At 49.6% G+C, this 57,007-nt stretch carries 53 protein-coding genes; 31 read left to right on the forward strand and 22 right to left on the reverse strand.

Annotated features, from left to right (window positions below):
• Positions 1-243 precede the first annotated feature (243 nt).
• From EFB08_RS19730 to EFB08_RS19770, 8 genes are all read left to right on the forward strand, one after another.
• Positions 244-789 (forward strand): hypothetical protein, encoded by a 546-nt coding sequence (locus tag EFB08_RS19730; RefSeq protein ID WP_123128707.1) that lies wholly within the window; start codon positions 244-246, stop codon positions 787-789.
• 227 nt (positions 790-1,016) lie between these two features.
• Positions 1,017-1,259, forward strand: a complete 243-nt coding sequence (locus EFB08_RS19740; RefSeq protein ID WP_123128709.1) for a hypothetical protein — start codon at positions 1,017-1,019, stop codon at positions 1,257-1,259.
• 95 nt (positions 1,260-1,354) lie between these two features.
• The gene (locus tag EFB08_RS19745; RefSeq protein ID WP_123128710.1) at positions 1,355-1,792 is read left to right on the forward strand and encodes a VOC family protein; all 438 of its coding nucleotides are present in this window, start codon (positions 1,355-1,357) and stop codon (positions 1,790-1,792) included.
• 27 nt (positions 1,793-1,819) lie between these two features.
• The gene (locus EFB08_RS19750) at positions 1,820-2,212 is read left to right on the forward strand and encodes a DUF1801 domain-containing protein (RefSeq protein WP_123128711.1); all 393 of its coding nucleotides are present in this window, start codon (positions 1,820-1,822) and stop codon (positions 2,210-2,212) included.
• Position 2,213: 1 nt separating this feature from the next.
• Entirely contained in the window at positions 2,214-2,579 is a 366-nt protein-coding gene (locus tag EFB08_RS19755; RefSeq protein WP_123128712.1) for a DUF2200 domain-containing protein, read from the forward strand.
• A gap of 144 nt (positions 2,580-2,723) precedes the next feature.
• Entirely contained in the window at positions 2,724-3,080 is a 357-nt protein-coding gene (locus tag EFB08_RS19760; RefSeq protein WP_123128713.1) for a DUF4180 domain-containing protein, read from the forward strand.
• Positions 3,081-4,024: 944 nt separating this feature from the next.
• Positions 4,025-4,564 (forward strand): DUF2975 domain-containing protein, encoded by a 540-nt coding sequence (locus EFB08_RS19765; RefSeq protein WP_123128714.1) that lies wholly within the window; start codon positions 4,025-4,027, stop codon positions 4,562-4,564.
• A gap of 3 nt (positions 4,565-4,567) precedes the next feature.
• Positions 4,568-4,774, forward strand: a complete 207-nt coding sequence (locus tag EFB08_RS19770) for a helix-turn-helix domain-containing protein (RefSeq protein WP_123128715.1) — start codon at positions 4,568-4,570, stop codon at positions 4,772-4,774.
• Positions 4,775-4,888: 114 nt separating this feature from the next.
• On the opposite strand, the gene EFB08_RS19775 is transcribed toward EFB08_RS19770, so the two are convergent.
• Complete coding sequence (locus EFB08_RS19775; RefSeq protein ID WP_123128716.1) at positions 4,889-6,730, reverse strand: glycoside hydrolase family 10 protein; 1,842 nt, start codon at positions 6,728-6,730, stop codon at positions 4,889-4,891.
• A gap of 246 nt (positions 6,731-6,976) precedes the next feature.
• Here EFB08_RS19775 and EFB08_RS19780 point away from each other — a divergent pair, with 246 nt between their 5' ends.
• The 6 genes from EFB08_RS19780 (at position 6,977) to EFB08_RS19805 (ending at position 15,125) form a co-directional block, all read left to right on the forward strand.
• The gene (locus EFB08_RS19780) at positions 6,977-7,804 is read left to right on the forward strand and encodes an ion transporter (protein ID WP_123128717.1); all 828 of its coding nucleotides are present in this window, start codon (positions 6,977-6,979) and stop codon (positions 7,802-7,804) included.
• Between the two features lie 82 nt (positions 7,805-7,886).
• Positions 7,887-8,234, forward strand: a complete 348-nt coding sequence (locus EFB08_RS19785; protein WP_123129062.1) for an MmcQ/YjbR family DNA-binding protein — start codon at positions 7,887-7,889, stop codon at positions 8,232-8,234.
• A gap of 426 nt (positions 8,235-8,660) precedes the next feature.
• Complete coding sequence (locus EFB08_RS19790; protein WP_123128718.1) at positions 8,661-11,087, forward strand: TonB-dependent receptor; 2,427 nt, start codon at positions 8,661-8,663, stop codon at positions 11,085-11,087.
• A 606-nt stretch (positions 11,088-11,693) separates the two neighbouring features.
• Complete coding sequence (locus EFB08_RS19795; RefSeq protein WP_123128719.1) at positions 11,694-12,779, forward strand: 3-oxoacyl-ACP synthase III family protein; 1,086 nt, start codon at positions 11,694-11,696, stop codon at positions 12,777-12,779.
• 38 nt (positions 12,780-12,817) lie between these two features.
• A complete protein-coding gene (locus tag EFB08_RS19800) occupies positions 12,818-13,963 on the forward strand; it encodes an FAD-dependent monooxygenase (protein ID WP_123128720.1) in 1,146 nt (381 codons plus the stop codon).
• A gap of 274 nt (positions 13,964-14,237) precedes the next feature.
• Positions 14,238-15,125: a DUF3822 family protein gene (locus EFB08_RS19805; protein WP_165864976.1), complete on the forward strand. Its 888-nt coding sequence runs from the start codon at positions 14,238-14,240 to the stop codon at positions 15,123-15,125.
• 194 nt (positions 15,126-15,319) lie between these two features.
• Here the strand turns inward: EFB08_RS19805 and EFB08_RS19810 are convergent, their stop codons facing one another.
• The 3 genes from EFB08_RS19810 to EFB08_RS19820 all read right to left on the reverse strand — a co-directional run bounded on the left by EFB08_RS19810 (position 15,320) and on the right by EFB08_RS19820 (position 16,721).
• Complete coding sequence (locus tag EFB08_RS19810) at positions 15,320-15,952, reverse strand: cytochrome c oxidase subunit 3 (protein WP_125077815.1); 633 nt, start codon at positions 15,950-15,952, stop codon at positions 15,320-15,322.
• Between the two features lie 206 nt (positions 15,953-16,158).
• The gene (locus EFB08_RS19815) at positions 16,159-16,512 is read right to left on the reverse strand and encodes a hypothetical protein (protein ID WP_123128723.1); all 354 of its coding nucleotides are present in this window, start codon (positions 16,510-16,512) and stop codon (positions 16,159-16,161) included.
• Between the two features lie 2 nt (positions 16,513-16,514).
• On the reverse strand, positions 16,515-16,721 hold the full coding sequence (locus tag EFB08_RS19820; RefSeq protein ID WP_123128724.1) for a hypothetical protein: 207 nt from the start codon (positions 16,719-16,721) through the stop codon (positions 16,515-16,517).
• A 151-nt stretch (positions 16,722-16,872) separates the two neighbouring features.
• Between EFB08_RS19820 and EFB08_RS19825 the strand changes: the two genes are divergently transcribed.
• Positions 16,873-17,616, forward strand: a complete 744-nt coding sequence (locus EFB08_RS19825) for a TapB family protein (protein WP_123128725.1) — start codon at positions 16,873-16,875, stop codon at positions 17,614-17,616.
• Positions 17,617-17,683: 67 nt separating this feature from the next.
• Entirely contained in the window at positions 17,684-18,181 is a 498-nt protein-coding gene (locus tag EFB08_RS19830; protein ID WP_123128726.1) for a DUF4920 domain-containing protein, read from the forward strand.
• Between the two features lie 94 nt (positions 18,182-18,275).
• Here EFB08_RS19830 and EFB08_RS19835 read toward each other — a convergent pair whose 3' ends face one another.
• A complete protein-coding gene (locus EFB08_RS19835; protein ID WP_123128727.1) occupies positions 18,276-18,701 on the reverse strand; it encodes a hypothetical protein in 426 nt (141 codons plus the stop codon).
• 71 nt (positions 18,702-18,772) lie between these two features.
• Complete coding sequence (locus tag EFB08_RS19840) at positions 18,773-19,567, reverse strand: alpha/beta fold hydrolase (protein ID WP_123128728.1); 795 nt, start codon at positions 19,565-19,567, stop codon at positions 18,773-18,775.
• A gap of 223 nt (positions 19,568-19,790) precedes the next feature.
• On the opposite strand from EFB08_RS19840, the gene EFB08_RS19845 reads away from it, so the two are divergent.
• Both EFB08_RS19845 and EFB08_RS19850 read left to right on the forward strand, forming a co-directional pair.
• Positions 19,791-20,129, forward strand: coding sequence for a hypothetical protein (locus EFB08_RS19845; RefSeq protein WP_123128729.1), 339 nt, complete (start codon positions 19,791-19,793; stop codon positions 20,127-20,129).
• Between the two features lie 10 nt (positions 20,130-20,139).
• Positions 20,140-20,856 (forward strand): 3-ketoacyl-ACP reductase, encoded by a 717-nt coding sequence (locus tag EFB08_RS19850; protein ID WP_123128730.1) that lies wholly within the window; start codon positions 20,140-20,142, stop codon positions 20,854-20,856.
• 100 nt (positions 20,857-20,956) lie between these two features.
• Here the strand turns inward: EFB08_RS19850 and EFB08_RS19855 are convergent, their stop codons facing one another.
• Positions 20,957-22,102, reverse strand: coding sequence for a DEAD/DEAH box helicase (locus EFB08_RS19855; protein ID WP_123128731.1), 1,146 nt, complete (start codon positions 22,100-22,102; stop codon positions 20,957-20,959).
• Between the two features lie 93 nt (positions 22,103-22,195).
• On the reverse strand, positions 22,196-22,678 hold the full coding sequence (locus tag EFB08_RS19860; RefSeq protein WP_123128732.1) for a gluconokinase: 483 nt from the start codon (positions 22,676-22,678) through the stop codon (positions 22,196-22,198).
• A 177-nt stretch (positions 22,679-22,855) separates the two neighbouring features.
• Here EFB08_RS19860 and ligA point away from each other — a divergent pair, with 177 nt between their 5' ends.
• The 3 genes from ligA (at position 22,856) to EFB08_RS19875 (ending at position 27,158) form a co-directional block, all read left to right on the forward strand.
• Positions 22,856-24,907: an NAD-dependent DNA ligase LigA gene (gene ligA, locus EFB08_RS19865; protein ID WP_123128733.1), complete on the forward strand. Its 2,052-nt coding sequence runs from the start codon at positions 22,856-22,858 to the stop codon at positions 24,905-24,907.
• Positions 24,908-25,215: 308 nt separating this feature from the next.
• Positions 25,216-26,223 carry an amidoligase family protein gene (locus EFB08_RS19870; RefSeq protein ID WP_123128734.1) on the forward strand — a complete coding sequence of 336 codons (1,008 nt, stop codon included), beginning with the start codon at positions 25,216-25,218 and terminating at the stop codon, positions 26,221-26,223.
• On the forward strand, positions 26,211-27,158 hold the full coding sequence (locus tag EFB08_RS19875; protein WP_123128735.1) for a gamma-glutamyl-gamma-aminobutyrate hydrolase family protein: 948 nt from the start codon (positions 26,211-26,213) through the stop codon (positions 27,156-27,158). The genes EFB08_RS19870 and EFB08_RS19875 overlap by 13 nt, the downstream gene beginning before the upstream one ends.
• A 217-nt stretch (positions 27,159-27,375) precedes the next feature.
• Here the strand turns inward: EFB08_RS19875 and EFB08_RS19880 are convergent, their stop codons facing one another.
• A complete protein-coding gene (locus EFB08_RS19880; protein ID WP_227006416.1) occupies positions 27,376-29,358 on the reverse strand; it encodes an OmpA family protein in 1,983 nt (660 codons plus the stop codon).
• Between the two features lie 3 nt (positions 29,359-29,361).
• Positions 29,362-29,943: a 7-carboxy-7-deazaguanine synthase QueE gene (locus EFB08_RS19885; protein WP_123129064.1), complete on the reverse strand. Its 582-nt coding sequence runs from the start codon at positions 29,941-29,943 to the stop codon at positions 29,362-29,364.
• 566 nt (positions 29,944-30,509) lie between these two features.
• Between EFB08_RS19885 and EFB08_RS19890 the strand changes: the two genes are divergently transcribed.
• Genes EFB08_RS19890 through thrC form a run of 3 tightly spaced genes read left to right on the forward strand, consistent with a single transcriptional unit; the run spans position 30,510 to position 34,205 of the window.
• Positions 30,510-31,913, forward strand: coding sequence for an aspartate kinase (locus EFB08_RS19890; RefSeq protein ID WP_125077816.1), 1,404 nt, complete (start codon positions 30,510-30,512; stop codon positions 31,911-31,913).
• Between the two features lie 10 nt (positions 31,914-31,923).
• Positions 31,924-32,889: a homoserine kinase gene (locus tag EFB08_RS19895; protein ID WP_123128737.1), complete on the forward strand. Its 966-nt coding sequence runs from the start codon at positions 31,924-31,926 to the stop codon at positions 32,887-32,889.
• Entirely contained in the window at positions 32,886-34,205 is a 1,320-nt protein-coding gene (gene thrC, locus EFB08_RS19900; RefSeq protein WP_123128738.1) for a threonine synthase, read from the forward strand. Before EFB08_RS19895 ends, thrC begins: the two co-directional genes overlap by 4 nt.
• Before the next feature lie 92 nt (positions 34,206-34,297).
• On the opposite strand, the gene EFB08_RS19905 is transcribed toward thrC, so the two are convergent.
• The 7 genes from EFB08_RS19905 to lepA all read right to left on the reverse strand — a co-directional run bounded on the left by EFB08_RS19905 (position 34,298) and on the right by lepA (position 42,807).
• Positions 34,298-35,179 (reverse strand): bifunctional 5,10-methylenetetrahydrofolate dehydrogenase/5,10-methenyltetrahydrofolate cyclohydrolase, encoded by an 882-nt coding sequence (locus tag EFB08_RS19905; RefSeq protein ID WP_123128739.1) that lies wholly within the window; start codon positions 35,177-35,179, stop codon positions 34,298-34,300.
• 226 nt (positions 35,180-35,405) lie between these two features.
• Positions 35,406-36,953 (reverse strand): DHA2 family efflux MFS transporter permease subunit, encoded by a 1,548-nt coding sequence (locus tag EFB08_RS19910; protein ID WP_123128740.1) that lies wholly within the window; start codon positions 36,951-36,953, stop codon positions 35,406-35,408.
• A 2-nt stretch (positions 36,954-36,955) separates the two neighbouring features.
• Positions 36,956-37,996, reverse strand: coding sequence for an HlyD family secretion protein (locus EFB08_RS19915; RefSeq protein WP_123128741.1), 1,041 nt, complete (start codon positions 37,994-37,996; stop codon positions 36,956-36,958).
• Positions 37,997-38,013: 17 nt separating this feature from the next.
• The gene (locus EFB08_RS19920; protein WP_227006417.1) at positions 38,014-39,387 is read right to left on the reverse strand and encodes a TolC family protein; all 1,374 of its coding nucleotides are present in this window, start codon (positions 39,385-39,387) and stop codon (positions 38,014-38,016) included.
• On the reverse strand, positions 39,384-40,016 hold the full coding sequence (locus EFB08_RS19925; RefSeq protein ID WP_123128743.1) for a TetR/AcrR family transcriptional regulator: 633 nt from the start codon (positions 40,014-40,016) through the stop codon (positions 39,384-39,386). Before EFB08_RS19925 ends, EFB08_RS19920 begins: the two co-directional genes overlap by 4 nt.
• 217 nt (positions 40,017-40,233) lie before the next feature.
• Entirely contained in the window at positions 40,234-40,965 is a 732-nt protein-coding gene (locus EFB08_RS19930; RefSeq protein ID WP_123128744.1) for a DUF4184 family protein, read from the reverse strand.
• Positions 40,966-41,019: 54 nt separating this feature from the next.
• A complete protein-coding gene (lepA, locus tag EFB08_RS19935) occupies positions 41,020-42,807 on the reverse strand; it encodes a translation elongation factor 4 (protein WP_123128745.1) in 1,788 nt (595 codons plus the stop codon).
• Positions 42,808-43,039: 232 nt separating this feature from the next.
• Here lepA and EFB08_RS19940 point away from each other — a divergent pair, with 232 nt between their 5' ends.
• Positions 43,040-43,600, forward strand: coding sequence for a DUF1003 domain-containing protein (locus EFB08_RS19940; protein WP_123128746.1), 561 nt, complete (start codon positions 43,040-43,042; stop codon positions 43,598-43,600).
• Between the two features lie 55 nt (positions 43,601-43,655).
• Here EFB08_RS19940 and EFB08_RS19945 read toward each other — a convergent pair whose 3' ends face one another.
• A complete protein-coding gene (locus EFB08_RS19945; RefSeq protein WP_123128747.1) occupies positions 43,656-44,282 on the reverse strand; it encodes a trimeric intracellular cation channel family protein in 627 nt (208 codons plus the stop codon).
• Positions 44,283-44,466: 184 nt separating this feature from the next.
• Between EFB08_RS19945 and EFB08_RS19950 the strand changes: the two genes are divergently transcribed.
• The 3 genes from EFB08_RS19950 to EFB08_RS19955 all read left to right on the forward strand — a co-directional run bounded on the left by EFB08_RS19950 (position 44,467) and on the right by EFB08_RS19955 (position 49,110).
• Positions 44,467-47,874: a methylmalonyl-CoA mutase family protein gene (locus EFB08_RS19950; protein ID WP_123128748.1), complete on the forward strand. Its 3,408-nt coding sequence runs from the start codon at positions 44,467-44,469 to the stop codon at positions 47,872-47,874.
• 363 nt (positions 47,875-48,237) lie between these two features.
• Entirely contained in the window at positions 48,238-48,366 is a 129-nt protein-coding gene (locus tag EFB08_RS23920; RefSeq protein ID WP_262707490.1) for a hypothetical protein, read from the forward strand.
• Positions 48,367-48,486: 120 nt separating this feature from the next.
• Complete coding sequence (locus EFB08_RS19955) at positions 48,487-49,110, forward strand: FKBP-type peptidyl-prolyl cis-trans isomerase (protein ID WP_123128749.1); 624 nt, start codon at positions 48,487-48,489, stop codon at positions 49,108-49,110.
• A gap of 254 nt (positions 49,111-49,364) precedes the next feature.
• Here the strand turns inward: EFB08_RS19955 and EFB08_RS19965 are convergent, their stop codons facing one another.
• Positions 49,365-49,727: a hypothetical protein gene (locus EFB08_RS19965; RefSeq protein ID WP_125077817.1), complete on the reverse strand. Its 363-nt coding sequence runs from the start codon at positions 49,725-49,727 to the stop codon at positions 49,365-49,367.
• A 428-nt stretch (positions 49,728-50,155) separates the two neighbouring features.
• Between EFB08_RS19965 and EFB08_RS19970 the strand changes: the two genes are divergently transcribed.
• A complete protein-coding gene (locus EFB08_RS19970; RefSeq protein ID WP_123128752.1) occupies positions 50,156-52,102 on the forward strand; it encodes a KUP/HAK/KT family potassium transporter in 1,947 nt (648 codons plus the stop codon).
• A 165-nt stretch (positions 52,103-52,267) separates the two neighbouring features.
• Here the strand turns inward: EFB08_RS19970 and EFB08_RS19975 are convergent, their stop codons facing one another.
• On the reverse strand, positions 52,268-54,070 hold the full coding sequence (locus EFB08_RS19975) for a M61 family metallopeptidase (protein ID WP_227006418.1): 1,803 nt from the start codon (positions 54,068-54,070) through the stop codon (positions 52,268-52,270).
• Between the two features lie 124 nt (positions 54,071-54,194).
• Here EFB08_RS19975 and EFB08_RS19980 point away from each other — a divergent pair, with 124 nt between their 5' ends.
• Complete coding sequence (locus EFB08_RS19980; RefSeq protein ID WP_165864977.1) at positions 54,195-54,797, forward strand: C40 family peptidase; 603 nt, start codon at positions 54,195-54,197, stop codon at positions 54,795-54,797.
• A gap of 603 nt (positions 54,798-55,400) precedes the next feature.
• Here EFB08_RS19980 and EFB08_RS19985 read toward each other — a convergent pair.
• Complete coding sequence (locus tag EFB08_RS19985; protein ID WP_123128754.1) at positions 55,401-55,778, reverse strand: hypothetical protein; 378 nt, start codon at positions 55,776-55,778, stop codon at positions 55,401-55,403.
• 116 nt (positions 55,779-55,894) lie between these two features.
• Here EFB08_RS19985 and EFB08_RS19990 point away from each other — a divergent pair, with 116 nt between their 5' ends.
• Entirely contained in the window at positions 55,895-56,323 is a 429-nt protein-coding gene (locus EFB08_RS19990; protein WP_123128755.1) for a DUF2147 domain-containing protein, read from the forward strand.
• A 125-nt stretch (positions 56,324-56,448) separates the two neighbouring features.
• Here EFB08_RS19990 and EFB08_RS19995 read toward each other — a convergent pair whose 3' ends face one another.
• Entirely contained in the window at positions 56,449-56,925 is a 477-nt protein-coding gene (locus tag EFB08_RS19995) for a hypothetical protein (protein WP_227006419.1), read from the reverse strand.
• Between the last annotated feature and the right edge of the window lie 82 nt (positions 56,926-57,007).

Raw genomic sequence — 57,007 nt, forward strand, 5'->3', positions numbered from 1 at the left:
AGGGCCTTATTGTATAATGAATCTTGTTCCTTCCTTTCTTCTCTTTTATACAAGTTAATTAGTTTTTGCAAACATAGGATTGTGTAAACACTATGCCACTGCCGACGGCTTTGCACATTTTTTACACTAGCCGGTTAGGTGGTATTAATAGAAAAATTATAATGCTTTTGAATTAAAGTATTAATGTGAAATAAATGAGTTTTTGGCATCCTTAGGTAGAAGCAAAAATTCATAATCAATAATATGAAGTATGTAATCTTAGTAATCTTAGGCGTTCCATTTTTATTATCTTGTGACAATATAACACAGAAAGAGAAATTAACAACAATAAAGAATAAATTCTCTATTACAGAAATAGATAATTCCAATAACCTTTTAATTCATTCAGCGAATTTTACAGGTGGTGTAATAATGGATAAGACTGTAGAAGGTAGATCAAATAGCTTTACACCAACAACAGAGGAAATTTTAATAGCAGAAGGTATCTTCAAAAAATGCCTATACATAGATAAAGTTGGATCAGATGGTATTACAATAGATACCACGAAAATTTTAGAACCTATGCGTTATATTAGGCAATACTTTGGTATTCTTGATTCAAGTGGGCAGAAGATTATCGGGTTCAACTGTTTTTATAGGCGGGTTCCACATTTAATGCAAGGATTCGATGGGGAGGAATATGATGGTTGGAAATATAAAGAGTTTATTATGAAGGATAAAGGCAATCTGTTTTTTCAAATTATAATAAACTTAGAAACAAAAGACTGTTCTAATTTCTGTGTAAATTAGAAATGTTAAAAGGTGATAAAAGGTTAAATATAAAAACACAACCCTACCACACCTATAACACACTAAAGCGTACCTTAGCCAAATCCGTTAGCCGTAATTACTTTATTATCAAAGTGTTCAACTTTACAGAAAAGCTCATTATAGAAGATGTTCATCTTTGGATGGACGGAGGATCGGTAACTCTGGTTATGCAAGACTAAAATTCTCAAACTTGCGAAATTGAGTTTGTGCAGAGAGCAACCTTAAAAAGATTTGACAACCTTCCCCGGCCAGGAAGCCTTCTGCTAAACAGAAAAGAAGTTGAAGTAAGGTCAGACCTTGAAAAGGAAATTTTGCTTGCAATTCAAGGAGCTGTGTTGGGAGCCGGAATTTCCCAAGATGAAAAATTCCTTCTGAAAAGGGCCATAGAAGACTGTGTTGATTTTACTAAATCAGAACACTACATAAAATTAGCCCAAACACTTAAATAAAAATAATTTAGAAACCAAGATTACGTAAAGCTTTTGGTTATGGGTGTCTTGAATAAGGTTAGTTAAACATAAAAATCAAGTCACAATTTTAAATTATGGCGAATATCAACCCACACATTAATTTCAACGGAAATGCAGAAGAAGCATTCAACTTTTACAGATCAGTATTTGGCGGAGAATTCGCCAGAATAATGCGTTTCAAAGATTTAGCAAGCGCTGAATTCCCAGTAGCAGATCATGAAAAGGATAAAATCATGCACATTGCTTTACCCATAGGCAAAAGTGTCTTGATGGCCAATGATGTACCTGAAGTACTGGGGCGAACAAACGAAAATGAGAACAGAAGCAAAATTGTGATTAGTGCTGAAAGCAAAGAAGAAGCCGACAAACTATTCCATGGACTCTCAGCAGGCGGGCAAATTGAAATGCCTATTTCTGATAGCCCTTGGGGCTCTTATTTTGGTATGTTCAGAGACAAATATGGTATTGAATGGATGGTAGACTTTGACCCAAACCATAAGGGACAAATATAGCAGAGGAGCCACCCAAAGATAACCACCATGAAAGAGGAAATACAGGCTTATCACCACAGTCAATCAGCGGCCGACCAGGAAATCTGTGACTTTCTGGCAAGGGTTATTGATGCCGAACTGACCGATGACGAAAGCAAAATCTGGCACGCCCACCCGGTATGGTTTCTGGACGGCAACCCTATTGTTGGGTACAGCAAACTGAAGGGCGGCGTCCGGCTCATGTTCTGGAGCGGCGCAGATTTCGGGGAAGAGCAGCTGAAGGCGGGCACCGGCAAGTTCAAAGATGCCTCCATCACCTATACCTCAGTTGAGAAGGTGGAGGTAGCCGCGGTAAAGAACTGGTTGAAGAAAGCAAGGGAGATTCAGTGGGACTACAAAAACCTGGTGAAAAGAAAAGGAAAACTGGAAGGATTGAAATAGCATGAAAACAACGCCCGAGCACGATGCCAGAATGGCCAGCATGACCTTTGCCTCGGTTTATCCGCACTATGTCACCAAAGTGGAGCGCAAAGGCCGCACCAAAGAAGAACTGCACCAAGCCATCCAGTGGCTCACGGGGTATGATGACCAAAAGCTGCAGGAAATGATGGACGAAAAAGTCACGTTTGAGACCTTCTTCCAGGAAGCCAACCTGAACCCCTACGCCCACCTGATTACCGGCACCATCTGCGGCTATAGAATTGAGGAAATTGAAAACCCATTGACCCAACAAGTCCGGTACCTGGACAAACTGGTAGACGAACTAGCCAAAGGCAAAAAGCTGGAGAAGATTCTGCGAAAGGCATAACCCAAGCCGTTGAAGATGAAAAACGAATCCCGGCTTCCTTAAAAACATTCGCATGCAGTTCAAGACACTGTCACTACTGCTCTGAACATCTAACGAACTTAAGACACCAATACCAACCTGTTCCCTCCTACCGCTACACAAGACATGAACATCATCCCTAAGGAAATACAAGGCGTGCCGTATGCTTTGCTGGAATCTGATGCCATCGAAATTCATACGGTGCAGGACGCGATAGACCTTATAGGTAACAGCGGCTACCAGGGAGCGCAAAAGGTAATCGTAAGAAAAGAGAACCTGCACCCCGATTTTTTTGACCTTAAAACCAAACTGGCGGGCGAAATTCTGCAGAAGTTCTCTAACTACCAGATGCAGTTAGCCATTGTAGGAGACTTCACGCAGTACACCAGCCATAGCCTCCAGGATTTCATGCAGGAAAGCAACAAACAGGGCCGTATCAACTTTGTGGGCACTTTAGAAGAAGCACAGGAGAAATTAGCCTAACTAAGCGTCTAATACCTATTCCTAAAACAAGTTCTTACCCCAAAGGAAGCAAGAGAAAAGATCATCCGGCAGTATATTGACGCTTAAACTACGTTTGACTTTGAAAGAATACTTCTGGACTTTGATCCGGAAATATGGTTTTAGAACCTTTTAAACGGAGAACCTAACCTTACCTTGAACGGGCCGGGCAGCCTCCATTGCACAAGCCGAAGCTGCCTAGAACTTGTTCCTGGAAAGAACGCCAACCATCAACTCCTTCACCCATCATCCAGATACCATCGAGGTAGAGATAGCCTACTAAGGCATTTTAGCGGTAGATTTTTTAAACGGGCTCCGAAAAGGCCATAGGCTACAACTTGCCGGGAAATCCATTTTCCGGTTTTCAGGAGAGAAAATTGTTCAGTAATTTGATATGTGTTGAGGCAAACGGCGATGGCGTTTGTTTACAGCTTTTCTTGTTTGCCCACAAGGTCCTTTCAGGATGACAAAAGGAACGTTTTTTAGCCTTCCATTACCTCTGAAAACACCCTACGACGGACTCCTCCTCCCTTGAAGTACTTTTTCATGAAGTATTTCAAGTACCTCATTTAGCATTTCTGATCTTTCTGCCGGTTAATCTGCATTTGACCTCTTAGCCCATCCGCATCTGGAATTGTGTAGAGGAACTGCCTCAAGTATAATAAACTGTACTACCTGCTCTCCTGTGTACCCCCCCCTTTTTATCTCTACTAAAAGGTAAAAATCTCTACCACAGGAATGTAGTCGCCATTCCGGAGTTCACATTAAATAAATAGAATAGCCTTCCAGACCATCTCCAGATGCTTTACTGTTATTGAACGCAGCCAGCATTTAGGCCTCTACTTCATCTAAAATTTTCTATTTTATTTATTGTATTTCAATAAATATTTATTGATTTTTACTTTATACTTTAAAAGCAAATAAAGATGAAGACAAAAACGAATCTGATTCTCTCTACCGTGAACGTATTGTTTTGGATTGTGTACATTGGTCTGTGCATCAAAACCGGAGCCATCCTGATTTCCTTTTTGGTGAGCCTTTTTGTAAGTCCCCAAGGCGCCCAGGACCTGCATTTAGGGCTGGATCTTTCTGAACTCCTGCGCTACAGCAAGCAGTATTACATTTCCATGGTATCGCTCATTATTGTGCTTTCCGCGTTGAAGGCGCACATGGCGTATTTGGTTATTCGGGTGTTTATGAAAATAGATCCCCTGCACCCTTTCAACGCAACCGCTTCAGGCCTCATTACCACCATCAGCGAGGTGGCTTTAGGGAGTGGCATTCTGGCAATTATCTGTAATGCGTACGCCAAATGGCTGACTAAAATGCCCGTCGACCTTCAGAACCTCACGCCCTATCTGGACAATGGAGGGGAATTCCTGTTTTTGGCCGGAATTATCTTTGTTATTGCCCAGATTTTCAAAAAAGGGGTAGAAATCCAATCTGAAAATGAACTGACTATTTAAGCTATGCCTATTATCGTAAATCTGGACGTGATGATGGCAAAGCGGAAAATGTCACTCAACGAACTCTCCGAAAAAGTGGGCTTAACGCTGGCGAACCTCTCCATCCTGAAAACGGGAAAAGCAAAAGCCATCCGGTTCAGTACCCTTGAATCCATTTGCAAAGTATTAGAATGCCAACCCGCTGATATTTTAGAATACAGAGAAGGATAATCACTTCTTTTCCGAAACTACCAAATCACAAAGCGTCTGGTGAAAACGAGGGCCTTGCCCCTCCTTTTCACCAGACGCTTTGTGATTTTGCCCAAGGTTACTTCAGAAACTTCTTTAGTTGAACACCACCTTCTGCACGCTTCTTTTATCGCCGTACTCCAGAACCAGCATGTAGGTACCGGGGGCTAATTTGCCTCTGGGGATAGACAACGTGTGTTTACCGGCTTTGTATTTCTCTTTCAGGACGCGGGTTTTCTTTTTGCGATCCATGGTGTATAGGTCTGCTTTCACGCCTGATTTCTTCTGTAGGGTGATGGCTACATAGACATTGCCGGAGGTGGAAGTGGTGGGTACTCCCGAGGCAGAAAGGGTTTCTGTTCCTCCTTCCTGGGTTTGCTCTGTAACCTGCTCCACAGTTAAAATGGGCTTGTCCTGCTGCGCCAATACCGGAACAGCACTTCCCAAGGCCACTACATTGCTTAACTCGCTTTCCTGATTTGAGGGGCTAATCTCAGAAACACCCCAAAATGAAGTGGGTGACGGTACCTCAGAAGCAGGGATGGTCACCGTTTCAGTAGAGGTGAATGCCCGAACCGATCCGTCTGGAATGAGGGCTCCGGTGGCGGGCATGGAGGAAGTGGTATAGAGTACATACCGCTTAAACGAATGGGTATTCTGGGCGCTCCTGGCCCAGCGTACGTCATAGGTACCGGCGGCTTCGTTGAGGGTCACCGTCAAACCTGTGGGGGCAGCGGGGGCTATCCCGGTCATCCAGTTCATGGCCGGAGGGGCGGCTGGTAACCGGAAGGTTGCGGCTTTGAAAGAAGTAGAAATCAGGTTGGAGTTGTTGAGCAGGTTGGCAGCCCGGAAGATGACACTGCCCAAGGCATTCTTCTGTTGGTTAGAGCGGGAGATCTCTATCTGGTGCGGCACTTCTTCGGGGGTAAATCCGGTTTGCACCACAATGTGGCCTGGGTAGAGGTGGCGGGAGGCGTTGGCGGCTTTGTCTGACCACCAGTACAATAGTTTCCGGTAATCCTGACGGCCGCCTATGGCCCAGTAAAGCTGTGGAGTCAGGTAATCTACATAGTGGTTGTCCAGCCAGTGCAGCGCATCGGCGTAGATGGCATTGTAGGCATCCATACCCGATATTCCGGCAGGTTCCCCGTTTCTCCAGATCCCGAAAGGGCTTACCCCAAACCGTACCTGGGGCTTCAGTTCTTTGATCTGGGCATGCACCAACCGCATGGTTTCGTTTACGTTGTGGCGGCGCCAGTCTTTAATATTGGCAAATCCGGCGCCGTACTGCTGAAAAGTTTGAGCATCTTCATTCGCGATTCCCATAAAAGTCCCCTCCGGGTACGGGTAGAAATAATCATCGAAATGGACTCCGTCAATGGCGTAATTTTGGGTCACTTCTTTGATCAGAGAGGCAATGTATTGGCGCACTTCGGGCAGACCGGGGTTCAGGATCTTCTTCCCGTTAGGGAAACTCAGGAGCCACTCGGGCCTTGACTTTGACACATGCTGGGCACTGTACACAGCCGGGTTGTTCACCGTACTTACCCGGTAGGGGTTCAGCCAGGCGTGTAGTTCCAGTCCACGGGCGTGGGCTTCCTCAATGGCGAAGGCCAAGGGGTCATAGCCGGGGTCTTTCCCCTGGGTACCGGTCAGGAAACGGGACCACGGCTCCTGGCTGGAGCGGTAAAAGGCATCACATTCCGTCCTGATCTGGAAAAACACCACGTTCAGGTTCGCTTCCTTGATCTTATCCAACATCAGGCGGAGGGCCGCTTTCTGGCTCTCTGGGGATGCTCCCCGCACCGGCCAGTCCAGGTTAGCTACGGTGGCCACCCATACTCCCCTGAACTCGCGGTTAGGCAGCTCTTGGGCAGAAACAAAATGGAAGGAAAGGAGAAGGGCAAGCGCAAGAAGGTGACAAAGGTGCTTCAGCATAAGCGGTAAAGGAGGTTGGAGCCGGGCTTAGTTTCTGGGAAATGTTCTACAAAGGTAAAGATTAGGCAGTTAAATACAGGACTCTCCCCAAATTTTCCCGATCTCCTCCCCTTTCAGGCCCGCCCGTAAAGCGTCCTTCCTTTTATCTGAAGAAATAAGGCTTGGTTTACGTTCAACTATGCGGCATTTTCATTTTCTTGTACCTTATTACCTTTGTTCCTTACCTGATTCAAAAGCTTCTACTTCATGGGAAATGCCGCGCTGAGGAGAAAGATCTACATAATCATCCATGGCACCGATACACCCGCCGGCCGAAGGTTTGACGTGGTCCTGCTTTGGATGATCCTCCTTTCTACCCTCACGGTTTGTCTGGAAAGTGTTCCTTCCTACCGGAATCAAGCAAGTTTCTTATTCAGGGTATTGGAATGGATTTTCACCATCACATTTTCCCTGGAATACATTTTGCGCGTGTACAGCAACCCCAGGCCGTTGAAATACATGTTCAGTTTCTTCGGGATTATTGATTTTCTCTCGGTGATTCCTACTTTCCTAGTATTCCTCCTCCCCAGCATCCGGTACATTGTGGCCATCAGGATTCTGCGGTTACTGCGCGTTTTCCGGATTTTGAAGCTAACCAGTTACATTGAAAATGCCCAGATCATCAAGAGCGCACTGGCGGCCAGTATGCAGAAGATCACGGTTTTCATATTCACCGTCTGTAGCCTGGTGCTGGTCATCGGGACGTTGATCTACGTGATAGAAGGGGAAGAAAATGGGTTCACCAGTATTCCGCAGAGCATCTACTGGGCCATTGTCACCATTACCACCGTGGGGTACGGAGACATCACCCCGAAGACCGCTGTGGGGCAGGTGATTTCCTCCCTGGTCATGCTGATGGGCTACGCCATCATTGCGGTTCCCACGGGGATTGTCACGGTAGAATTGTCCAAGGTGAAACCTTCCGGAACGAATGCTTCGGAGCCCGGTATTGTCTGTGGGAATTGTGCCAGAGAAGTCCGGCCAACCGATAACTATTGCTCTAATTGTGGGCACCAGTTGGTGAACCTGAAGTAAGCTGCCGCAATTTATGCTCTGTTTTTCAGAAAGTGCCCTAAAACAGGTGTATCTTCCCGTTTTAGAATCTGAACAGACGCACATGAACCTCGAAATCCTACGCACCCTTTGCCTCTCCTTCCCCGCCGTTACCGAAGACATAAAATGGGAACACGACCTTTGCTTTTCCATTGGGGGCAAGATGTTCTGCGTAGCCAGCATGGAGCCGCCGCTTACCTTTTCCATGAAAGTTACCGATGAAGAAATTGAGGAACTGATTGCCGTTCCGGGCATCATTCCGGCTCCTTACCTGGCCAGATACAAATGGGTTTTGTTAGAGAACCCACAGGCCTTACCTCTGGATAGAATTGAAAAACTGGTTAATCAGTCTTACCAAATGATTTTAGGCAAACTTCCTAAAAAGGAGCTGAAAGCCGCTGGCCTTCTTTAAGGTTGGTGTAACCCTTTTTAATACTTACCAGGCCTTAAATCTTTTTACAGCACTTCTCCTCTTCTTTTCTTCCTCTATTTACTTAACCTCTCCTGTGAAAGCCTCTTACCACGATGTTTTCACAGGAGAGGTTTGTCTTTTACTCTTCATTGAAGCAAAAAACCATCCTGAGGTTTTCACCTTATCATCCTTGTACTATATAAGTATCTCTTTTTCAGCTTTGAGGCCATGTTAGAGGTCAATCTTATCGGATGTTTAATTCATCCTTCTTTGGTTTTTGGCTATGATTCCTTTTTCGGGCTCAAAACAACCCATCTTCAGCGAAGATAAAATTTCCTGAATATTTCGGGAACTTATTTGGAATGTTTCTAAACAGGTGCTTAGTTTGTGTCACTTTAGAATCAGTCTAAATAAAAAAAACAAAGGATGACTAACATCTACCACTCTCCCAGATTCGCTTTCAGCTCTATATTCTTTGCCCTTCTACTCTGTTCTTCCCTGGCATTTGCCCAAAACGGAGGAGTACGTGGACGCATCACCACGCCGGATGGTGAACCCGCAGCATATGTAAGCGTGGTTTTAAAAGAACTGGAAAAAACCACCATCACCTCAGAAGAAGGAGTCTTTTTCTTCCGCAACGTTCCTTTTGGAACCTACACTTTGCAGGCTACTTTCATGGGTTTCCAAGTAGAAGAGCAACAGGTTCAGATTTCCTCAGAAAGAACCCAGATTCAAGACATCACCTTGACCAGAACCAACCAACGTTTAGGTGAAGTAGTGGTAACCGGAAGACAGACCTTGAATGAAAAACCGCTGAGTGTAGGCAAGGTGCCCATTAAACCCCTGGATCTGCCCCAAAGCGTTACCATCATTGGCGGCGAAGTGCTGGAAAGACAGCAAGCGCAGGTGCTAAGCGAGGTGCTGCAGAACGTAAACGGTGTATACTTGTCAGGAACTACCGGCGGGACCCAGGAAGAGATCTCGGGCCGGGGCTTTTCCTTCAGCAGCAGCAATACCTTTAAAAACGGTGCCCGTTACAACAACACTATCATGCCCGAAACCTCCGGACTGGAGCGTGTGGAAGTAATGAAAGGCAGCAACGCTATCTTGTTCGGGAACGTGGCCGCAGGCGGGGTCCTGAACCTGGTGACCAAGAAGCCTCGGTTTGAAAGTGGCGGAGAGGTGAGCATGCGCGTTGGTTCCTATGATTATTACAAGCCTTCTTTGGACGTGTATGGCGCCATCAACAACAGTGACAAGGTCGCTTACCGTCTGAACACCACTTACCTGAACGCCGGAAGTTTCCGGGATGGCGTAAAGGCCGAGCGGTTCTACATCAACCCTTCCCTGCTGGTGAAAGCCGGTGCCAAAACCGACATTTTGCTGGAGGGAGATTACCTGAAAGATACCCGCACGCCCGACTTCGGGGTGGGCGCTATCAACTACGCCATTGCCCAGGTGCCAAGAAGCCGGTTTTTAGGGGTTTCGTTCGCCGAGAACAACGTGGAGCAGAAAAGCGCCATGGCTACCATCACCCATCGGTTTAACCAAAACTGGGAAATCAGAAGCACCAGCTCTTTCCAGAACTACAACGCCGCCCAAATCAGCACCACTAGACCCACGTCCTTCGTGCCATTCAAAGATCCGGTGACCGGAGTGACAAGCTTCAACGGTGATTTAGCCCGAAGCCTGCAACAAAGCGCCACCGACGAGAAATACTACCTGACCCAGTTAGACCTCACCGGCAAATTCAAAACCGGTTTCATTGAACACTCCTTATTAGTGGGTGCCGATGCCGACAAGTATGACACCGAATCTCCGGCGTTCATCACCCAGGCCTATGACACCATAAACATCTACGACCTGAACAAATTTGAACCCGAAGCCAACATTCCTGCCTTAGGTAGAAGAACATATGACACCAAAAACCTCACCAGCCGTGTTGGGGTGTATGTACAGGATTTGCTGTCGCTCTCAGAGAAATGGAAAGTGTTGGCTGGTTTACGCTACAGTGCCATTGACGTGGAAGGCGAAGGCAACACCGTAGTAAACAGAGAGGACACCCGTACTACCACCTCCACCTATGATTACGCCTTCAGCCCTAGAGCCGGGGTAGTGTTTCAGCCCACCAGCAACATGTCTATCTTCGCCAGTTACGCCAACTCCTTTGCGCCTAACACCGGCACTGACATCTACAACCAGCCTCTGGACCCTTCCATCACCGATCAGTACGAAATAGGCATTAAGAACGAGCTCTTCAAAGGACTTCTTTCCGCCAACTTAACCGCCTACCAGATCCGGAACAGCGCCTCGCCCCAGACCGCCCTTTTCACCGCCGACGGCAAGCCAAACAGCAACAACACCATCAAAGAACTGGCCGGGGAAATCACCAGCAAAGGCGTGGAACTGGACCTGATGAGCAAAAGCATTAATGGTTGGTCTTTCATTGGGGGTTACAGCTACAATGACACCCGTTACACCAAAAGCAACATCTACGCGAAGAACGACCGACTGCGCTATAACCCGGCCCATACCGCCAATGCCAGCGTGTACTACTCCTTCCAGAACGCCAGCCTGAGCGGCCTTAACCTGGGTCTAAGTTCCTTCTACGCCGGAGATCGTTTTGCGGGCCGTAACACTCGTCTCACCATCCAGAACGATGCTTACCGTTTGATAGATCTACCAGACTACTTCCTCTTTGATGCGCACGTTGGATACAATTTGCAGCGCTTGTCGCTGCGCCTGAAAATGACCAATCTTCTAAACAAACTCTCCTACAACGCCCACGACGATAACAGCATCAACCCTATTGCTCCGCGGCAGTTCATGGCAACCATATCTTATAAGCTGTAAACTAAAAGCAGATCGGCGCCGCTTCCCAGTGGCGCCGATCTGCTTTTAGTTAAAATGGTAACCAGCACTTACTACTGTTGAGACCCACTTCTTCTCCATAGGTTTTCTATTTTGGGGCTCTTTTTTGAATACCTGCCAGAAAACTAGTTTATTCGTATTGACTTCGGCGTACCCTATTTTCGTATAACCTTTATTTAAGAGGATGTCTAACTGGAAAAAAGGTCTAAAGAGACTTGGCATTGCGGGTTTTTTGTTTTTCCTGATCAAAGGCTTGATCTGGCTCTTTATTATTTTCGGCGGCGCCAAGCTTATCTTTGATTAACCAGGCAATTCATCTTCACTGGGTCTGACTTCAGGTATTATCTGCGCTTCGAAGGTTGAACTTTCGGGCTTTCTGTTTTAATCTCTTTTCCAAAAATCGGCTGCAAAACGCAGAACCGCTGTCTCCTTCCCTGTTTCTTTAGAGAGCAATTTCTTGCCCGAAGATTATTGCGCAAATTCCGCTGAAGGATTAAAGAACCTAATTTCTTATCTTGGCAAGCTTTCTCCTTCAAACGCTGAGGCAATACCTTCAAATTCTTAGAATAGCTTACCCCAATCACCTTTATGCCATCGCTCTCACTTTCCACTGTGATCACGGGTTCAGGAAGATTCCTTCCTACCCAGGTTGTTTCAAATGATGACTTTCTGGAGAATGTCTTTTTCGATGCTTCCGGAAAAAAACTGATCCACGACAACGACGTTATCATTCAAAAATTCAAGCAGATTACCGGCATTCAGGAACGAAGGTACGCCACCCCCGAGATGGTCACTTCAGACCTTGGTTTTCTGGCCGCCCAGGAAGCCATCCAGAATGCGGGCATTGATCCTGAGACCCTGGACTATATAATCGTAGCCCATAATTTCGGCGATGTAAAAGCCACATCCAGTCGGGTAGACATGATGCCGCCGCTTGCTTCGCGCATCAAACACAAACTGCAGATTGCCAACCCGTATACCGTCGCCTATGACCTGCCCTTCGGGTGCCCGGGCTGGTTGCAAGGCATCATTCAGGCGCATTACTTTTTGCAATCAGGCGACGCCAAAAGAATTTTGGTCATTGGGGCCGAGACCTTGTCACGCGTAACCGATGCCCATGACCGCGACAGCATGATCTATTCAGATGGGGCGGGCGCGGTGATACTGGAGGCGCGGGCCGGAGAATCTAAAAACGGACTCCTCCAACACCTCACCGTATCTGACACCCTAACCCAGACGTTCTGGCTGAACTCCTCTCCTTCCTACAACCCCGAGGTGCCCCAGGAAGATCTTTACATCAAGATGGATGGACGCAAGATTTATGAATATGCCCTTAAAACGGTTCCGCAGTTGATCAAAGACTGCCTTGACAAAGCGAATATTCCTTTATCTGCGATCAAAAAGGTTTTGATCCACCAAGCCAACGAAAAGATGGACGAGGCCATGCTGGAGCGCCTCTTCAAGCTGTATGGCCAGGACCACATTCCGGAAGACATCATGCCCATGACCATTTCTACGTTAGGCAATAACTCCGTGGCCACCCTTCCAGTTTTGTATGACATTATCGCGCGGGGTGAGCTTTCGGGCCATTCCTTAGAAAGCGGCGATGCCGTGGTGTTTGCCTCAGTGGGTGCCGGTATGAACGCCAATGCAGTCATCTACCGTATTCCCTAACCCGAGATACAAACTATCAGGAAGAGAATTCAGCAGGAATGGGAAATAGGAAGATCGGGATTATTGGGGGCGGAATAGCGGGGCTGACCACGGCCATTGCTTTGCAGCATCTTGGCATTGAGGCCCACGTTTATGACGCCGCTCCCCGGTTTGAGCCTGTGGGTGCCGGTTTGGCCCTTGCTGCCAACGCCATCAAAGGATTCCAGCGGCTGAACATTGCCGAAGAAGTGATGGCCGAAGGCAATTGCCTGGACGGTTTCCACATCTTTGACGCCGAAGGCAAACTCATCAACCGCACCGATAGTAGAGCCATCAGTGACAAGTACGGCTTAGACAACTTCGTCATTCATCGGGCGGCACTGCACCAGGTTTTGGTGAGGCAACTGCCAGAGAATACCCTGCACGCGAACAAACGCGCCGTTCGTACCTCTTCTTCCCAAGAAGGGATCACTGTTCAATTTCAGGACGGGGACCACCTCCTCTTTGATTACCTGCTGGTGGCGGACGGAATAAATTCAAACATCAGGAAACAGTTGCTGCCACAGTCTCAACCAAGATACGCGGGCTACACCTGCTGGCGTGCCGTCATCGAGAACCCCGGGCTGGAAAGCATCTACGCCTCTGAGACCTGGGGTAAAGCTGGCCGGGTGGGTTGGACTCCGCTGAAGGGAAACAAAATCTACTGGTTTGCCTGCATCAATGCCCCGGAGAATGACCCCAGGATGAAGGACATGCAGGTAGAAGACCTGGTTCGCCATTTCGGGCAGTACCATGCCCCCATTCCGGATTTATTCCGTCATACCCAACCAGACCAACTGCTCTGGCACGACCTCTATGATCTGGCACCCCTGCCCCAATTCGCGTTTCCCAACATCCTCCTCCTGGGCGATGCCGGACACGCCACTACCCCTAACATGGGCCAAGGAGCTTGCCAGGCCGTGGAAGACGCCGTGGTATTCGCCGATGAGCTGAAAAAGGATTACGATTTCCCTCTGGCTGCCCAACGGTTTGAGAAACGACGTATGCCGCGCACCCAATGGATTACCCGCCAATCAAGGTTCCTGGGTGAGGTTGCCCAATCTCAAAATCCTGTTTACATGAAAGCCCGCAATTTCGCCCTGAGGCACCTGCCCACCTGGATCAATGACAAACAACTGGAGAAAATCTATTCCGTTGATTTCTGATTTTCCTTTCTACACGACTAGGTAATAAGTCCATTTTAGGGGTATTCTCAGCAAAACGGTCTCAAAGAAGAATCTCCTTGTCAAAGCATCTTTGTATCTTCAAAAGAAAAGGGTAAAGCATCCTCCCTCCAGTGTTTAGGGCAGCAACATTTTGCAATAGTTTGGCCTATCGAGGTAGTGAATGGCTTCTAATCTGCAGCAATCTGCGGGTGCTTCATGGGGAGTAGGTTTTAATTCAGTAATATTGTAGTTACGTTTCATTAAACTTCAACCCTTGACTACGTCCGTGCCGGCTTTCAGACAGACGCAACGCGTCATTGATGACGCTTTTGACCCTAGCTATAGTGCCAGCGCTCACCTATACATCAGTTTTGGGGCCCATCGGATTCGTTTGGGAGTGTTGGATGCTCAACGAAACAAGTTTGTGGCTTTGGAAGACTACGAGGCCGAAAGGCCTTCTACCGTTGAAAACGCCATTACCTTTTTGAAATCCCTGGGTTCTACCAGCGGCCTGCTGCAGGAAAGAACATGGCAGCAAGTTCGCATCGGGATTAAGAACCAGCAGTTCACCCTTATTCCAGAGGCCTTATTTGATCTTAATGCCCGCGAAGAGTACCTGAAACTCAATGCAGTGGTAGATACTGAGCAGGAGCGCATCCACCATCATGAGCACCCCAGGTTAGAGTTGATCAATGTGTTCACCGTGCCGGCCTCCCTTCAAGCCTGGACCGAACCGCAGTTCCAAAGCAGTCCGGTGGAGTTTGTGCACCAGACCTCTGCCCTGATGGAAGGAACCCTGCACATGGCAGAGCGCAGCACCCGTCCGCACCTCTTCATCTACGTAGACAAAAACTATGTAACGCTGGTGGTACTGCAGGGCCTCAAGCTGGAGTTCTGCAACTCTTTCTTCTTCACTTCCTCAGAAGATTTTATCTACTACGTGTTGTTTGTTCTCCAGGAAAAGAAAATGAACCCCGACCAGGACCCGGTGACGGTTTGGGGTGAACTGCTCCTGGACTCTGAACTCCACGAAATCCTGCGGACCTATATCCGGCACGTGCAGTTCGGGAAAAAGCCCACCGGTGTAGGATTCAGCTATCGTTTTGATACCCTCTTCAATCACCAGAACTTTGACCTGTACAGTCTCCACTTCTGCGACTAAATTTATTTAGAGATTGCATGATTGAGTGATTGAGAGAATGGGAGTTTTATGGAGGAGGATTGAAGGGAAGTAAATATCTGGAATAACCTTATAGAGTAAAAAAGGCGCGGCTCGTAAATTTAGATTTACGAGCCGCGCCTTTTTTACTCTATCCTCCAATTCTCTCAATCATTCAATCTCTCAATCTCCCATTTCTAAAGCGTAAAGAGGAAGATAAAGTAAAGGGCTACCCAAATGGCGCCTAGAAAGTGCCAGTAGCTACGGAGCATCTGTACCTGCATGAGGCGGTAGGGGTCACGGTTAAAGATAAGCGAACGAATGGGATCAACTGAAGCCCGGTTCACTTTCACGTACAGATACGAAGCGAACGCCAGTCCGCCGGCTATGTGTAACAGGTGGAGCGCGGATAACAGGTACAGGAACGTTCCGGCCGGATGTCCGTCAAAGAATACCCGCGCCGAAGCCATTTCATACCACGCTACAATCTGCGCCACGGCAAAAACCATCCCCAGCACCAAGGACCACATCAGTCCTTTCTTCATGCTAACCAGATCATCCTGGGCATAAGAACCGGGCACCTGCTGCATATAGAATCCGCTGAACAGGATGAGGATAGTACTCACGCTGAAAAGCTTGGGGAGGTTGAACGAAGAGGGAGACGGGGCATCACCGGTTTTGAAGAGGAACATGGCCGTCAGCATGAAGAACAACATAGCCATACCCGCCATGCTGACATACAGCAACATCTTCAAAGGGGGAACCTTCTCTATCTTCTCGAAGCTGGACATTTTCCCAGCCCCTATTTTATTTTGGTTTTCGGATTTCATGATTCAGAAAAATTCATCGGCCCAACATGCTTTACCTGCCTTGTTTAATTTACTGCTTCTCTCTTATGTACTACCTTGAAAATTAACAGAATGTTTACAGGTTTCATCACATTTGATGCACTTTTCAAAAAGAACGTTGCATCTACCTATTTTAATATTAAATAATCCAGTTTACAGGCAAGTAAGGCGCATTTTAGAGGGCATTTTCAGCTTCTTTTAAACCAGGAGCCCACCTGCCTGAACACCGCGTTTGCCGTGATGCGGGGTGCGTTACCGGTACCAAATTCAATGTAGGTTTTATTGTTGACCCGCACATCCAGCACCAGGCCGGCGCGGCGCAGGGTTTCGTTCAGTTCTTTGGCTTTTTCCATTTTCTCCAGCAAACTGACGCTGCTCTTCCCCGAGGGAGAAGGCGGCAACAGGTTTTCCAGCACCCGCTCCAGGGCGGCATGGTCTTTTATGTTGACAATGAAATAGTTCGCCTCGGCCACAATCAAGACATGATCCTGCAGCACGGTGAGCACCAGTCGGCCAGAGATTTCAAAGGGAAACTCCTTCATGGCTAGGAGGGGTTAGAACCCGATGATTTGGTTTTAAGCGAGAGTTGGCCGTTGAGTTTCCATTGACCGGGCTGCCCCTGCGGCCCGGGCCCCTGCACCGTCATGTCCTGGAAATCTAGGGTGATGTCGGTTTGGGCGGCTTTCAGTTTGTCCAGAAGAAGGGAGGCCAGGTCAGAGAGTTTGTGTACAGGTTGGGTAGGGTTTTCCATAGTTATTGGGTTTGGTGCCAGTGAAAGAAATACGAACGTAAAACCCGCTCGTTTCTTTCGTTATTAAAGTTCAAAAAGTACAATATATCCAAGTAATCTGCCGCTACGTATAAACAACAGTTTACCCTTAAAGACAAGGGAAACTTCCTCTATGAAAAAAGTATACTTTAAAGTACTGGGTGTGGTGTTGCTTTGGGCTTTTGGCTTTACCCCTGACGCTGTACTGGCCCAAAACTGCCAACAGCCCCTAGGCCTGGCAAAGAACACCGAGTTTGTTTTTCAGGTAACTGACAAGGGCCGCAACAAAGGCACGCTAAACAACAAAGTGGTACAGCAGGTCACCGACGAAGACGGAGTGCTTGTCACAACCTTCAAGAGTGCCCGCAGAAATAAAGACAACCGCCCCGAAACGTCAGATGAATACCACATCCGTTGCTCCGGTGACACCATTTACCTGGATGCCATGCTGCTGTTGAGAGAACAGGTCTTGAAAGCCTTTGAAGGTAAGGATTTTGATTTCACTCCCGTTGACATTGCCTACCCCCAACAGATGAAGGTAGGCCAAAAACTGCCCGACGGAAAGCTGGGTGTAAAGGTCCGCTCCTCTACGGTAAATATAACCCAAATTTCCATGTTAGCAACAGACCGCAAGGTAGAAGCCCTGGAAAAAATCACTACCCCGGCAGGTACCTTTGACTGCTATAAAATCAGTTACAACTATGAGGTAGAACTGGATGCTATGGGCATGCCGCTGCGCGATGTCTTCAAGGTAGAGGAGTATTTTTCCCTGGAGCACGGCCTTATCAAATGCCAGTTTTATACCAAGCGGGGCAAGAAAGCCAAAGGCATGGAGCTGATCTCCAAACGGAACACAACCCAAGCCTTGAAGAAATAGGCCGACCCCGTTTTTGTACTTTGGGAAAGTTCAGTAGCTTTAAACCCAGAAACGATCTGTCACTTTCATGAAAAAGCTACTCTTTTCAACTGCCTTAGCTCTCTCGGTTCTGTTAGGCAATTGCACCCAAAACGGTGATTCTCCCCAAAACACCGCCAAAGCTTCCACTGCCAAGGTAAAAATCTACGGCGATAAGATCACTCCCGAGGGCGCCCTAAATGCTTCTGAGTTGCCAAAGCTCCTGGCTGACCAGGATTCAGCGAAAGCCAAAGTTGCCACCAACGTGGTGCAGGTTTGCCAGGCAAAAGGCTGTTGGATGGAAGTAGCCGTTGAAGGGCATGAACCCATGCGGGTGACCTTCAAAAACTATGGTTTCTTTATGCCAAAAGACATTGTTGGGAAAGAAGTAGTCTTTGAGGGAATAGCCTTGAAAGATACCGTAAGCGTGGCAGACCAGCGGCATTTCGCTGAGGATGCAGGTAAGAGCAAGGAGGAGATCGCCGCCATTACATCACCCAAGCCTTCTATCACGTTTGTAGCGTCAGGAGTTCAGGTAAAAGAATAACAATACCGTTCAAAAACATTTCAGCCGCTTTGAGCCCATTTTCTGGAAAGAAGGCTTAAAGCGGCTTTTGTTTGTTGAAGGGAAAATGAAAAACTCAGGAAGCCTCCTCAGCTATATGCCGCAACAGCCATTCCTCCGCTGTTTCTTGTAAAATAAAGCCTTTTATAGACATCCTATCTTTGACTTGCCCCTGAAACGAAGCAAAGGACCTTTGACCGAAAATACCCGGGGACAAGACATGGGCAAAATACCGCAGTCCCAGAATGCTTGCTGCGGGCACCCATTTCAAGGCCATGTACGGGACAGCTACTTCCCAGGGACCAATCAATTCGTGGTTGCAATTAAGTAAACCCCGGCAGGGCCGTTCTCTGAGCATTGACAGAATATGGTTCCCGCCCATCACCACGGTTTCCAAGGACTGAATGCCAATCCAGTTGGCGAAAATGTATTCGTTCTGAGGCAAACGGTAGGCCTGAAAATACACATCTCCGTTTGTTTTCCTGAGTTCCTTTATATCCATTAAAACCGATGCTTGACCTGCTTTCCATGTAGAAGAAACGGGCCACGGGCTCCCCTCTTCTTTTTAGAAAGTTATTTATTCAAGAATTCCTGAATGGCCGCAATGGTTTCTTCAGGGGCACTTAGGTTAGGGCAATGCCCTGTGGCGGACAGCAGTTTAAAGGAACTGTTAGGTAAGTTCCGATGCATGTACTCCCCTACCTCCATGGGTGCAATCACGTCTTCGGAGCATTGCAGAATCAGGGTCTCGGTTTTCACGTTGGCCAGATCAGAACGGTTGTCTGAAAGAAAGGTGATGCGGGCGAAATCTTTAGCGATAACTTCATTGCTTTTGCAAAAGCTCTGCGCCAGTTCCTGCGCCAACTCTGGCCTTTGCGGATTGCCCATGATCACGGGCGCAATGGCCTTGCTCCAGTTCAGGTAATCGCTGTCCAGGGAAGTAAGCAGGTCGTTGATTCCTTCCTGAGAGAAGCCTCCGGTATACTCCTCATCGTTGATGTAGCGCGGAGATGGCCCGATCAAAACCAATTTAGAGAATCGGGCTGGGTCAAGAATGGAAGCAAGCACCCCAATCATGGCGCTCACCGAATGACCTACAAAAATCACGTCTTCTAATTCAAGCTCCTCACAGATTTCTAGGATATCTACTGCATAGGACTGGAGTGAGGCATAACGCCCCAAGGTATACACAGAGGTATCTGCCTTCCCGAAGCCAACATGGTCAAAAAGAACTATTTTGTATTCGTCTTCAAACGACGGGGTCACGTAGCGCCACATGGTGTGGTCGCAGCCGTATCCGTGGGCGAACAGCATGGGCTTTTGCCCTCTGCCTCTGACCTGCACGTTGTTTCTCTCAATTGCATTCATATATGGGGGAGTTATACTTTGCACAGGAAATGTACCCTTTCGTGTAGAAACCTCAATATACGAACCTAATCTCTAGAATCCTTTTTTTAACCCGATTATCTGAAAATAGACCCAAAGAAACTTAGCCTTCTGAAACCCTCCAAAATCAATTTACGGGCTTAAAAAAAATTCGGTTATCCTGATCCTCTTCCCATCCACCTGAATAAAACCGGTCCTATTTTACTTGTTAGATGAGAAATGGATTGATGCAACTAAACCTCAACGGAATTTCACTTTTGGCGAACTTTTAAAACGGAAACCCTTTTGCTTTAGAGATACCCAGCAACTTTCATTTCAGGTATGTTTTAATAAAAACAGCCGCGAAACACCTAAGTCGCATTTAGGATATTCCACGGGTAAGATTATTTCAAAAAGACGATCCACAAAGAACCATCCCCAGCCGAAGAAACAGAACCAGCGGGAAATTCGCTCGTTAAACTCATGGGCAAAGGCCACGCATATTGCCGAAAAAGGATTACTAAAGGTGGGTAGCGGTGGTTTTGCCTATTTTGATAAGCATTAAAGTACTTCGTATGGAATCTTTGAAAGGAAAAACGGCGCTCATCACTGGAGCGGGAAAAGGGATTGGCCGGGCGCTGGCAATTGCACTGGCAAAAGAAGGAGTGAACATTGGATTGCTGGCCCGCACCGAGCGCGATCTACAAAAAGTAGCCGATGAAATAAGGGGATTTGAAGTGGAAACCTCGGTAGTAACCGCCGATGTCACCAATATCCATAGCGTAAACCAGGCAGTGGAACATGTGCAGCACGAGCTAGGCTTTATTGACACCCTCATCAACAATGCCGGGACGGCGGCCTTTGGGAAGTTTCTGGAACTGGAACCAGAGCAATGGGAGCACATCATCAAGGTAAATTTAATGGGTCCCTATTATGTAACTCGCGCGGTGTTGCCCGCCATGATCTCCAAGAAAACCGGTGACATTGTGAATATATCCTCAACTGCCGGCCAGCGGGGCTCAGCGGTGACAAGTGCCTACAGCGCCTCTAAATTCGGGCTGATGGGTTTGTCTGAGTCGCTGATGCAGGAAGTCAGGAAACACAATATCAGGGTGACCACCCTTACCCCAAGTACCATAGCCACCGACCTAGCCGTGGATTTGAAACTCACCGACGGAAACCCTGACAAAGTGATGCAACCTGAAGACTTTGCAGAGCTGGTGGTATTGCAGTTAAAGTTGAATCGTCGGGTATTCTTGAAGGAAGCCGGCATCTGGTCAACCAATCCATAATGTCTTAAATCAATTTCTCACAGCATAAAAGCGTTTAGAGCCTGTTTACATGAAAACAGGCTCTAAACGCTTTTTCTATTTTACTCAAGTTTCAAAAAAATCAGAAACCTTTCAGGTCAATATCTTTCGTTTCCTTAGTGGGTATTACCCGCTTGGTTTGCTTTTGAATGATCTTGAAGTGGTGTGCGTCCTCTGGCGTCACCAGTGTGATGGCATCGCCGGCAGATTCTGCCCTACCCGTCCGCCCGATGCGGTGCACGTAGTCTTTGGAGGAGCGCGGCAGATCATAGTTGATCACGTAAGGCAAGTATTGCACATCAATTCCGCGGGAGGCCAGATCGGTGGCCACCAACACGGCTACCTTTCCCTTCTTAAACAAGGCGAGGGCCTCGGTTCGGGCGCCCTGGCTTTTACCGCTGTGCAGCGCAACCGCCTTGATGCCGTTATTGGCTAGTTTGGTGACCAGGTGATCGGCCCGTTGCGTAGCCGATACAAACACCAGCACCTGTTGCATCTGGTGGTGTTTAATCAAATACCGCAGAAACGGTCCTTTGCGCTCGGTTTCCACCAGGTAGGCGATTTCGGAGATAAGGGAAGGTCCGGTGTTCTCTTCCTCTTTGATTTCAACGGTTACCGGCTCATGCAGCAGCGTTTCCTGTATGGCGTTCACCTTGTTGTCTAAGGTGGCGGAGAACAGCAGATTTTGGCGTCTTTTCGGTAAAAGGGCCAGAATCTGGCGCATCTCCTCCTCAAAGCCCAGGTTCAGCATTTTATCCGCTTCGTCCAGCACCAGGGTTTCCACCTCAGACAAGTGCACCGCCTTGGAATCTACCAGGTCCAGCAATCGGCCCGGCGTGGCTACCAGAATGTCGGTACCCTGCAGTTTCATCATCTGCGGATTAATGGATACGCCCCCGAATACCGCCAGGGTTTTGATATGGATGGGCATGAGGGCATTGAAAGACAGAAACACCTCCCCTACCTGCAAGGCCAGTTCCCGCGTGGGAACCAGCACCAAGGCTTTGACAAATCGGTTTTTAAAGGCCCGGTTCGTTTGTATCTTGTCCAGCAGCGGCAAAGCGTAGGCCGCCGTTTTCCCCGAGCCGGTCTGCGCGATACCCAGCAAATCCTTTCCCTTCAGGATCTCGGGGATGGCGGCTTGCTGCACGGGGGTAGGTTGCGGATACTTTTGCGCGGCAACTGCTTTTAAAACCGCCGGAGATAAGCCTAACTCTGAAAAGGACATGACAAGGTACAATTGAAGGAACTTTGAAAACGCAAAGATAACCTTATTAAATGGGTTTTCTGGACCAGAGGATAATTGGGCAGGAACCCGGGGTTAGAAACCTTCCTGAATCTGCTGCACCAAAACCTCCGGCGAGTTTACCACATCCAGCTTCAGGGCGTTATGGGGCACCTCCAGGGTTTGCAGTTGAGAGGCAAGCAGTGCCGCAGGCATAAAATGGCCTTTTCGTTTTCCAAGTCGGCTTTGGAGTAGTTCCTGGTCGCCGTGCAGGTAGACTATTTTAAGCTCGTTTTCCAGATTCTGCTGCAAAACCTGGCGGTACTTTTCTTTGAGGGCAGAACACGCCATCACCACTTCCTGTCTGGTTTTTTCGGCTTCCAATAGCAAGTGGTTCAGTTTGCGGAGCCACTCGGCCCGGTCTTCATCGGTGAGCGGAATTCCTTGACTCATTTTCTCGATGCTCGGGGCCAGGTGATGGTCATCGGCGTCAATGAAATGCAGCTGAAGTTTCTGGGCCAGCAGCTTGCCCACCGTGGACTTCCCACTCCCGGACACTCCCATGATGATGTAAGACATGTTCTTTTGCTTGGTTGAGGAAACGCTAAAGGTACTGGCTTCTGTGGAATGAAGCAGCGGCTGGTCAGATTACTTTTCAGGGCAATTTATAAAAATCGGGCTGAAAACAGGAACGCGGGAAGAGAGAAGAGAAGCGCCCTTTTCCCTACCTTTGCTTAAAGACCAACCCATTCACCCATGCCTGAGCAGAACCCCGAAGCCCGTATTTTGGAGCTGACCACTCGCCTGAACTACCTTAACTACCAATACTACCAAAACAGCGTCTCAGAAGTAACTGACTATGAGTTCGACCAAATGCTGCAAGAGCTGCAACAACTGGAAGAGCAGCATCCAGCTTTGCGCTCAGACAACTCCCCCACCCAGCGCGTGGGCGGCACCATCACCAAAAATTTCCCCACAGTAAAGCACAAATATCCCATGCTCTCGCTGGGTAACACCTACTCTGAAGACGAAGTGCGGGAGTTTGACAAACGGGTGCGCAAAGTAACCGGTGACGAGGTAGAATATGTCTGTGAACTGAAGTTCGATGGCGTGGCCATGAGCCTCACCTATACCAACGGGGCTTTGACTGCCGGCGTCACCCGCGGCGATGGTACCCGGGGCGATGACATCACCCCCAACGTACGCACCATCAGAACCATTCCGCTGCATTTACACGGAGCCGATTTGCCTGCCGAGGTGGAAGTAAGAGGCGAGGTGTTCATGCCCTTCACGGTGTTTGAGGAACTGAACAAAGAGCGCGAGGAAATCGGCGAAGCCCTGATGGCCAACCCAAGAAACGCCACCTCCGGCACCCTGAAACTGCAGGACTCCAAAGAAGTGGCCCGCCGCCGCCTGAGCATGTTTGCCTATAGTTTACTGAGCACCCCAACCCTGTTTGATAGCCATTCCCAAAGCTTAGAGGCCTTGCAGCGCTGGGGCTTGAACGTTTCGCCTACCTGGCGCGTGTGCGGCACCATTGAAGAAGTGATGGACTTCATCCATGAATGGGAAACCAAACGCTTTGAACTGCCCATCGCTACTGATGGCATTGTGGTAAAGGTGAATTCTTACGCGCAGCAGGAGGAACTGGGCTATACCGCCAAAAGTCCGCGCTGGGCCATGGCCTACAAGTACAAAGCCATGGAAGCGGTGACTGAACTGCTGGGCATTGAATACAACGTAGGCCGCACCGGGGCCGTGACGCCGGTGGCGCTCATGAAGCCGGTGCTCTTGGCCGGAACTACCGTTAAACGAGCCTCCCTGCATAACGCGAACGAGATTGAGCGCCTCGGCCTGATGATCCATGACCGGGTGGTGGTAGAGAAAGGCGGCGAAATCATCCCGAAGGTAACGGCGGTGAAAACCGAGTTGAGAACCGAAAACGCCGCCCCCATTGTGTACCCCACCATTTGCCCCGCCTGTAGTACGCCGCTCATCCGTACCGAGGGCGAAGCAAACCACTACTGCCCTAACGAGAAAGGCTGTCCGCCGCAGGTAAAAGGCAAGCTGGAGCATTTCATCAGCCGAAAAGCCATGAACATCATGAGCCTGGGCGAAGGTAAAATTGAACTGCTGGTAGAACAAGGCTTGGTTTCCAGCCCAGATCACCTGTATGATCTTACTTATGACACCTTGTTTGGTCTGAAGAAGACGTTTGTGAACGAGGAAACCGGCAAGAACCGGATCGTCACTTTCCAGAAGACCACGGTTGAGAATATCCTGAAGGCGCTGGAGAATTCAAAGGAAGCACCGTTTGATCGAGTCCTGTTTGCCTTGGGCATCCGGTTTGTAGGTAACACGGTGGCCCAGAAACTCGCCCAGCACTTCCGGAACATCGATGCCTTAAAGGCCGCCACTGAGGAAGAACTGATCGCAGTACCGGAGATTGGGGGCCGAATCGCTGCCTCGGTGCGGGAGTTTTTCCAGGACGTAGCCAACGTGCATTTGGTGGAGCGCCTGCGCACCCACGGGCTGCAATTAGACCTGGGCGAAGTAGCGGTGGTGGAGCCGCAGAGCGATAAACTGGCCGGACTTACCTTCGTGGTTTCAGGGGTATTCTCAGGCTATTCCCGCGAGGAACTGCAGGACGCCATTGTGGCCAACGGCGGCAAGATTGTGAGCTCTATCTCCAAAAAGCTGTCTTACCTGGTAGCCGGAGACAAAATGGGACCCAGCAAACTGGAAAAAGCCACCACCCTGGGCGTGAAGATTGTATCCGAGGAGGAATTCAACCAAATGATCGCGTAGGCTACTCCAATTATAACTCACCAAGCCGGTTAGGGCTTTAGGATACTCCCTTAAGTTGTTGCACCGCTAAACCCGCCTTTCCTCTTGGGAAGTGTAGGTTCAGCCAGAAAGTACCAAAGCGTTTAGGAGCTCTTTTTCAGAAAAGAGACCCTAAACGCTTTTTCTTTTTCAGTGGGTACATCCTTAGGAACCAAAAAGGTAGGGTGCAACAAGAGTAGAAACACTATTTCACTACCAAAAAGTACAAAAGGTGTAACGCTTCCGGCTCTTACCCGTTCGTGTAGGAGAACCGTGTAGATTGTAAAACTATGTCTTTCAAGCCACTACCCCTAGAGAAGAATAACGAAGGCAAGGTGCGGACCGTGGGCTTTGAGCTGGAGTTCGCCAACGTAGGCATCAACGAGTGCGTGGAGATAGTCCAGACCCTGTACGGAGGCGAAGTACAATGGGAAAACCGATTCTCGGCTAAAGTGGCCAACACCCGCTTAGGTGATTTCAGCGTGGAGATTGACTTGAAGTTGCTCACCGAGAAGCAGTACAAGCCTTTCTTTGAGAAACTGAACCTGGACATTGAGCACATCCGGCTGGGGCAGGAAACCCTGGAGGAAAAGATTGACGATGCCCTGGAAAGTGTCATCAAAAAGGTGATTCCATACGAGATTGGGGTTCCGCCGCTTCCCTACCACCAATTAGAGGAATTGGAGTTATTGCGCCAGACCCTGTACGAGCACCAGGCCAAAGGCACCGAAGCGTTTTTCACCAATGCCTTCGGAACCCACATCAACACCGAAATCCCCGACACGGAGCCAGCTACCGTTCTCCGCTATCTTAGGGCGTTCCTGCTGCTGTACCCCTGGCTGCTGGAGGCCGGAGAGACCGATTTCGCCCGCAAAAACCTGACATCCTTCATCAACCCCTTTCCTCCGGAGTATAACGCTTTGGTGCTGAACCCGTCGTACAATCCCTCGCTGGAGCAACTCATCGATGATTACCACCAGTACAACCCAGACCGCAACCGCCCCCTGGATTTGTATCCTTTGTTCTCCTTTTTGCGAAAAGAGCAGGTAAACGCCTATACGAACCTGGGTAGCGTAAAGGCCCGGAAAACCTTCCATTACCGTCTGCCCAACTCCTGCATCTCAGACCCCGACTGGACTTTGGCCCAGGAATGGAACAACTGGGTAGTGATTGAAGAACTGGCTAACCGGCCCGATAAAATCACGGAGATGAGTCTGGATTACCTGAACCTTAAGGAAAACACTCTGCTGGGGTTTGAGACTAAATGGTGTAAAAAAACCGAACAGTGGCTACACTAACGCAGAAAGAAAATAAGATCAACCGCACCCGACCCACCATTGGCATCACCGGTCCAGACAAAGGCGGGGAGGTTGCATGGGTTTTCACGGCCTTCGGGGTGTTGCTGGCCGGCGGAAAACCTGTCCACATCACACCCAACAACCCGCGCACTGCCGATGGTTTGCAGGGCCTCATTGTAGGCGGCGGGGCCGATGTAGACCCAAAAACCTACCAGCAGGAAGCGGTATTCCAGGAGTACTTGCAACGCACGCTTCAGAACCCCAAAAAAAACTTCTTCCAACGGATATGGCGTTTTACCCGCTGGATCTACTACCCTGCCCTGTTCTTCGTCCGGAAACTTTTCAGCCGCAAACCTCAGTGGTCGCTGGACCACGCCCGCGACCATCTGGAGTTTCAACTCATCGATCAGGCCATCAAAAAGAACCTGCCCCTGCTGGGAATCTGTAGAGGCTCGCAGCTTTTGAACGTCTACTTCCGGGGAACCCTGCACCAGGAGATTGACGATTTCTACAAAGAAGAACCAAATCCCTCCAGCATTTTTCCGGTTAAGAAGATCACCTTTGAACCCGGAAGTAAACTGGCTCAGATCATCGGTTGCAAAAAATTGAAGGTGAATGCCCTGCATCATCAGGCCGTGAATTCCCCGGGAAAGGGATTGGAGGTGGTAGCCCGTGAAAGCAACGGTGTGGTGCAGGCAATTGAGCACGTGGAGCGGGAGTTTGTGCTAGGCGTGCAGTGGCACCCCGAGTATCTGCCCCGCCGGCAGGAACAGCGGCGCCTCTTTCAAGCCCTGGTTCAGAAGGCCCGGGAAGTGAACCTGCAGATTGAGAAACCCGATATGGAGGCTGCCCTGGCCCAACCTCGCTCCGAAAAGCTGAAATCGCTGGATCATCAGGTGCAGGAAACCCTTCTGAACAGCCCTCCCACTCCTTAACTAGAAGTGAGTTGTTTTCCCATTCTTATTATTGAGCCTTTCTTTACCCATTTAAAGGCTCCTTTCCAGAAAATGGCTTTAAAGCAGAATAGGCGACCCAAGTGATGGGATCGCCTATTCTGTCAACTAAACTAAGCAACAACTAACCTTAGGTTTCACGACCTACCCATAGAACCACTCTTTTAGCCGATTGTTTTGTCGAAGGCTAAATTTCTTTTTACAGGATCTGCAATTCAATACGGCGGTTAAGCTGCCGGTTTTCTTCTGAGGTGTTTGGCGCCGCAGGTTGGGTCTGGCCGTACCCTTTGGCCTGGAAAATGGAAGCCGGAGCGCCTTTAGACACCAGGTATTTCACCACTGCTTTGGCCCTTGCCTCGGAGAGTTTCTGATTCGCGGCGGCTTGGCCCACGTTATCCGTGTGGCCGGCTATTTCCACCTGTATCTTAGGATTCGCCTTTAAAAACTGGAAAAGCTTGTCTAACTCCGTCTGTGACTCTGCCCGAAGATCGGCTTTGCCGGTATCAAAAAAAAGGTTGCTCAATACGGCCTTGGCTCCTTTGTTTAGCGGCTGCAAGTAAAAATCCAGCGCCAGCGGAGCCGAAGTGGAGGTGGCGGAGATATGACGGCTTTCCAGTACGTGGCCCGGGGCGGTCACATACAGGGCGTAACGCTGCTTTTGGTTGACTACAATGGTATAGTCCCCTGATGTTTTATCAGAGCTTACCTGTTGCGAGATCACGCCTGCAGAATCCAGGTCATAAACCTGCACGGTGGCTTTCAAAGGCTTTTTCGTCTGGGCATCAAAGACGCGGCCTTGGGCAAAAGAAGAGATGGTTTTGCCTTTCCACAGGTCGGGCACCTCAAACTGCAGCAAAGCCACTTCCACTTTGCCGCCGCCAGCTAATTGGCCGGAGTAATAACCGGTTTTGTTGTCGGGTGAAATGAAGATGGAGCTTTCATCACGGTGGGTGTTCAAGGGGTAGCCCATGTTCACGGGAACGCCCCAGCCGTTTTTCTCCCGATTTACCTTAAACAGGTCCAAACCGCCCATGCCTTGGAGGCCATCGGTGGCGTAGTACAAGGTGTTTCCGCTGGCATGAAGGAAAGGAGAGTTCTCGCGGCCAGAAGTGTTTACTTTATCGCCCAGGTTCACGGGGATGCTCCAGTTACCGTCGTCCTGCAGTTTGGTCATCCAGAGGTCTTCACCGCCTTGACCGCCTTTGCGGTCCGAGGCGAAATAGATGGTCCGTCCGTCGGCGGAGAGGCTGGGTTGGGAATCCCAGGAACTGGTGTTCACGTTCCGCCCCATGTTCTTGGGTTTGCTCCACTCGTTCCCTTCGCGGTAGCTGATGTAGAGGTCGCAGGAACCGTAGGAATCCTGGCGGTTGCAGGAGGTAAACACCAGTACGCGGCCATCGCCGGAAAAAGAAGCGGCACCTTCGTTTAGTTCGGTGTTGATGGCCTCAGAAACCGAGATGGGTGCCTGCCACTGCCCTTCCTTGCGGTAGGCCAGGTACAGGTTTTCATCGTCCTGGGAACCACTGCCCTGCCGGGCGGTGAAGAGCAAGGCCTGTTGGTCGGTGGTGAGCACGGGGGAATACTGCAGCTTGAATTGGTTCACACTTTCGCCCAGCGGTTGCGGCTTGAAATCTACCGGCGTTTTAACGGCTTCCTGAGCAAACTGCACATTATTCAACTGACGGGTAGCATGCTGCGCCTGCCGGCTGCCCTTCTTCCCGAACTGCAGGTAATTCTTATAATAAGTTGCGGCCTGGTCGTACTGTCCCCGCTCGAAGGCTAATTCAGCGTAGTTGAAGTAATCGGCTGACCGGCCGGGTAACAGCGGTAAATGCGCCATGCCTCGGCGGTAAAATTGATAAGCTTCCTCTTCTTTTTGCAGTACCCGGAAAAGGCCCGCAGCCTCCAGATACGCCTCCCCAAAAGTGGAATCCCGTTTCACCGCTTCCCTGAACGACTCCAAAGCCTTATCAAATTCCCGAGACTTGATGAACTTGATTCCTTCGTCAAAGGCGCTTTGGGCTTTCTTGTTCGTGGAGCCGCCCGTGGCTTTCTGGGCCACTGCGGGATTCGCGGCACTTTTCTCGCGCTTTGGAGGGTCAAGACCACGGGCCACCTGGCTATAAGCTGAAAAGGTCACACCCAGAAAAACAAAAAGGAAAAGCAGCGGGAAACGCGACATGGGCTACGGGATATTCAGGAATTTATGGGTTTGCAACGAAATCCGCCACTTGGGGTTACTTTTCACATACTCCACAATCTGCGGCATCATCTGGTCGGCTTTGCTCCACTCGGGTTGCAGGTACAGGCGGGTTTCAGGTCCTACCATGGCGGCATGCTCCTCGGCCCAGGCAAAATCACTTTTGTTGAAGACAATCACCTTCAGCTCACCGGCGTGGGGCAACACACTGGGGTGCGGTCCCTTGAACTTCTTGGGTGACAAACAAATCCAGTCCCACTGACCACTCAAGGGGTACGCCCCCGAGGTTTCAATGAACGTCTGGATGCCGCGTTTATGCAACTCAGTTGTAAGGTAGTCCAGGTTATAAAGCAGGGGCTCGCCGCCGGTCACCACCACCGCTTTTCCAGGGTACTGCTCCGCTTGCTGCACAATCCAATCAGTATCGGTGAGTGGGTGCAGGTTGGCATCCCAGGATTCTTTCACATCGCACCAATGGCACCCGATGTCGCAGCCACCCAACCGGATGAAATAGGCGGCTTTGCCCGTATGGTAGCCTTCCCCCTGAATGGTGTAGAAATGTTCCATCAAAGGCAGTTTGGTCCCGTCTTTAGGAACCGTGTGCACCGAGGCAATTTTAATATCTAAGCTAGCTTCCAAAATTCTTAACGTAATACTAATCCGCTTTAGGACTGGTTTTCAGAAAACAGCCTCTAAACGGGTAAGGGTTATATAAAGCCAACAAGCGATTTCCCTGATAAGTTGCCGTTCTGGCACGCTTTGCGGGAACCCTCTTGCCGAAAACGCAAAGGTAACCATTCCATCCCAGATTGCGCGCCCTGCCTTTTTGGAGGATGTTGACCTAAAGAATAAAGATTTTTCATCTTTTTAGCCGATTCTTTCAAAACATTTTAGATATTGGCGACACCAATGGCTAAAACTCTCAACATAGTATCTCCGGTACTTTCTTCTTTCCCAGAAGAAACGGCTACGTGTGTTTTGGCTACCTCCATTTCTACAGGTATTATCACCATTACCCCTCCGGGGGTATAGCTGCACATATCGTCCGTTTCTAAGGCCAAAATATATTGGCTTCTTCGGCCTTGTGGCCGGAAATCATCGTAGAATTAACGTTTTCCTTAACGCCTGACCTCATGCTGGTTATGAAATTTGGAGGCACCTCTGTGGCCAACGCCGGTGCTATCCGTCAACTGATCTCCATTGTCCGGGAGAAAAACAACCCCAGAATGCTGGTGGTGGTCTCGGCCATGTCCAAAGTCACCGATCTGCTCATCAGCCTTTACCAACAAGCCGCGGGCCATGATGCCGCTTACCTTGATCTGATTACCCAACTGGAAGCCAAACACATGGAAGCCATTGAAGACCTGGTTCCTATGAGCCAGCAGATTGAGATCAAAGGCCGTATCAAGATGATCTTTCGGGAACTGGAAGACGTTTGCCGCGGCATTTACCTGCTGGACGAGCTCAGCGACAACACCAAAGCCCGCGTCATGGCCTACGGCGAGCGCCTTTCCTCCGCCATCGTGTCGGTGGCGTTTCAGCACCACGGCCTTCCTAACACCCTGGTAGACAGCCGCGATTACATCATCACCGATACTACTTACCTCAACGCCAAGGTAAACCTGAAAGCCACCTACGCACAGATGCAGGACTTGCCGCAGGTTGAATTGATTGTGGCACCCGGCTTTATCTCGCGCTCCGCGGATGGCAAAACCACCGTTTTGGGCCGGGGTGGCTCCGATTACACCGCTTCTTTGTATGCGGCCGCTTTACAGGCCGAGGCCCTGGAAATCTGGTCAGACGTGGATGGCATGTACACCACCGATCCCCGTAAAGCGGCCGCAGCCTATTCTATTGAGGAACTCAGCTACGAAGAAGCCATGGAACTGGCGTATTTCGGGGCAAAGGTATTGTACCCTCCTACCATCGCGCCGCTCGTTTCGGCCAAGATTCCGCTGGTGCTCAAGAACACCTTCAACCCTAGCCACAAAGGAACCTTAATTACGGCCAATCCCGCTCCTAGTCAGCAGAACGTAAAAGGCATCTCCTGCATTGACCACATTGCGGTGCTCACGGTAAGCGGTAGCGGCATGGTGGGTGTGCCGGGGGTGGCCATGCGCCTGTTCAAAGCCGTGGCTTTGGAGTGCATCAACATCTACTTTATCACGCAGTCTTCCTCAGAGCAGAGCATCACCATAGGCCTGGCCGAAGCCGAAGGAGAGAAAGCGGTTCAGGCCATTTCCCAGGAATTCTCCGATGACATTTCGCAGGGATTGTTGAACCCAGTCAGCCTAGAGACACCCATGAGCATTGTGGCCCTGGTAGGCAACGGCATGATCCAGCAACCCGGTATTGCGGGCAAGGCGTTCTCTCTTTTAGGCGATCACCAGATTAACATCAGGGCTATTGCGCAGGGCGCCACGGAGCGCATCATCTCCGTCGTCTTGAATACCAACGATGCCCACCGGGCCGTAAACCTGCTCCACGATTGCTTCTTTGTCTCAACCCCAGAACCCTCGGCCGCCACTTTGGCCTAAATCTTTTATTATGGATAATTCTACTTTTGTCAAGGCCTATGCTCCCGCTACCGTAGCCAACGTGTGTTGCGGCTTTGACGTGCTGGGGTTTGCCTTAGACCAGCCCGGCGATGAAGTATGGGCCCGGAAATCAGAAACCCCCGGTATCACCATCTCTGACATTCAGGGCATAGAAAACCTGTCCTTTGACCCGAAGGAAAACGTGATTGGCGTGGTGGCCCAGAAGATGCTGGACACCTTAGGTGTTTCTACCGGAATAGAACTGCAGTTGCACAAAGGCATGCCGGTGGGCAGCGGATTGGGCAGCAGTGCCGCCAGTTCCGCCGCCGCCGCTTTCGCCGTGAATGAATTGCTGGGTTCCCCGTTCTCCACCCAGGATTTGGTGGTCTTCGCCATGGAAGGCGAACGTAAAGCCTCTGGCTCTGCCCACGCCGATAATGTGGCTCCTTCCCTCTTGGGCGGCTTTGTGCTGGTGCGCGACTATGACCCGCTAGACGTGGTGCCCCTAGGTGTGCCTTTGGAGTTGTACTGCACCATCCTGTATCCGCAGATTGAACTCAAAACCTCGCTTTCCCGCAGTATTCTCAAGCAAGAGATTCCTTTAAATAAAGGCATCCGGCAGTGGGGCAACCTAGCGGGTTTAATGGCCGGTTTGCTGAAAAAGGACTATAATCTGATTGGCCGCAGCCTGCACGATGAAATCTTTGAACCCGAGCGTTCGGTGCTCATTCCCTTGTTTAAACAAGTAAAAGCGGCTGCAATTGAGGCTGGGGCATTAGGCGGTGGTATTTCCGGTTCGGGACCTTCCATCTTCGCGTTGTCTGCTTCTTTGGAAAAAGCCCAAGCGGTGAAAGAAGCCATGGAAGCTATCTACGCCGGAAGCGGCATTGAAACCAAAACGTACGTATCTCAGGTGCCAGAACAAGGTGTTCGCCTGGTGGCCCAATCAACTTTCCAACCTGTCTTGCCTCTATGAACTACTACAGCACCAACGACTACTCCTCAGAGATGAGTTTCAAGGAAGCGGTCATCAAAGGCCTTCCCCGAGACAAAGGACTTTTCTTTCCGCGGGAAATTCCAACGCTAGGCGAAGACTTTTTTGAGTCGCTTCCCTCTCTTTCATTGCCTGAGATAGCCTTCGAAGTTCTGCAACCGTATGTCACCCCAGATATTTCTCCGGATGACCTCAGGAAAATTTGCGCTGAGGTGTTCACCTTTCCTATTCCCCTGGTGGAGGTAGAAAAAGACATCTATTCTTTGGAACTCTTCCACGGACCCACCTGCGCCTTCAAAGACGTAGGCGCCCGGTTTATGTCGCGCTGTTTACAGGCCTTCGCCGAGCCGGACCGACCAGTAACGGTGTTGGTGGCCACATCCGGTGACACAGGCAGTGCGGTAGCCAACGGTTTCCTGGGTTTAGACAACATTGACGTGGTAGTGGTGTACCCCCAGTTTGGCGTGAGCGAAATCCAGGAAATGCAGTTCACTACGCTGGGCCAGAACACCAGCGCGGTAGGGATTGAAGGCACGTTTGACGATTGCCAGACCCTTGTTAAACAAGCCTTTTCAGACGAGGAGTTAAACCAGAAGAGGAACCTGTCTTCGGCCAATTCCATCAACGTGGCGCGGTGGTTACCCCAGATGGTCTACTACTTCTACGCTTGGGGACAATGGAAAAAACTAAACCCAGAAGCGGAGCAAGTCACCATCTCGGTGCCCAGCGGAAACTTCGGGAATCTGGCGGCTGGCCTTTTGGCCCGACAAATGGGTCTGCCGGTCACCTATTTTGTGGCGGCCACTAACCGCAACAAGATTGTTCCCGATTATTTGGAGTCGGGTGTGTACACCCCTGCTCCCTCGGTGTGCACCATTGCCAATGCCATGGACGTGGGTAGCCCTAATAACTTCCCACGGATCCAAGAGCTTTTCGGGCATAACCTGGAAAACCTGCAGAAAGTAGTCAAAGGTTTCTGGGCCGATGACGAGGAAATCAAAGACACCATCAAACAGGTGCATCAGGAAACAGGCTATATGTTAGACCCGCACGGGGCAGTTGGGTACTTAAGCCTACGGCAGTTGCTTCCTGAACTGAAAACGCCCGGTATTTTCCTGGAAACCGCGCATCCGGCTAAGTTCAAGAAAAGCATGGAAGAAGTTTTGGGGCAGGAAATTGAGTTACCGGAGCAGTTAAAGGTTTTCCAGGGAAGGCAGAAACAGGTAACTGATATGCCAAATGACTTTGACGGGTTTAAACTGCTCTTAATGCAGAAACACAAAGAAGGAACATTGTAGCCTTTTAGGGCCGTTTTTCCAGAAACAGCCTGAAAGCAGAAAAGCCCCATCTACTTATATATAGTTGGGGCTTTTTCTTTTAGTGAGTAGAATTAAGAATACACTTCTTTTTTAGCAGCGCGCAAGGTGTTCTTCAACAACATGGAGATGGTTAGGGGGCCAACGCCACCGGGTACCGGGGTGATGTAACTGCACTTGGGAGCCACGTTATCAAAATCAACGTCGCCGCGCAGGCGCCAGCCTCTTTCGCGGGTGGCATCGTTGACGCGGGTGGTGCCTACGTCAATTACTACAGCGCCTTCTTTCACCATGTCTTCGGTGATGAGGCCGGGCTTGCCGACGGCTACAATCAGAATATCCGCCTGGCGGGTATGGGAAGCTAAGTCAACGGTATTGCGGTGGCAGATGGTGACGGTGGCTTCGCCGGGAATGGTGCATTTGCTCATCAAGATGCTGATGGGCGTGCCTACAATATTGCTTCGGCCTACCACCACGCAGTGTTTGCCTTTGGTGTCAATGTTGTAGCGTTCCAGCAACTGCATGATGCCGTACGGGGTGGCGGGTAGATAGGCGGGCAAACCGGCGACCATGCGGCCCACGTTCACGGGATGGAAACCGTCTACGTCTTTTTTGTAGTCCATTACTTCAAGCACTTTGTCTGGACTGATGTGCTTGGGAAGCGGCAACTGGACAATCAATCCGTCAATTTCTGCGTCTTCGTTGATTTCCTTGATCTTGGTCAGGAGTTCTTCTTCGGTGATGTCAGTTTCATAGTGCAGCAAGGTAGAGGCAAAACCTACGCGCTCACAGGCAATCACTTTGTTGTTGACATACGTCATTGAACCTCCGTCCTGGCCCACTAGAATAGCGGCTAAGTGAGGTACCTTTCCACCTTGTGCTTTGATTTCGGCCACTTCTGCGGCAATCTCCTGTTGGATTGCTTCAGAGGTTTTCTTTCCGTCTAAAAGGGTCATGGGTACGAGAAATGAGAGATGATACAAGGCGCAAAAGTACAAGCCATTAGGGAAAGTGCCTCGGGTTTTTGGAGTTATTTCCCAGAAACTACTATGAAACAAACTTCCTCTTCTTTTCCTCCTACGCTGGCGTTAAAACCTGCTATTGCCTTCGCCTGAAAGCATTTAGGGCCTGGTTTTAAGAAACCAGGCCCTAAACAGGATATGCAATGAATTGGAAGTTCGGTTAATGCACCTCTACCGGCACGTTGGTGTTCTTTTTGAACTTCTGCAGGTACAGCAGTGGAATGGAGCACAGCATAATCATGCCCGAAACCCAAAACGCATCGGTGTAAGACAGCAGGGCCGTCTGTTTCATGACCATTCCTTCCACCGCTTTGTAGGCGGCTTTCTGGGCATCCATGAACGTGTAGCCTTTGCTGATGAAGTTCTGCATGAGGCCTTGCAACCTTTGGGAGAAAACCGGGTTGTACTCGTTGATGTTCACCAGCAGGTTATTGCGGTGGAAGCCCTGGCGCACGTGAATGAGCGTGGTCAACGCCGCAATCCCGAATGAACCGCCCAACTGGCGCATCATGTTGTTCAAGCCGGTTCCCTGTCCAATCTCAGAGCCTTTCAGATCCTGGATAGCCAAGGTTGTCAACGGTACGAACAGCAAGGCCATCCCGATACCCCTGATCGCCAGTGGCCAGAAGAAGTCACCAGTGCCCGAGAGCAAGGTAGAGTGGTTCATCATCATCGCGAAGACGAAGAATAAAAGCATACCGCCCGTAGCCATAAATTGGGCCGGAACGCCTTTCTGCAGCATCTTGCCAATGAACGGCATCATCATGATGGTAAACACCCCGCCTGGCAGCAACAGCTTACCCGATTGCTGCGCCGTGAAGCCCAGCAAGCCCTGCGTGAACACCGGGAACACGAACATGGAACTGTACAACCCGAAACCCAACACGAAGGACGTAAACATCCCCACCGAGAAGCTCCGGTGCCGCATGATCCTGAAGTTCACAATAGGGTACTCAAACGTGAGCTCGCGCCAGATGAAGAGCAGCGTCCCGATGACCGCCGTAGCTGACAGCACAATGATGTAGGTGGCCGCAAACCAATCCTCGGTCTCCCCTTTCTCCAGCACAATTTGCAGACTACCTACGGCAATGGCCAACAGCGCAATGCCCCACCAGTCCACCGGCTTACCGCCTAGCTCGCGCGGGGTCTTCTTGATAAATAGGTACGTGGCAATGGCCGCCATAATTCCCACCGGAATGTTCACGTAGAAAATCCAGGGCCAGGAGTAGTTATCGGTGATGTAGCCCCCGATGGTGGGTCCCAAGGTAGGTCCTACCACGGCACCCAGACCGAACAATGCGGTAGCGGTTCCTACCTGCTCCTTCGGCCAGGCTTCCAGCAGAATGGATTGGGAGGTGGACAACAAGCCGCCCCCGGCCAAACCCTGCAGAATCCTGAAGATCACCAGTTCCTCCAAACTCGTAGCGTTTCCGCAGAGGAAAGACACCAAGGTGAAGACGATGATGGAGAACAGGAAGTAGTTCTTGCGGCCAAACCTACTGCCCAACCACCCTGACATAGGCAGGATAATCACGTTGGCCACGGCGTAACCCGTCACAATCATGGCTACGTCTTCCAGCGTGGCACCCAGGTTTCCCTGAATCTGGGGCATGGCGACGTTCACGATGGTGGTGTCAATGAGCTCCAACAGTGCCGCCGAGATCACCGTGATGGTGATAGCCCATTTTTTTAATCCGGTTTCTGCCATCTTTATTCTTGAATCAGAACTGATGTTTTCACACTCATGCCAGGGCGAAGTCTTTTCATCAGCTCAGGAGAGGCGTTGATTTTAATTTTAACGGGTACGCGTTGCACCACTTTCACGAAGTTACCGGTGGCGTTGTCTGGCGGCAGCAAAGAGAATTTGGCACCAGTAGCGGGTGAGAAGTTGTAGATTTGCCCTTCTACCTTGGCATCTGGGAACGCATCTACCTCAATCTCCACTTTCTGCCCTTCGCGGATTTTCTCCAGTTGGGTCTCTTTGAAGTTAGCCGTCACAAAGATGCTGTTGTCATTCACAATAGAGAACAGGCTTTGCCCGGCTTGCACCAACTGGCCTTTCTGCACATTTTTCTTAGACACAATACCGCTGGCCGGTGCCGTAATGGTGGTGTAAGACATCTGCAGTTTCGCGAAGTCTACATCGGCTTGCCGCTGGTTTACGCCGGTGTTGGTCACCGTCAATTGCGAACGGGTGGTACCCACTTGCTGCAACGCGGCTTTGTACTGGTCCTGCGCGGCCTGGTAGTTAGCCTGGGCTACGTCACGATCTGCTTTGGCTTGTTCAAACTGCTGCTGGGTAATAGAACCGTCTTTGATTAGGTTGGCGAAACGGTTGTAGTCCTGGTTGGCTTTCCAGAGGCGCACGCGGGTGGCTTCAATGTTGGCTTTGGCCGTGGTGGCGTTGGCCGCGGTGGCCGTGATTTGCGCCTGGGAAACCCCAGTGTTGGCGCTGGCTCCCTGCTGGGCGGCCAAGGCTTGCTCTACCTTGATGGCGTAATCTCGGTCATCCAGTTTCACCAGCACCTGACCTTGCGTTACGTGGGTGTTTTCCTCAAATAGGATAGTATCTACGTACCCGCTCACGCGCGCCACTACCGGACTAATATCTGCGTCAATCTGGGCATCATCGGTGTCTTCGTGCTTGCTATAGTATAAGTATTCTTTCACGCCAAAGAATCCGCCAATAATCAGGACCAAGCCTAAGATGATGGGGATGACTTTATTGGATTTCTTTTTCTCAGTTTCCATTCTAGTGTGTGCTCTTATTAGTCAATGATGTTACCGGTTGATTTCAATAAGGTGTAGTACGCCAGTCCCGCATCAGCGCGGGCCAATTCCAGGTTGATTAAGGCTTGGTACAGGCGGGTCTGCGCCTCAATTCTGTCTGTGGCACTGGCTACTTTGTTTGTGTAGCGGGAAGCCTCGCTACGGTCGTTTTCCTCCGCTTGCGCTATGGAAGTCTGTAAAATGATAATCTTGTCCAGCGCCAGCAGGTACCGTTGGTAATTCTGGTTTACCTCGGTTTTCAGTTGGTCAGTTGTCAGCTCACGGCTGATGTCCAGCTGGGTTTTCTGGATCTTGGCCTCGGCAATCTTGTTTTTATTGGTCCAGAGGCGGTCAAAGTTCCAGGCGGCCGTTACCCCCAAAGTACCCACGCTCAATGCCCCGTGAGACGGTGGAATAAATGAACCGCTCGGGTTGATGTGGTAGGCATCGGCGGCGGCTACCAGGGCAGGCAACGCATCGGCTTTGATAGACTTGATGTTGTTGTCTGCGGCGCGGCTGTTCAGGTCAAGGACATGTAGTTCCTCGCGGTTGGTAAGGGCAGAATCTACGTAGGCAGCCAGTGAAACCGTGCGTCCGTCCGGTGCAGCGGCGTCTTCCACTACCAGGTCATTGTTCTCAGGCAGGCCTAACAACACATTTAGGTTGTAGACCACAATCTTGCGGTTCGTTTCCAGGTCGGCACCGGTCAACTCCACGTTGCTACGTTGTAGTTGGAAGCGCAGCACATCATTTTTAGTCACAATGCCTTGCTCAAAAAACCGCTGCGATTGCTTTATCTGCTTGTCAATGGCCTGTAGGTTTTGCGCTACCACTTTCTGGCTCTGCTGCAACTTATATAGGTTGTAGTAGGCACTGGTGATGGTATAGGCGATTTCTTCCTTGTCCTTCTCGGCATCCAGACGCGCCACCTGCGCCATGAGATCGGTAGATTCTTTTGCATACTTGAGCTTGTTTCCGGCGAAGATGACCTCCTGCACTGATAAAGTTCCTAAGAAAGCATCGGCGCGTTTCGGTAAATAGAACGGGTCTGCTTCTTTGGACATTTGTAAGACGTTGGAAGGAATCTCAGCGTGGTTGTAGGTATAGCTGGCACTGGCTTTCGGCTTGGCTTCATCTTTTACCTGATTGTAGCGAGAAATTGCCTGGTCTACTTTGGTCTGGGACAAACGTAGCACTTTGCTGTTCTGCACACCCAGCTGCACCGATTCCTGTAAGTTCAGGTGCTTCGCATCTTGTGCCGCCACAGGTTGGGAGAAAGCCATCATCAGGCTAAGTCCCCCCATCACTGCTGCCTTTATAACTCCCCGTCCAATAACCGGATGTTCAGGAGAAGCATTGATTCTTAGTTTCATTTTATAAGTAAGTGTGTTTTTAGAGAGTCTTGTAAGTAAGCCAGCAGGCGCGGCTTCATTTCATCTTGCAGCACCTGGTCGTCCAGTAAGTCCATGTTCAGGATTTTGGAGGCCAGACGGCGCGAGTTGATGATATAGTTCACCGTCCCGAAGATGCTGACCACGGTCATTTCAATGTCAACTGGTCTGAATTCACTTTTCTGGATGCCTTCCTCCAGAATCTGGTGCACCAGCATCACATTCCGGTAAAGGTTATCTAGCACAAAATCAGTCAACTCAGAGCCGGACCGAAGCACGGAAATCTCCCGGAAGATAATCTTGTGGAAGTATTTGCTCGTGGCCACGCGGATCACGTACAGTTGCACAATCTGGATGATTTTCTCCCAGGAGGAGGTGTCTTGCTGAGCAATCTCCTCGAAGCCTTTCTTCATGTGGCCCATCCTACGCTCCACCACCGCCATCAAAAGGCCGTCTTTGGACCCGAAGTAATAGTTGAGCATGGCCATGTTCACGCCTGCCTCTTGCGCCAGCAACCGGGTAGAAGCACCATCATAGCCCAACTCCCCGAACACGCGTTCCGCCACATTCAGGAGGTGCTCTTTCTTGTCTATTTTTTCTTTCGCAGTCATTTTGTAAAAAGTCGGGCAAAATTAATCAATCGATTGATTAATAAACAAGGCGGAATTTGATTTTGTTTCTTCAACTGCAACAATTCCTTCTTGATGAGGAAGATATATTTGAATCTAGGTATTGGACTTCTCTCCCGCATAAAGGAAAACCCCTGCTTGGGGGCTATTTTTGTAAAACAGCCCCCAAACGCAGGGATTGAAAAACTGCGTGTGAAATCTACGTTTTAGAAAAGTTTATAAAAGAAGTAGCCACCAGCAACCCCAACAACCCGGCGGTTATAGCAGTCATGATGGTGTCATCCATGGTCATCTCGCGGTCTCTGATGGCAAACCTGAGAATGAAGGTGGGTACGGTAATGAGGATGACGATTCCCCAGAAAAGGAAAAAGGTGGATTGCAGCCCCTCTTTGGAAGAAAGTGGCAATTTAAGAGCTTCTGCTATCAGGAAGACTCCGAGCACTAAACTACTGAGGTATTGCAGGATATGGTAGCCGGGTACGGCGTGCCCTACCAGCTCATACCGGGTGCTTAACAAGGAAAAGTTGTTTGCGGTCCAGCCATAGTAGTGGGTAAAATCATCACAAATCAAATGGATTACTGTTCCCAGAAAAGCAGAGATAACTACAATCAGCCAATTTTCTTTGAAGTAGGCCAGCCAGTCAAAGCCTTTGTACACCGATAACCTATTGCGTAGAAATGGTAGCGAATGGTCTATCAAAGGATTCCTAATCCAGCAATGGTAGAGAATAGCCACAACGAGAACGACCGGAATGTCAAACAGGAAAATGCCTTTTAGCGTGTGGCTGATGTCCGTTTCGGCCCGCATTCTGAAAAAGAATTCAAAATCTGGAGCCATGCTCCCCAACACCAAAGCCGTTAAAGAAACTCGCTTATTAGATACGTATTTAAAAGGAATGATGACCGCAGGGTGCGAGAAAGTAAAAGGCATACTGCATGGCTGAAATGTATGAAAAAACCCGATGCCTTCACATCGGGTTTCAAATCAATCTAGTTTAAGAACTGCCAGGAAGGCTTCCTGCGGTATTTCCACGTTGCCCACTTGGCGCATACGCTTCTTCCCTTTCTTCTGCTTTTCAAGGAGTTTCCGTTTACGGGAAATATCCCCGCCGTAGCACTTGGCCAATACGTTTTTACGAAGGGCTTTCACCGTCTCCCGGGCGATAATCTTCTGCCCGATTGCGGCCTGAATAGCGATCTCAAACATTTGGCGTGGCAACAATTCCTGCAGTTTCTCGCAGAGGCGTTTGCCCCAGTCATAGGCTTTATCACGGTGCACGATGGCACTCAGGGCATCCACTTTCTCGCCGTTCAACATGATGTCCAACTTTACCATGTGCGATTCCCGGAACCCGATGAGTTCGTAGTCCAGGGAGGCATAACCGCGGCTGATGGTCTTCAGTTTATCAAAGAAGTCAAACACGATTTCGGCCAATGGCATCTCAAACACCAATTCCACGCGGTCGGCGGTCAGGAAGTTCTGGGCCTTCAGGATGGCGCGTTTGTCCATACAAAGGGAGATGATCGGGCCGATGTACTCCGCTTTAGAAATGATCTGCGCCTTGATGAACGGCTCCTCAATGTGGTCAATGAAGTTAGGCTCCGGCATCTCAGACGGGGCATTCACTTTGATCTCGCCGTCTTTGGTCGTGAAAGCCTTGAACTGCACGCTTGGTACCGTGGTGATCACGGTCATGTCAAATTCGCGCTCCAGACGTTCCTGCACAATCTCCATGTGGAGCATGCCTAAGAACCCGCATCGGAATCCGAAGCCCAAAGCAGCCGAGGTTTCTGGTTCCCACACTAACGAAGCATCATTCAACTGAAGCTTCTCCATGGAAGAACGAAGCTCTTCATATTCAGTTGTTTCCACCGGATAGATACCCGCGAATACCATCGGCTTCACCTCTTCAAACCCCTGAATCTGGATGGTGTCTGGGTTGGCAGCCTGGGTAATGGTATCCCCTACTTTTACTTCTTTTGCGTTCTTGATACCCGAGATCAAGTAACCCACATTTCCGGCGCCCATGATCTGCTTGGGTTCCTGGTTCAGCTTGAGTACGCCAATCTCGTCCGCCTCGTATTGTTTGCCGGTGGCAATGAATTTTACCTTGTCGCCTTTGCGCAACGTGCCGTTCATGATCCGGAAGTACACCTCAATACCGCGGTACGAGTTGAACACCGAGTCAAAGATCAAAGCTTGCAACGGAGCATCGGGGTCACCTTTGGGAGCCGGAATGCGTTCGCAGATGGCAGCCAGGATTTCGGCAATGCCGATGCCCGCCTTCCCTGAGGCATGGATGATATCTTCCTTCTCGCAACCAATCAGGTCAATAATCTGGTCACTTACCTCCTCCGGCATGGCGTGCGGCAGGTCAATCTTGTTCAGAACCGGAACAATCTCCAGGTCGTTGCCAATGGCCAGGTACAGGTTAGAGATAGTCTGGGCTTCAATCCCCTGGGAGGAGTCCACAATCAGGAGAGCGCCCTCGCAGGCGGCAATGGAACGAGACACCTCGTAGCTAAAGTCCACGTGACCAGGCGTATCAATCAGGTTCAGAATATAGTCTTCCCCTTTATAGTTATAGTTCATCTGGATGGCGTGGCTCTTGATGGTGATGCCGCGTTCCCGCTCCAGATCCATGTTATCCAATAACTGGTGCTGCATTTCCCGCTCGGTCACCGACTGGGTAAACTCCAGCAGACGGTCGGCCAGGGTACTTTTGCCGTGGTCAATATGCGCAATGATGCAAAAATTGCGGATGTTCTTCATAGAAATCAGTTACAATCAACAAAGATAAGAAAGAAAACCGAGCCTCTGGAACGCATCTGGGAGCTTGCGTTTAATTTTTACGTTTCCTGCGGTGTTTTGGAGCTGTTTTCTTTAAATAACCCATAAAACCTGCTTCCTTTTGCCTAATTCATTTTAGCCCCTGTAAATTTCTGGTTTCTGACTCCTCTTCTTCTGCCTGATGCCGTATAACTGCACCTAAACAGTAGTAATCATGGCAGAAAATAAAGATACAGGGGTGTTCAAAGGAACGGAGGGGCACATGGCCGAGATTGTGGAGCGGAACATCAAGGCGTTGCTGGCCCGCCGGAAACAGGAAGATAATTCGCGGAATCTATCTGAGCGGATTTCCGATGCCGTGACGAAGTTCACAGGGAGTATGCTGTTTGTGGTCATCCACTTACTGATGTTCGGGATTTGGGTAGTTTGGAACCTGGGTTGGCTGGGCCTTCCGCCCTTTGATGAGTCTTTTGTAGTGCTGGCCATGTTCGCGTCAGTGGAAGCCATTTTCCTGTCCACATTTGTGCTCATCAGCCAGAACCGTTCCAGCATTCAGGCAGACAAACGTGCCGATCTTGATCTACAAGTTAGTTTACTGGCCGAACATGAAATAACGCGTTTGGTAACCTTAGTCACCGCCATCGCCCAGAAAATGGATATCCAGGAAGCCCATGACCCCGAGATCAATGAACTAGCCCATGATGTGCAGCCCGAAAAAGTGATGGACACCATGGAAAAGCACCAGGAGCACATAGAGGAAAATAAAAAGAACTAAACAGAAAGCCGGTCTGCTTTGGACCTCTTTTCCTGAAACAGCCTTAAAACCAACCTTATTCTTCTGGGTTCAAGTTTGGAAAGGCCCATTTCAGCCGCACCGCCAAAATCCTGATTAAAATAATGATGGCAATGGCAATCCAGACGGGAACGCCGGGCGGTACGGGAGCCAGACGCATGAGCAGGTAAGACGCACCTCCCACCAGGCAGGCCGTGGCGTACACCTCCCGGCGGAAGATCAAAGGAATCTCGTTGCATAGAATATCCCGCACTACTCCCCCGAAAACGGCGGTCACCACGCCCATGACCAAGGCAATCAACGGCGGCACTCCCAACCGGAGCGCTTTTTCCATACCTAAAATAGTGAACAGCGCAATACCCACGGTATCAAACAAAAACATGGTTCTCCTGAACCGCCCTATTTCCTTTCTGAATACCAGCGTCACCATTACGGCAATAAAAACGGTCACCAATAGCCTTTCCTCCTGAATCCAAACCGGTCTTAGGTTCAGCAGCAAGTCCCGTACCGTACCTCCGCCCAAAGCCGTGGCAAACGCGATAACAGAAGCCCCAAACGGATCCAGCTTTTTGTCAATGGCGGTTTGGGTGCCACTGATGGCGAACACAAAGGTGCCTATCACATCAATAAAAGGAATGAGCGCTAAGGGAGGAAGTTCAGGCATTGGCTTCAATTTTTGGTAAACTACGCAAAAGCAGCCAGCCGCGGTACCTGATTCTGAACGAAAGCCATTTTGAGGCTGTTTTAAAGAAAGTACCCCTGAAACCCTACAAGAGAGTTTACCCCACCTCCTCCATTCTATCTGAAAATTCGTACTTTCGCATACCGTTCACTAGCTAACCTAACAAATGTCAGTTACTACTGTACAACCCTACAAACCGGTTAACCACATCCGCATTGTCACCGCCGCTTCCCTGTTTGACGGCCACGATGCGTCTATCAATATCATGCGCCGCATCATTCAGGCATCGGGCGCCGAGGTCATTCACCTGGGCCATAACCGCTCCGTGCAGGAGATCGTGGACTGTGCTATTCAGGAAGATGCACAGGCTATTGCCATCACCTCCTACCAAGGCGGCCACCTGGAGTACTTCAAATACATGTATGACCTCCTCAACGAGCGCGGTTGCGGCCATGTGCGCATTTTCGGCGGCGGCGGCGGAGTGATACTTCCTACAGAAATTGAGGAACTGCATGGCTACGGTATCGCCCGCATTTATTCCCCAGACGACGGACGCGCTATGGGCTTGCAGGGCATGATCAACGATATGCTGGAAAAATGCGACTTCCCCACCGGCCAGAACCTGAACGGAGAGGTAAAGCACCTGAAAGAAAAAGACATCAAATCCATCGCCCGCCTGATATCCGCTGCCGAGAACTTCCCCGAGGAATTCGCACGGGTGAAAGAGCAATTGATCTCAGGCGTTGACCAACAAGCCACAACCAACGGACAATCAACAACGCCAGTGCTGGGAATCACCGGTACCGGTGGCGCTGGTAAGTCTTCATTGGTGGATGAACTGGTGCGCCGTTTCCTGATGGATTTCCAGGACAAGACCATCGCCATCATCTCGGTAGACCCTTCAAAACGCAAAACAGGTGGTGCCTTGTTGGGTGACCGTATCCGGATGAACGCCATCAGCAACAGCCGCGTGTACATGCGCTCCCTGGCCACTCGCCAAAGCAACCTAGCCTTGAGCCGCTACGTGCAAGATGCTGTGGATGTGGTGAAGGCCGCCAACTTTGATTTGATCATCCTGGAGACCTCCGGTATTGGCCAGTCAGACACCGAAATCATTGAGCATTCAGACGCCAGCCTGTACGTGATGACGCCTGAGTACGGTGCCGCCACCCAACTGGAGAAAATAGACATGCTGGACTTCGCCGACATCATTGCGCTGAACAAGTTTGACAAGCGCGGTGCCTTGGATGCAATCCGGGATGTGAAGAAACAGTACAAGCGCAACCACCAGCTGTGGGACGTGAGCGATGACGAGATCCCGGTATTCGGAACCATTGCCTCTCAGTTCAATGACCCAGGTATGAACCGTTTGTACAAGGCGGTGATGGCAAAGATCTCTGAGAAAACCGGGGTTAGCTTTGATTCCCAGATTCAGGCCACTGGTGAGATGTCAGAGAAAGTGTACATCATCCCTCCTGCCCGCACGCGCTACCTTTCTGAAATTGCCGAGAACAACCGCAGTTATGATAAGTGGGTGCAGGACCAGGCCAGCGTAGCTCAGAAACTGTATGGCATCCGGCAGTCTATTGAAGCCATTCAAGCCATTGAGGTAGAAGATAAAGATCGCTTGATTAAAGGGTTAGAGTACGCCTACGAAGAAACTGCTTTAAGGCTGGACGGCCAAAACAAGAAGCTGCTGGAAGGTTGGCCCGAGAAACGCCAGGCGTATAAAAATGAGTTCTACGAGTTCAAGGTACGGGATAAGGTACTGAAAATTGCCACCCACACTGAGAGCCTTTCGCACCTTCAGATTCCGAAGATCTCTACGCCGCGCTATGAGGCTTGGGGCGACTTACTGAAGTGGAACCTGCAGGAGAACGTTCCCGGTGAATTCCCTTACACCGCGGGCGTGTTCCCCTTCAAGCGCGAAGGCGAAGACCCCACCCGTATGTTCGCCGGAGAAGGCGGACCAGAGCGCACAAACCGGCGCTTCCACTACGTAAGTAAAGGCTTGCCCGCTAAGCGTTTATCTACTGCTTTTGACTCCGTTACTTTATATGGCGAAGACCCAGACCTTCGGCCAGATATCTACGGTAAAATTGGGAACTCAGGGGTAAGCATCTGCTGCCTAGATGATGCCAAGAAACTGTACTCAGGCTTCAACCTGGCTCATCCGATGACTTCGGTATCCATGACCATCAACGGTCCGGCCGCTATCTTGACGGGCTTTTTCATGAACGCCGCCATTGACCAGCAATGTGAGTTGTACATCAAGGAGAACGGGTTAGAGGCCGAAGTAAACGAGCGTATTGAGGCTATTTTCGCAGAAAAAGGTCAAAAACGTCCGGTGTACCAAGGCGAATTACCTGACGGGAACGATGGTTTGGGGCTGATGCTCTTAGGCGTGACCGGCGATCAGGTGTTACCGGCAGACATTTACGGGCAGATCAAAGAGAAAACCCTGGCCTCGGTACGCGGTACGGTTCAGGCCGATATCCTGAAGGAAGACCAGGCCCAGAACACCTGTATTTTCAGCACCGAGTTCGCGCTGCGTCTTATGGGTGACGTGCAGCAGTACTTCATTGACCACAACGTCCGGAACTTCTACTCGGTTTCTATCAGTGGCTATCACATTGCCGAGGCGGGGGCCAACCCTATTTCGCAATTGGCCTTCACACTGGCGAACGGTTTCACCTTTGTGGAGTATTACGTGAGCCGCGGCATGGACATCAACGCGTTTGCGCCTAACCTGAGCTTCTTCTTCTCCAACGGCATTGACCCGGAATATGCGGTGATCGGTCGGGTGGCCAGAAGAATATGGGCGAAGGCCATGAAATTGAAGTATGGCGCAAACGCCCGTTCGCAGATGTTGAAGTACCACATCCAGACTTCGGGCCGCTCGCTGCACGCCCAGGAGATAGACTTCAATGACATCCGGACTACGCTTCAGGCTTTGTATGCAATTTATGACAACTGTAATTCCCTGCATACGAATGCTTACGATGAGGCCATCACCACGCCAACCGAGGCATCGGTACGTCGCGCCATGGCCATCCAGCTCATCATTAACCGTGAGTTAGGATTAGCCAAAAATGAAAACCCACTGCAAGGCTCCTTCATCATTGAAGAACTCACCGATCTGGTGGAGGAAGCGGTATTGCTGGAATTTGACCGCATCACAGAACGTGGCGGTGTGTTAGGTGCCATGGAGACCATGTACCAGCGCGGTAAGATTCAGGAGGAAAGCCTATATTACGAGACCCTGAAGCATACCGGTGAATACCCGATTATTGGCGTGAACACCTTCCTGAGCAGCCAGGGCTCTCCTACGGTGATTCCGTCGGAAGTGATCAGAGCTACCGAGGAAGAGAAGCAGTACCAGATTTCCATGCTACAGGAGTTGCAGGCGCGGCATTCAGATAAAACCCCTGCCCGTTTAAAGCAATTACAGGAAGTAGCGGTACACAACGGCAACATCTTTGAGGCAATTATGGAAACCTCCAAATACTGCTCTTTGGGCCAAATCACTAATGCGCTGTTCGCCGTGGGTGGTCAGTACCGACGCAACATGTAGTAGGAGGAATCTTAGGGTCTGAGTCTTAGGTCTAGAATCTTAATAGTAGAAAGAGTATCAGAGAGGAGCCGATGAAAGTTGGCTCCTCTCTGTTTTGGGCCCTTTATTGAAAAAGGGGTAGGAATCACGTTTAGCCTCTTATAAAGTAGGTTTCACTTTTCCGGTGCTGCTATTCAAAAACTAAGATTACAGACAAGGGTTTGAGGGCCTTTGTAAACAGGTTCAAAACTATTTTCAAGACGCTTTATGGCTTTATTATCAGAATTTTATATATTTAATACAAGGGTAATAATTAGGTTACTGATAAGTTAACCAGATTGTAGAATATTACGTTTATACTATAAACGCTCTAAGGGTAACGCCATGAAAACTATCGCCACTATCTCCTCCATTCTGATTATTGGTGTGCTGGGTATCTATGCCACTACTTGGCTGTCGCCAGGAAACATTCCCCTGGATCTTTCAGAGGAAGACATTCACCTATATCTCTAAAGCTTGTAGAAAGACCAGCTTATTCATACCCCTCCTAAAACCCCGCGTTGACGGGGTTTTGTGTTCCAATACCATCCAAATTCCATAGAAACCGTACCTTTACCTTACAAAAGAAAAACTATGGAATTAAAAGACCTTTCCCAAAAAATCAGCTACATCATTGGCCGAGACATGGCAGCCAACTTTGCCAAGCAAGGCATTGAAGTAGAACCCGAAGCATTGCTTTTCGGTCTTAAAGAAGCTATCAGCGGAAATCCTTCTAAGCTTGACCAGAACGAGGTGCAGCAGGCGATGATGCAACTGCAGATGCAGATGCAGGAAAAACAACAAGCTACGGCAGGTGCCTCCGGCGAGGAGAACAGAAAAGAAGGTGAAGCCTTTTTAGAGGCTAACAAAGAGAAAGAGGGCGTACACGCTTTGCCAAGCGGCCTGCAATACCAGGTGCTGGAAAGCGGATCGGGCAGGACCCCAACCAGAAACTCCAACGTAACCACCCATTACCACGGCACGCTCATTAACGGCACCGTATTTGATTCGTCTTACGAGCGGGGCGAACCTGCTACGTTCCCGGTAAACGGCGTGATTGCCGGCTGGACCGAAGCCCTCCAGCTGATGAAAGAAGGAGACAAATGGCGCTTGTTCATCCCCGGTAACCTGGCCTATGGTTCCCGTGGTGCTGGCGGAGACATTGGACCAAATGCCACCTTGATTTTTGATGTGGAATTAATCACCGTCAACAACTAAGGTACCTTTCAAGTTAAAGCACAAGGGGAATTTGCCAGCCCGCAGGTTCCCCTTGTGCTTTATTACCTTCTTAGGTTTAGGTTTGATCGCCTGCCTTTTCTTCCACTTACTGCTCCAACTCTTCGCACAGGGGGGTAAACGGATACAGGTTCCTGAGGCACTCTTTAGGTACCTTTTCATAAAAGGAATCTAAAAACACCTGCTCCTTTTAGGGCTTTTTCGGAAAAGAAGGCTTTAAACGGAAATCAGGCGTTCTATAAAGAATTGGAGGGAGTGTCATGCTCCAGCCAATCTACCGCTTCGTTTATCTGGGTGAAATAATTGATGGTGATAGGAAGGTTGAACTTACAGACCCGGTTCAAAGAGTATTCATGGATCATCTGTTTGTATTTAGAATCAGACATCACCAGGGCAACATGAAGGCCCTCAGGCACAAACGAGGTGTCATCGCTCTGCAGCATACTTAATTCCCACTCTTCCGCTTCAGCAGACAAGATTCCCCGGTGACAGGTATTGATCAGGCATTTATTTAGATTGTTTTCCTTGATAAGGGTAAACAATTCCTCTATCCCTTTTCTGCATTCTTCCAACCCAACATCCTTTCTCCATTTTAACATGGCTATCCGTGTGGATGTATCCAGCCATACTTTGAAGAAATCTGTATCAGCTTGCATTATATTCTTTTTCGTATACAATTTTGTATTTATTAATTTTTAAGATTGTGCTTTGCACCCCTATTTATACTAATTTGATGTAAATTATAAATTAAAAAATACCTATCCAAATGAGGAAGTAAATATGCCTCTAAACTTTTCTAGATAAAGCCTAAAATATATTGGAAAAGGTACATACCTCTTGAATAAGCCAGAAAAGTCCATTCAATCTATTGGGGTAAAATGCCTTCAGGAAACCTATTTAAATTCGTGAATAGCTATTACTTTTGCCGACTTTCTTCTCGGGAGGAGAAACTTACCCAAGGGTGGCAAAACAAACTGTTAGCCCATGGTAAGTAGCATTGACCTGAGGTTTTTACGAACTGATTACAATGGATAACTCTAGTCACGCACAACGAGTATCGGGTGCGGGTTTGTTGATTGCCTTAGGTATTATTTACGGTGACATCGGGACCTCTCCGCTGTACGTGATGAAAGCCATCATCGGGTCCTCTCCCATCAATGCCACCCTGGTGTACGGGGGTATTTCCTGCGTGGTCTGGACCCTCACTCTCCAAACGACCATCAAATATGTCATCCTTACCCTACAGGCTGACAATAATGGCGAGGGTGGCATCTTCTCCCTGTTTGCCTTGGTACGGCGCCATGCCAAGTGGCTTACCGTACCGGCTATGCTGGGGGGTAGCGCACTCCTAGCCGATGGAGTCATCACGCCGCCTATTTCGGTTTCATCAGCGGTAGAAGGCTTGCTCCTGCTCAACCCAGATATTCCTACAGTACCCATTGTAATCGGTATTCTGGTGCTCCTTTTCTTGTTGCAGAGTTTCGGGACCCAGATTGTAGGCAAGGCTTTCGGGCCGGTGATGTTCGTATGGTTCAGTATGCTGGCCATTTTGGGTGTCCTTTCTGTGATGGAGCATCCCGAGATCCTCAAATCCCTGAACCCCTATTATGCCTATGACTTGCTGGTGAATTACCCGGGAGGTTTCTGGTTGTTGGGCGCGGTTTTCCTGTGTACGACGGGTGCTGAGGCCCTTTACTCAGATTTAGGGCACTGCGGCAAAGGGAACATCCGGGTTAGTTGGGTCTTTGTGAAAACCTGCCTTTTGCTTAATTATTTCGGGCAAGGGGCCTGGCTGATGCAGTATGAAGGTAAAAAGCTGGTTTCCTTGGGCACTGTCAATCCGTTTTATGGCATCATGCCGGAGTGGTTCCTGCTCTTCGGGATAATTATTGCTACCATTGCGGCGGTAATCGCGAGCCAGGCCCTTATCACGGGTTCTTTTACCCTGATTGGGGAAGCCATCCGGTTGAACATGTGGCCGAAGGTGCGCCTGATCTATCCTACCAACGTGAAGGGCCAGTTGTACGTGCCCAGCATCAACCTGCTGCTTTTGCTGGGGTGCGTGGCGGTGGTGCTGTATTTCGAGGAATCGGCGAACATGGAAGCCGCTTACGGGTTGGCGATTACGGTCACCATGCTGATGACGACTACCCTGCTAAGCTATTATCTTCTTACCAAACGAGTGGCGAAGGTGGGTGTCTTTATCTTTTTGGCGGTTTACCTGGCCATTGAAGGTTCTTTCCTGATTGCCAACTTAATCAAGTTTCCGCACGGGGGTTGGGTGACGCTGCTGATCGGGTTTATCTTGATATCGGTGATGTACATCTGGCTCAAGGCTTTTTTCATCAAACGCCGGCTCACCGAGCATGTTTCCTTGCCTGAGTATGTACCCGCCCTTCGGGAACTGAGCGAAGACGAGACCATCCCGAAATACGCGACTCATCTGGTGTTCATGACCAGCGCCGATCGCTCATCAGAGATTGAGTCCAAGATCATCTATTCCATCTTCCAGAAAAGACCCAAGCGGGCCGATATCTACTGGTTTGTGCACGTGCAGACCATGGATGAGCCGTATACCATGGAGTACAAGGTGAACGTACTGGCCGAAAAAGATGTAGTCCGAATTGATTTCCGGTTGGGGTTTAGGGTAGAGCAACGCATCAACCTGTTCTTCCGGAGAGTAGTGGAAGACTTGGTAAAAAACAAAGAGGTGGATATTACCAGCCGCTACAGCTCCCTGAACAAACAGAATCTCATTGGAGATTTCCGGTTTGTGGTGCTAGAGAAGTTCCTGAGTTACGAAAACGACCTCCCCTTCTGGGAAAACACCATCATGCAGTCGTACTTCAACATAAAGCAATTCACCACCTCAGAAGGCAAATGGTTCGGGCTTGACACCAGTTCGGTGAAAATAGAGAAAGTGCCCCTGATCATTAAACCAGCCCGCGAAGTTGAACTGATGCGCATCAAATAACGCCTTTCGCCTTGGAAAATAAAAATGGCTAAGCTTTCCTGAAGAGGTAGATTTAAGTCCCTTTTCCTGAAAAAGCCCTAAAACAGAAAGGCCGCTCCAGTGAGCGGCCTTTCTGTTTTAGGGCTGTTAATTTTAGGCTGTTTCCTGAAAAAGAGGCTTAAAACGCTATTTGGCGCTGGTCCATTTCAGGTAGCTCTTCTTCTGAACATCTGTGGGCGAGGCGGCCATATCGGCGCGGAACTTCAGGGTCTGATCTTTAAGTAAGGTTACCGGGAGAATCATCAGTTGCCCGCTTCGGTTAAGCACCAACTCCAACACGTCTCCCACGGCATAGGCCGGAATGGATTTGTTGATGTCATCTGAAACCCGGTAGCCGTTCATGCCCAAGATCTCATCGTTCACGTTTAAGCCCGCTTGCCAGGCACTACCGTTACGGGTCACCGTGGTCACCACCGGCTTGCCGCTGGCGGTGGAGATACCGGCTCCTAAAAGTGGCTTGTTCGTGCCTTTGTTTACGTCTGTGAGGGTAATTCCTACGGAGCTGAAATAGGAATTATAGTCCGGAGTCTCTACCCCGTACACGTATCTTCTGAAGAAGTCATCCATAGAACGGCCGGTGAACTTCTCTATGCCCGCCTGAAACTCTTTCTCTGAGAAGCCTCTTTTCTTTTGCTTGTAGTATTGGTCATACAGGGCTTTCATGGCATCGTCTAGGGACTTAGTGCCCTTGGTGGCTTTCAGGATCTCTAAGTCCAGCAACATGCCCAGGAGGCCTCCTTTGCTGTAGTACGAAAGGTGCGTGTTGTAAGAGTTCTCATCGGGCCGGTATTGCTTGATCCAGGCATCGAAGCTGGATTGGGCCGCCGATACTACCTTGTTCCCCGGGGTGTTCTCCACGCTGGTGATGCTGCTGGCAATGTCGTCCAGGTGCTCGCGCTCTGAGGTGAAGCCCGCCCGGCGCATGATCACGTTGGCGTAGTAAGAAGTGAATCCTTCGGAGACCCACAGCATTCTGGAGTAGTTTTCCTGGTTGTAGTCAAAAGGCCCTAATTCCATCGGGCGCAGCCGTTTCACGTTCCAGAGGTGGAAGTACTCGTGGGCAACCAGGTTCAGGAACCCCTTATAGCCTCTCTCGGTGCCATAAGCGGTACGGGTAGCGTGCAGCGTGGTAGAGTTCAGGTGCTCTAATCCGCCGCCGCCCGCGGGTAGGTTATGGACGATGAACAGGTAGTAGGTTATCGGCAACTCTCCAAAGACCTTAGCAGCCTCTTCGGTGACTTTCTTCATATCGGCGGTGAGGCGGGCAGGGTCATAGTTGGCATCACCGAACATGGCTACCTCGTGCTTTACGCCGTTGCTTTCAAAAGACAGGATCTCATGGTTCCCGATCTCAAAAGGTGAATCGGCGAGAATATCATAGTTGGCGGCTTTGTAGGTGTAGGGTTGCCCACTCACGGCCGGAAGCCCCGTAGACACTTTGGCCCATCCTTTGAACGGCACCACAGTAACGGTGGAAGGGAGATCTTTATGGCCTTCTGGGTACATGAACACGCTGGTGCCGTTCAGGTAACCGTGGCTGGCATCAACAAAGCTGGTGCGAACGCTCAGCTCAAAGGCATACACTTTGTATTTTACTGTCACGTCTTTTCCGCCGGTGGCAATGCGCCAGGTGTTCTTATCGATTTTTCCCGCGGAAACGGGAGAATTATTCACCACCGCCTGGAAAGCCTCCACGTTTTTTGGAAACTCTCTAATCAAGTAGGAACCCGGGGTCCAGACGGGCATGGTTACGTCCAGGTTCTTGCCTTTGAAGCCCTCCAGGCGCATTTCCACCTCAAAGTAATGGGTATGCGGCTCAGGCATGGAAAGCCGGTAAGAGATTTTAGGCGCGGCAGCTGCCGCCGTAGAGAAAGCCAAAGCCAGCAGCACCAGCACTCCCGTTGCCCAGGAATGGATTATTTTTTGCATAAAGATGTAAAGTAGTTTGGATTAAGATCGAATATTACGGCTAAAAAGCGGCTTAACCAAAGGCACGGGTATCTCAGGCAACCGCGACCCGTGGTAAATACGTATGCAACACAAAGGATTGAATATGAAAAAAATATGGATCACCTTCGGGGTCTTGCTTTCCCTGCTGGTGCTGTACAAGGTATTTTTCACCGAGGGAGACCTGAGGCGGGCTGGCATTAAACGCACCAGCCTAGACGGCCGGGACAAAGGATTTCACAACGATTCTACCTTGGCCAAACCGGTTCGGCTGGAGAAGAACTCCCCCGGATTGGGCGTGCTGGAAGGAAAATATGTCACAAAAACCGACAGTTTGGTGGCCTTTGCCCTGCAACGGTACGGCACCGAGTACACTTACGGCGGCGTAACAGAAGAAGGCTTTGACTGCTCAGGGTTCATCACCTTCGTGTACAATCAGTTTGGGGTATCTATCCCTCACGGATCTGCGGCGCAAGCCAAACTGGGCGAAACCGTACCTGTGCAGGAAGCCAGAAAAGGCGATCTACTTATTTTCACCGGGACTAACCTGGAAGACCGCACCCCAGGCCATGTGGGCATTGTGATCACCAACCCGCCCAAGGCGGTGCAGTTCGTGCATTCTTCCTCCAATGGGGGTGTAAAAGTAAGCGAGTTAGAAGGTACCCTCTACCAGAAACGCTTCCTTGATGTTAGGCGCGTAATCCCGTAATTTAACCCTTCCTGTTTCAGAGCTGTTTTTCAGAAAAGAGCCTTAAAAGAATCAAAAACTGGTAAACTGCTGGTGCGGTTTAAGTCAGATGAACCTTCGGATTCTCCATCCTTGGAAGAGATTATATATTTTCAATCCCTGAACTGTATTTTAAAAGGAGCATTCCTCCTGACTTAAAGATTCGAAAATTCTTTAAGTGCAAGTTTTAAATAGTTGAGGGTCAGCACTTACCGCAATGAGCCCCGTAGTTTTCGGGCAAAAAAATACCCGGCCACTGCAGTAGCCGGGTACGGAATCCTTTGAAATGGTATCAAGCGACACGAAAGAGAACTGCCTCTCAGTCGCATGGGCTACCTCATGCCGGATTCGCCAGTAGACAAAGTCTAGTTAGCAAGCTTCAACACGGTTAACGGTTGACACATGAGCTAGGCTTAATACATTTTTACTGGGATTAGACACTTTTACCTCCTTTCTTTAAGTCCGACATAAACCCATCCGCTGCGCCAAGTAAATTATGGGTTTGCTAGAGAGGCCCGGAGCACTCGCTTCCGTTTTATAAAGTTAAAAGACGAGAAGATAGTTCAAAAGGTTTGCTGAAAAAATTTAAGTTTTATTTTCGTTCCCTGGCTCCCAAGTATTGAAGAAAACCCATATCCAGGCTATGGCCAGCAGAAACTCAACGATGGCATCTAACAGGTAAATATCCAGGATTACTTCACGGGTGGCGTAGCGTACGTCAATAGCTCCCAGGCCCAAGGCACTGAAGAACCCAAGCATCATGGGGCTTCGCTCCTCTCGGGGCTGAAAGGCGGCAGTGATCAGGGCCGCGCCAATGGCCAATACCAGCATGCCCACGGTTACCACCAGCCATACCTCTTTCTTAGGACCGGTCACTGCCAGAAAACTGGGCATGTGCACCAAAGGCCAGATTCCGGTTAAACTGAAGTAGATTCCCTGGATCAGTAAAAGCAGTTTTCGCATGGAAAATAGGTTTTAGGAGTGCTGCTCTGTATACGAAGAGAAACTTTTTCGCTCCTAAGTGTTTGGACCATAATTTGCTTATATTTAAAAAACCAAAATCCCTAACAACCACACGTATGAGAAAGATCTATTTGTTAGCCCTTTTCCTTTGCTTGACTACTCTTAGCTGGGCTCAGAAAAAATCACCTATTGGTGTCTGGACAAACGAAGAGAAAGAAGCCCGTTTTGAGATTTACCAGTGTGGCGATAAGCTATGCGGTAAGATCATCTGGCTTAAAGAACCCAATAGAGACGGCAAACCAAAGGTGGATCAATTCAACCCTGATCCAAAACTGCAGAATCGGCCGGTGTTAGGATTGGTTTTCCTGAAGAACTTTGAAGCAGTGGAAAGTAACAAATGGGACGAAGGCACCATCTATGATCCTAAATCTGGCAAAACCTATTCTTCTTACATGAAACTGTTGGGCAACGACAAACTGGAGGTGAAAGGCTACATTGGCATTTCCCTCATTGGGCGGTCGCAGACCTGGACACGGGTGCAATAATAAAAAAGTCTTACAAGCCTAAAAGGAAAGCGGGAACCTTGATGAAGGTTCCCGCTTTGCTTTTAGGCCTTTTTGTTCCGGGGGAAGGAGGTAAACCGGACCTAAAAAGAAATGGTTGGAGTGAGTTAGAAAAGATCTAGGATTGTGATTTTTTTGTCGCGGAAAGTGAAAGACTCCCCCTTGGTTTTTCCGGCCATGGCCTGGAATACCGGGGAAGCCGCCGAGATAGCGAAGTATTTCTCTCCGTCAATGTTTATCTCACCCAAACTCACCGAGATAAAGTAGTTCTGGGCATCGGTGCGCACAATAGAACCCAAAGAAACATCTTCGTTCACTTTGCTCCTTACAATTCGTTTCAGGATGCTAAGTTTCCCGATGGCTTCATCCAGTTGCTTGGCAAACATGTCGCGTTGGATGTGGCAGGCCTCTCTGAAAGACTCGAATTTATCTTCAATGGCGCCCTGACTTTCGTTGGCGCTGGATTGGGCCTCTTCCATGGCTTGCCGGGCATGGTCTACAAAATCGGTCTGCTGTCGCAAACATTCGTCCAGTAACCTATGCTTTATCTCAAGGTCAAGGGTAGTGTCAGTAGTCATAGACATAGTTTTATAAGGTGTAATAGTTGACAATGGCTGCTTCTGAGACCCAAAAGGAAATGATCCACTCCTCTGAGGGTAACAAAAG

The organism is Rufibacter latericius (genome assembly GCF_003721515.1).
In the GTDB taxonomy this organism is placed as follows: Bacteria; Bacteroidota; Bacteroidia; order Cytophagales; family Hymenobacteraceae; genus Nibribacter; species Nibribacter latericius.

What these genes read in the sequence shown, in the direction of transcription:
- EFB08_RS19770 (WP_123128715.1), top strand. Translation starts at nt 4,568, where the DNA reads ATGCCTATTATCGTAAATCTGGACGTGATGATGGCAAAGCGGAAAATG.
- EFB08_RS19785 (WP_123129062.1), top strand. Translation starts at nt 7,887, where the DNA reads ATGAACCTCGAAATCCTACGCACCCTTTGCCTCTCCTTCCCCGCCGTT.
- EFB08_RS19890 (WP_125077816.1), top strand. Translation starts at nt 30,510, where the DNA reads ATGCTGGTTATGAAATTTGGAGGCACCTCTGTGGCCAACGCCGGTGCT.
- EFB08_RS19885 (WP_123129064.1), bottom strand. Translation starts at nt 29,943, where the DNA reads ATGGAACATTTCTACACCATTCAGGGGGAAGGCTACCATACGGGCAAA.
- EFB08_RS19855 (WP_123128731.1), bottom strand. Translation starts at nt 22,102, where the DNA reads ATGTCCTTTTCAGAGTTAGGCTTATCTCCGGCGGTTTTAAAAGCAGTT.
- EFB08_RS19915 (WP_123128741.1), bottom strand. Translation starts at nt 37,996, where the DNA reads ATGGAAACTGAGAAAAAGAAATCCAATAAAGTCATCCCCATCATCTTA.
- EFB08_RS19880 (WP_227006416.1), bottom strand. Translation starts at nt 29,358, where the DNA reads ATGTCGCGTTTCCCGCTGCTTTTCCTTTTTGTTTTTCTGGGTGTGACC.
- EFB08_RS19995 (WP_227006419.1), bottom strand. Translation starts at nt 56,925, where the DNA reads ATGTCTATGACTACTGACACTACCCTTGACCTTGAGATAAAGCATAGG.
- lepA (WP_123128745.1), bottom strand. Translation starts at nt 42,807, where the DNA reads ATGAAGAACATCCGCAATTTTTGCATCATTGCGCATATTGACCACGGC.
- EFB08_RS19985 (WP_123128754.1), bottom strand. Translation starts at nt 55,778, where the DNA reads ATGCGAAAACTGCTTTTACTGATCCAGGGAATCTACTTCAGTTTAACC.
- EFB08_RS19820 (WP_123128724.1), bottom strand. Translation starts at nt 16,721, where the DNA reads ATGGAAAACCCTACCCAACCTGTACACAAACTCTCTGACCTGGCCTCC.
- EFB08_RS19895 (WP_123128737.1), top strand. Translation starts at nt 31,924, where the DNA reads ATGGATAATTCTACTTTTGTCAAGGCCTATGCTCCCGCTACCGTAGCC.
- EFB08_RS19925 (WP_123128743.1), bottom strand. Translation starts at nt 40,016, where the DNA reads ATGACTGCGAAAGAAAAAATAGACAAGAAAGAGCACCTCCTGAATGTG.
- EFB08_RS19780 (WP_123128717.1), top strand. Translation starts at nt 6,977, where the DNA reads ATGGGAAATGCCGCGCTGAGGAGAAAGATCTACATAATCATCCATGGC.
- EFB08_RS19795 (WP_123128719.1), top strand. Translation starts at nt 11,694, where the DNA reads ATGCCATCGCTCTCACTTTCCACTGTGATCACGGGTTCAGGAAGATTC.
- EFB08_RS19990 (WP_123128755.1), top strand. Translation starts at nt 55,895, where the DNA reads ATGAGAAAGATCTATTTGTTAGCCCTTTTCCTTTGCTTGACTACTCTT.
- EFB08_RS19850 (WP_123128730.1), top strand. Translation starts at nt 20,140, where the DNA reads ATGGAATCTTTGAAAGGAAAAACGGCGCTCATCACTGGAGCGGGAAAA.
- EFB08_RS19775 (WP_123128716.1), bottom strand. Translation starts at nt 6,730, where the DNA reads ATGCTGAAGCACCTTTGTCACCTTCTTGCGCTTGCCCTTCTCCTTTCC.
- EFB08_RS19800 (WP_123128720.1), top strand. Translation starts at nt 12,818, where the DNA reads ATGGGAAATAGGAAGATCGGGATTATTGGGGGCGGAATAGCGGGGCTG.
- EFB08_RS23920 (WP_262707490.1), top strand. Translation starts at nt 48,238, where the DNA reads ATGAAAACTATCGCCACTATCTCCTCCATTCTGATTATTGGTGTGCTG.
- EFB08_RS19790 (WP_123128718.1), top strand. Translation starts at nt 8,661, where the DNA reads ATGACTAACATCTACCACTCTCCCAGATTCGCTTTCAGCTCTATATTC.
- EFB08_RS19825 (WP_123128725.1), top strand. Translation starts at nt 16,873, where the DNA reads ATGAAAAAAGTATACTTTAAAGTACTGGGTGTGGTGTTGCTTTGGGCT.
- EFB08_RS19810 (WP_125077815.1), bottom strand. Translation starts at nt 15,952, where the DNA reads ATGAAATCCGAAAACCAAAATAAAATAGGGGCTGGGAAAATGTCCAGC.
- EFB08_RS19755 (WP_123128712.1), top strand. Translation starts at nt 2,214, where the DNA reads ATGAAAACAACGCCCGAGCACGATGCCAGAATGGCCAGCATGACCTTT.
- EFB08_RS19950 (WP_123128748.1), top strand. Translation starts at nt 44,467, where the DNA reads ATGTCAGTTACTACTGTACAACCCTACAAACCGGTTAACCACATCCGC.
- EFB08_RS19860 (WP_123128732.1), bottom strand. Translation starts at nt 22,678, where the DNA reads ATGTCTTACATCATCATGGGAGTGTCCGGGAGTGGGAAGTCCACGGTG.
- EFB08_RS19750 (WP_123128711.1), top strand. Translation starts at nt 1,820, where the DNA reads ATGAAAGAGGAAATACAGGCTTATCACCACAGTCAATCAGCGGCCGAC.
- EFB08_RS19760 (WP_123128713.1), top strand. Translation starts at nt 2,724, where the DNA reads ATGAACATCATCCCTAAGGAAATACAAGGCGTGCCGTATGCTTTGCTG.
- EFB08_RS19965 (WP_125077817.1), bottom strand. Translation starts at nt 49,727, where the DNA reads ATGTTAAAATGGAGAAAGGATGTTGGGTTGGAAGAATGCAGAAAAGGG.
- EFB08_RS19955 (WP_123128749.1), top strand. Translation starts at nt 48,487, where the DNA reads ATGGAATTAAAAGACCTTTCCCAAAAAATCAGCTACATCATTGGCCGA.
- EFB08_RS19940 (WP_123128746.1), top strand. Translation starts at nt 43,040, where the DNA reads ATGGCAGAAAATAAAGATACAGGGGTGTTCAAAGGAACGGAGGGGCAC.
- EFB08_RS19945 (WP_123128747.1), bottom strand. Translation starts at nt 44,282, where the DNA reads ATGCCTGAACTTCCTCCCTTAGCGCTCATTCCTTTTATTGATGTGATA.
- EFB08_RS19930 (WP_123128744.1), bottom strand. Translation starts at nt 40,965, where the DNA reads ATGCCTTTTACTTTCTCGCACCCTGCGGTCATCATTCCTTTTAAATAC.
- EFB08_RS19840 (WP_123128728.1), bottom strand. Translation starts at nt 19,567, where the DNA reads ATGAATGCAATTGAGAGAAACAACGTGCAGGTCAGAGGCAGAGGGCAA.
- EFB08_RS19730 (WP_123128707.1), top strand. Translation starts at nt 244, where the DNA reads ATGAAGTATGTAATCTTAGTAATCTTAGGCGTTCCATTTTTATTATCT.
- EFB08_RS19980 (WP_165864977.1), top strand. Translation starts at nt 54,195, where the DNA reads ATGAAAAAAATATGGATCACCTTCGGGGTCTTGCTTTCCCTGCTGGTG.
- EFB08_RS19975 (WP_227006418.1), bottom strand. Translation starts at nt 54,070, where the DNA reads ATGCAAAAAATAATCCATTCCTGGGCAACGGGAGTGCTGGTGCTGCTG.
- EFB08_RS19910 (WP_123128740.1), bottom strand. Translation starts at nt 36,953, where the DNA reads ATGGCAGAAACCGGATTAAAAAAATGGGCTATCACCATCACGGTGATC.
- EFB08_RS19830 (WP_123128726.1), top strand. Translation starts at nt 17,684, where the DNA reads ATGAAAAAGCTACTCTTTTCAACTGCCTTAGCTCTCTCGGTTCTGTTA.
- EFB08_RS19970 (WP_123128752.1), top strand. Translation starts at nt 50,156, where the DNA reads ATGGATAACTCTAGTCACGCACAACGAGTATCGGGTGCGGGTTTGTTG.
- EFB08_RS19920 (WP_227006417.1), bottom strand. Translation starts at nt 39,387, where the DNA reads ATGAAACTAAGAATCAATGCTTCTCCTGAACATCCGGTTATTGGACGG.
- EFB08_RS19815 (WP_123128723.1), bottom strand. Translation starts at nt 16,512, where the DNA reads ATGAAGGAGTTTCCCTTTGAAATCTCTGGCCGACTGGTGCTCACCGTG.
- EFB08_RS19745 (WP_123128710.1), top strand. Translation starts at nt 1,355, where the DNA reads ATGGCGAATATCAACCCACACATTAATTTCAACGGAAATGCAGAAGAA.
- EFB08_RS19870 (WP_123128734.1), top strand. Translation starts at nt 25,216, where the DNA reads ATGTCTTTCAAGCCACTACCCCTAGAGAAGAATAACGAAGGCAAGGTG.
- EFB08_RS19765 (WP_123128714.1), top strand. Translation starts at nt 4,025, where the DNA reads ATGAAGACAAAAACGAATCTGATTCTCTCTACCGTGAACGTATTGTTT.
- EFB08_RS19905 (WP_123128739.1), bottom strand. Translation starts at nt 35,179, where the DNA reads ATGACCCTTTTAGACGGAAAGAAAACCTCTGAAGCAATCCAACAGGAG.
- ligA (WP_123128733.1), top strand. Translation starts at nt 22,856, where the DNA reads ATGCCTGAGCAGAACCCCGAAGCCCGTATTTTGGAGCTGACCACTCGC.
- EFB08_RS19835 (WP_123128727.1), bottom strand. Translation starts at nt 18,701, where the DNA reads ATGGATATAAAGGAACTCAGGAAAACAAACGGAGATGTGTATTTTCAG.
- thrC (WP_123128738.1), top strand. Translation starts at nt 32,886, where the DNA reads ATGAACTACTACAGCACCAACGACTACTCCTCAGAGATGAGTTTCAAG.